Source organism: Pseudomonas sp. 7SR1 (assembly GCF_900156465.1).
GTDB lineage: Bacteria > Pseudomonadota > Gammaproteobacteria > Pseudomonadales > Pseudomonadaceae > Aquipseudomonas.
In genome coordinates, this window is record NZ_LT707064.1 from 893,094 (window position 1) to 950,764 (window position 57,671).

Annotated in this window: 48 protein-coding genes, 2 tRNA genes and 1 pseudogene (2 of these 51 cut by a window edge); 11 read left to right on the forward strand and 40 right to left on the reverse strand. The window is 62.1% G+C overall.

What is annotated here, in order from left to right; translation table 11 throughout:
• Positions 1-926, forward strand: partial view of an AGE family epimerase/isomerase gene (locus BW992_RS04210; RefSeq protein WP_076405660.1) — the 3' portion only. Its footprint begins 208 nt before the window's first position; only the last 926 of its 1,134 coding nucleotides appear in the window; its start codon lies off the left edge, out of view; its stop codon occupies positions 924-926.
• 285 nt (positions 927-1,211) lie between these two features.
• On the opposite strand, the gene BW992_RS04215 is transcribed toward BW992_RS04210, so the two are convergent.
• The 8 genes from BW992_RS04215 to amaB all read right to left on the reverse strand — a co-directional run bounded on the left by BW992_RS04215 (position 1,212) and on the right by amaB (position 11,188).
• Positions 1,212-1,976 (reverse strand): SDR family oxidoreductase, encoded by a 765-nt coding sequence (locus BW992_RS04215; RefSeq protein ID WP_072397881.1) that lies wholly within the window; start codon positions 1,974-1,976, stop codon positions 1,212-1,214.
• Positions 1,977-2,802: 826 nt separating this feature from the next.
• Positions 2,803-3,519, reverse strand: coding sequence for an ABC transporter ATP-binding protein (locus BW992_RS04225; protein WP_072397882.1), 717 nt, complete (start codon positions 3,517-3,519; stop codon positions 2,803-2,805).
• The gene (locus BW992_RS04230; protein WP_072431702.1) at positions 3,516-4,388 is read right to left on the reverse strand and encodes an ATP-binding cassette domain-containing protein; all 873 of its coding nucleotides are present in this window, start codon (positions 4,386-4,388) and stop codon (positions 3,516-3,518) included. Before BW992_RS04230 ends, BW992_RS04225 begins: the two co-directional genes overlap by 4 nt.
• The gene (livM, locus tag BW992_RS04235; RefSeq protein ID WP_072397884.1) at positions 4,385-5,665 is read right to left on the reverse strand and encodes a high-affinity branched-chain amino acid ABC transporter permease LivM; all 1,281 of its coding nucleotides are present in this window, start codon (positions 5,663-5,665) and stop codon (positions 4,385-4,387) included. The genes BW992_RS04230 and livM overlap by 4 nt, the downstream gene beginning before the upstream one ends.
• 2 nt (positions 5,666-5,667) lie before the next feature.
• Positions 5,668-6,582, reverse strand: coding sequence for an ABC transporter permease subunit (locus BW992_RS04240; protein ID WP_072397885.1), 915 nt, complete (start codon positions 6,580-6,582; stop codon positions 5,668-5,670).
• Between the two features lie 161 nt (positions 6,583-6,743).
• Positions 6,744-7,880 (reverse strand): ABC transporter substrate-binding protein, encoded by a 1,137-nt coding sequence (locus tag BW992_RS04245; protein ID WP_072397886.1) that lies wholly within the window; start codon positions 7,878-7,880, stop codon positions 6,744-6,746.
• Positions 7,881-8,244: 364 nt separating this feature from the next.
• Positions 8,245-9,528, reverse strand: coding sequence for an L-pipecolate oxidase (amaA, locus tag BW992_RS04250; RefSeq protein ID WP_076405662.1), 1,284 nt, complete (start codon positions 9,526-9,528; stop codon positions 8,245-8,247).
• Positions 9,529-9,697: 169 nt separating this feature from the next.
• Positions 9,698-11,188, reverse strand: coding sequence for an L-piperidine-6-carboxylate dehydrogenase (amaB, locus tag BW992_RS04255; protein ID WP_076405664.1), 1,491 nt, complete (start codon positions 11,186-11,188; stop codon positions 9,698-9,700).
• 175 nt (positions 11,189-11,363) lie between these two features.
• Here amaB and BW992_RS04260 point away from each other — a divergent pair, with 175 nt between their 5' ends.
• The 3 genes from BW992_RS04260 to nadE all read left to right on the forward strand — a co-directional run bounded on the left by BW992_RS04260 (position 11,364) and on the right by nadE (position 14,567).
• A complete protein-coding gene (locus BW992_RS04260; protein ID WP_072397889.1) occupies positions 11,364-12,272 on the forward strand; it encodes a LysR family transcriptional regulator in 909 nt (302 codons plus the stop codon).
• 236 nt (positions 12,273-12,508) lie between these two features.
• Complete coding sequence (gene pncB, locus BW992_RS04265; protein WP_072431700.1) at positions 12,509-13,735, forward strand: nicotinate phosphoribosyltransferase; 1,227 nt, start codon at positions 12,509-12,511, stop codon at positions 13,733-13,735.
• Positions 13,736-13,739: 4 nt separating this feature from the next.
• Positions 13,740-14,567, forward strand: a complete 828-nt coding sequence (gene nadE / locus BW992_RS04270) for an ammonia-dependent NAD(+) synthetase (RefSeq protein WP_076405666.1) — start codon at positions 13,740-13,742, stop codon at positions 14,565-14,567.
• A gap of 102 nt (positions 14,568-14,669) precedes the next feature.
• On the opposite strand, the gene azu is transcribed toward nadE, so the two are convergent.
• Positions 14,670-15,116 carry an azurin gene (gene azu / locus BW992_RS04275; protein ID WP_072397892.1) on the reverse strand — a complete coding sequence of 149 codons (447 nt, stop codon included), beginning with the start codon at positions 15,114-15,116 and terminating at the stop codon, positions 14,670-14,672.
• A 342-nt stretch (positions 15,117-15,458) separates the two neighbouring features.
• Here azu and BW992_RS04280 point away from each other — a divergent pair, with 342 nt between their 5' ends.
• Both BW992_RS04280 and BW992_RS04285 read left to right on the forward strand, forming a co-directional pair.
• Positions 15,459-16,046 (forward strand): TIGR00730 family Rossman fold protein, encoded by a 588-nt coding sequence (locus BW992_RS04280; protein WP_072397893.1) that lies wholly within the window; start codon positions 15,459-15,461, stop codon positions 16,044-16,046.
• Positions 16,047-16,114: 68 nt separating this feature from the next.
• Positions 16,115-16,300 carry a hypothetical protein gene (locus BW992_RS04285; RefSeq protein ID WP_072397894.1) on the forward strand — a complete coding sequence of 62 codons (186 nt, stop codon included), beginning with the start codon at positions 16,115-16,117 and terminating at the stop codon, positions 16,298-16,300.
• Between the two features lie 73 nt (positions 16,301-16,373).
• On the opposite strand, the gene BW992_RS04290 is transcribed toward BW992_RS04285, so the two are convergent.
• From BW992_RS04290 to rnr, 14 genes are all read right to left on the reverse strand, one after another.
• Positions 16,374-16,751: an NUDIX hydrolase gene (locus BW992_RS04290; protein ID WP_072397895.1), complete on the reverse strand. Its 378-nt coding sequence runs from the start codon at positions 16,749-16,751 to the stop codon at positions 16,374-16,376.
• Between the two features lie 62 nt (positions 16,752-16,813).
• Positions 16,814-17,707 (reverse strand): transglutaminase family protein, encoded by an 894-nt coding sequence (locus BW992_RS04295; protein ID WP_072397896.1) that lies wholly within the window; start codon positions 17,705-17,707, stop codon positions 16,814-16,816.
• The gene (locus tag BW992_RS04300; RefSeq protein ID WP_072458630.1) at positions 17,707-20,193 is read right to left on the reverse strand and encodes a circularly permuted type 2 ATP-grasp protein; all 2,487 of its coding nucleotides are present in this window, start codon (positions 20,191-20,193) and stop codon (positions 17,707-17,709) included. Before BW992_RS04300 ends, BW992_RS04295 begins: the two co-directional genes overlap by 1 nt.
• Before the next feature lie 270 nt (positions 20,194-20,463).
• The gene (locus BW992_RS04305) at positions 20,464-23,757 is read right to left on the reverse strand and encodes a transglutaminase family protein (RefSeq protein WP_076405668.1); all 3,294 of its coding nucleotides are present in this window, start codon (positions 23,755-23,757) and stop codon (positions 20,464-20,466) included.
• A gap of 170 nt (positions 23,758-23,927) precedes the next feature.
• The gene (locus BW992_RS04310; protein WP_072397899.1) at positions 23,928-24,389 is read right to left on the reverse strand and encodes a hypothetical protein; all 462 of its coding nucleotides are present in this window, start codon (positions 24,387-24,389) and stop codon (positions 23,928-23,930) included.
• The gene (locus BW992_RS04315; RefSeq protein ID WP_076405670.1) at positions 24,386-25,312 is read right to left on the reverse strand and encodes an NAD synthetase; all 927 of its coding nucleotides are present in this window, start codon (positions 25,310-25,312) and stop codon (positions 24,386-24,388) included. Before BW992_RS04315 ends, BW992_RS04310 begins: the two co-directional genes overlap by 4 nt.
• Before the next feature lie 169 nt (positions 25,313-25,481).
• Entirely contained in the window at positions 25,482-27,782 is a 2,301-nt protein-coding gene (locus tag BW992_RS04320) for a YgiQ family radical SAM protein (RefSeq protein WP_076405671.1), read from the reverse strand.
• 203 nt (positions 27,783-27,985) lie between these two features.
• Positions 27,986-29,383: a replicative DNA helicase gene (dnaB, locus tag BW992_RS04325; RefSeq protein WP_072397902.1), complete on the reverse strand. Its 1,398-nt coding sequence runs from the start codon at positions 29,381-29,383 to the stop codon at positions 27,986-27,988.
• Between the two features lie 121 nt (positions 29,384-29,504).
• A complete protein-coding gene (gene rplI / locus BW992_RS04330) occupies positions 29,505-29,951 on the reverse strand; it encodes a 50S ribosomal protein L9 (protein WP_072397903.1) in 447 nt (148 codons plus the stop codon).
• A 22-nt stretch (positions 29,952-29,973) separates the two neighbouring features.
• Positions 29,974-30,867: a hypothetical protein gene (locus BW992_RS04335; RefSeq protein ID WP_072397904.1), complete on the reverse strand. Its 894-nt coding sequence runs from the start codon at positions 30,865-30,867 to the stop codon at positions 29,974-29,976.
• Positions 30,868-30,903: 36 nt separating this feature from the next.
• Positions 30,904-31,134: a 30S ribosomal protein S18 gene (gene rpsR, locus BW992_RS04340; RefSeq protein WP_002551829.1), complete on the reverse strand. Its 231-nt coding sequence runs from the start codon at positions 31,132-31,134 to the stop codon at positions 30,904-30,906.
• Between the two features lie 28 nt (positions 31,135-31,162).
• On the reverse strand, positions 31,163-31,591 hold the full coding sequence (gene rpsF, locus BW992_RS04345) for a 30S ribosomal protein S6 (protein WP_053155628.1): 429 nt from the start codon (positions 31,589-31,591) through the stop codon (positions 31,163-31,165).
• 303 nt (positions 31,592-31,894) lie between these two features.
• Positions 31,895-32,656 (reverse strand): 23S rRNA (guanosine(2251)-2'-O)-methyltransferase RlmB, encoded by a 762-nt coding sequence (gene rlmB / locus BW992_RS04350; RefSeq protein ID WP_072431696.1) that lies wholly within the window; start codon positions 32,654-32,656, stop codon positions 31,895-31,897.
• The gene (rnr, locus tag BW992_RS04355; RefSeq protein WP_072397906.1) at positions 32,653-35,253 is read right to left on the reverse strand and encodes a ribonuclease R; all 2,601 of its coding nucleotides are present in this window, start codon (positions 35,251-35,253) and stop codon (positions 32,653-32,655) included. Before rnr ends, rlmB begins: the two co-directional genes overlap by 4 nt.
• 225 nt (positions 35,254-35,478) lie before the next feature.
• Between rnr and BW992_RS04360 the strand changes: the two genes are divergently transcribed.
• Both BW992_RS04360 and BW992_RS04365 read left to right on the forward strand, forming a co-directional pair.
• A tRNA-Leu gene (locus BW992_RS04360) sits at positions 35,479-35,565 on the forward strand.
• Positions 35,566-35,742: 177 nt separating this feature from the next.
• Positions 35,743-35,829, forward strand: a tRNA-Leu gene (locus BW992_RS04365).
• Positions 35,830-36,015: 186 nt separating this feature from the next.
• Here the strand turns inward: BW992_RS04365 and BW992_RS27425 are convergent.
• The 13 genes and pseudogenes from BW992_RS27425 to BW992_RS04425 all read right to left on the reverse strand — a co-directional run bounded on the left by BW992_RS27425 (position 36,016) and on the right by BW992_RS04425 (position 51,001).
• Positions 36,016-36,900, reverse strand: coding sequence for a methyl-accepting chemotaxis protein (locus BW992_RS27425; protein WP_371264407.1), 885 nt, complete (start codon positions 36,898-36,900; stop codon positions 36,016-36,018).
• A 21-nt stretch (positions 36,901-36,921) separates the two neighbouring features.
• Positions 36,922-38,019: pseudogene (locus tag BW992_RS27430) on the reverse strand (methyl-accepting chemotaxis protein); the annotation flags it as partial.
• Between the two features lie 80 nt (positions 38,020-38,099).
• On the reverse strand, positions 38,100-39,392 hold the full coding sequence (locus BW992_RS04375; protein WP_072398497.1) for an adenylosuccinate synthase: 1,293 nt from the start codon (positions 39,390-39,392) through the stop codon (positions 38,100-38,102).
• 54 nt (positions 39,393-39,446) lie between these two features.
• The gene (locus tag BW992_RS04380; RefSeq protein ID WP_072398498.1) at positions 39,447-40,634 is read right to left on the reverse strand and encodes an ATP phosphoribosyltransferase regulatory subunit; all 1,188 of its coding nucleotides are present in this window, start codon (positions 40,632-40,634) and stop codon (positions 39,447-39,449) included.
• Positions 40,635-40,948: 314 nt separating this feature from the next.
• Positions 40,949-41,818, reverse strand: coding sequence for a protease modulator HflC (hflC, locus tag BW992_RS04385; RefSeq protein ID WP_072398499.1), 870 nt, complete (start codon positions 41,816-41,818; stop codon positions 40,949-40,951).
• Positions 41,818-42,984 carry an FtsH protease activity modulator HflK gene (gene hflK / locus BW992_RS04390; protein WP_072398500.1) on the reverse strand — a complete coding sequence of 389 codons (1,167 nt, stop codon included), beginning with the start codon at positions 42,982-42,984 and terminating at the stop codon, positions 41,818-41,820. The genes hflC and hflK overlap by 1 nt, the downstream gene beginning before the upstream one ends.
• Before the next feature lie 85 nt (positions 42,985-43,069).
• A complete protein-coding gene (hflX, locus tag BW992_RS04395) occupies positions 43,070-44,371 on the reverse strand; it encodes a ribosome rescue GTPase HflX (RefSeq protein ID WP_072398501.1) in 1,302 nt (433 codons plus the stop codon).
• Positions 44,372-44,383: 12 nt separating this feature from the next.
• On the reverse strand, positions 44,384-44,644 hold the full coding sequence (hfq, locus tag BW992_RS04400) for an RNA chaperone Hfq (protein WP_072398502.1): 261 nt from the start codon (positions 44,642-44,644) through the stop codon (positions 44,384-44,386).
• 91 nt (positions 44,645-44,735) lie between these two features.
• The gene (gene miaA / locus BW992_RS04405) at positions 44,736-45,707 is read right to left on the reverse strand and encodes a tRNA (adenosine(37)-N6)-dimethylallyltransferase MiaA (protein ID WP_072398503.1); all 972 of its coding nucleotides are present in this window, start codon (positions 45,705-45,707) and stop codon (positions 44,736-44,738) included.
• Positions 45,707-47,617, reverse strand: a complete 1,911-nt coding sequence (mutL, locus tag BW992_RS04410; protein WP_072458633.1) for a DNA mismatch repair endonuclease MutL — start codon at positions 47,615-47,617, stop codon at positions 45,707-45,709. The genes miaA and mutL overlap by 1 nt, the downstream gene beginning before the upstream one ends.
• Positions 47,614-49,044 carry an N-acetylmuramoyl-L-alanine amidase gene (locus BW992_RS04415; protein ID WP_072398505.1) on the reverse strand — a complete coding sequence of 477 codons (1,431 nt, stop codon included), beginning with the start codon at positions 49,042-49,044 and terminating at the stop codon, positions 47,614-47,616. The genes mutL and BW992_RS04415 overlap by 4 nt, the downstream gene beginning before the upstream one ends.
• Positions 49,044-49,514, reverse strand: coding sequence for a tRNA (adenosine(37)-N6)-threonylcarbamoyltransferase complex ATPase subunit type 1 TsaE (tsaE, locus tag BW992_RS04420; RefSeq protein ID WP_072398506.1), 471 nt, complete (start codon positions 49,512-49,514; stop codon positions 49,044-49,046). Before tsaE ends, BW992_RS04415 begins: the two co-directional genes overlap by 1 nt.
• Positions 49,502-51,001: a bifunctional ADP-dependent NAD(P)H-hydrate dehydratase/NAD(P)H-hydrate epimerase gene (locus tag BW992_RS04425; RefSeq protein ID WP_072398507.1), complete on the reverse strand. Its 1,500-nt coding sequence runs from the start codon at positions 50,999-51,001 to the stop codon at positions 49,502-49,504. The genes tsaE and BW992_RS04425 overlap by 13 nt, the downstream gene beginning before the upstream one ends.
• Positions 51,002-51,064: 63 nt before the next feature.
• Between BW992_RS04425 and queG the strand changes: the two genes are divergently transcribed.
• Positions 51,065-52,144, forward strand: coding sequence for a tRNA epoxyqueuosine(34) reductase QueG (gene queG, locus BW992_RS04430; RefSeq protein WP_072398508.1), 1,080 nt, complete (start codon positions 51,065-51,067; stop codon positions 52,142-52,144).
• On the opposite strand, the gene BW992_RS04435 is transcribed toward queG, so the two are convergent.
• Positions 52,126-52,737, reverse strand: coding sequence for a trimeric intracellular cation channel family protein (locus tag BW992_RS04435; RefSeq protein WP_072398509.1), 612 nt, complete (start codon positions 52,735-52,737; stop codon positions 52,126-52,128). The two genes, queG and BW992_RS04435, sit on opposite strands and share 19 nt — an antisense overlap.
• Before the next feature lie 136 nt (positions 52,738-52,873).
• On the reverse strand, positions 52,874-53,416 hold the full coding sequence (gene orn, locus BW992_RS04440) for an oligoribonuclease (protein WP_072398510.1): 543 nt from the start codon (positions 53,414-53,416) through the stop codon (positions 52,874-52,876).
• Positions 53,417-53,522: 106 nt separating this feature from the next.
• On the opposite strand from orn, the gene rsgA reads away from it, so the two are divergent.
• Positions 53,523-54,554, forward strand: coding sequence for a small ribosomal subunit biogenesis GTPase RsgA (gene rsgA / locus BW992_RS04445; protein ID WP_072398511.1), 1,032 nt, complete (start codon positions 53,523-53,525; stop codon positions 54,552-54,554).
• Between the two features lie 170 nt (positions 54,555-54,724).
• Here the strand turns inward: rsgA and motB are convergent, their stop codons facing one another.
• On the reverse strand, positions 54,725-55,765 hold the full coding sequence (gene motB, locus BW992_RS04450; protein ID WP_072398512.1) for a flagellar motor protein MotB: 1,041 nt from the start codon (positions 55,763-55,765) through the stop codon (positions 54,725-54,727).
• Positions 55,766-55,929: 164 nt separating this feature from the next.
• Positions 55,930-56,781, reverse strand: a complete 852-nt coding sequence (motA, locus tag BW992_RS04455) for a flagellar motor stator protein MotA (protein WP_072398513.1) — start codon at positions 56,779-56,781, stop codon at positions 55,930-55,932.
• Positions 56,782-56,935: 154 nt separating this feature from the next.
• Here motA and BW992_RS04460 point away from each other — a divergent pair, with 154 nt between their 5' ends.
• Positions 56,936-57,671, forward strand: partial view of an HDOD domain-containing protein gene (locus BW992_RS04460; RefSeq protein WP_072398514.1) — the start only. Its footprint extends 803 nt past the window's final position; the window shows 736 of its 1,539 coding nt (coding positions 1-736); its start codon is at positions 56,936-56,938; its stop codon lies off the right edge, out of view.

Consider the following 57,671-nt stretch of genomic DNA (forward strand, 5'->3'; position numbering starts at 1 on the left):
ATGTGTTCTCCAGTCTGATGGGCGAGGTGCCAGGCGCCGCAGAACGTGCCTCTGCACTGTTTCGCTCGTTGCAGCGGCACTTCCACGATGCCGAACACGGCGGCTGGTTCTACAGCATCGACCCGCAAGGCGCGCCGCTGGATTCAACCAAGGACCTCTACACCCACGCCTTCATCCTTTTCGCCTGTGCCCATTACTGGGCCAAGGTTCGCGAGCCGCTGGTGGAGTCGGTACTCAACGCCGCCCTGCAAGTCATCGCCCAGCGCTTCGCCAGCCACGACGGGCTCTATGAGGCCAGCCTCGGGCGCGACTGGTCCGAGCTCGGAACAGGCCCCCTGCAGAACCCCCTGATGCATCTGGCCGAAGCGTTCCTCGCCGTGCTTTCTGTGCGTGACGACGCCACTGTCCGACAGGCATTGCTGGCGTTGTGTGATGGGATGTCCGAGCGTTTCATTGACCCGCAGCAGCGCGTCATGATGGAGAAGCCCCTCGGGGCTGTGGATAACTGGTACGAGCCGGGCCACCAGTTCGAATGGTATTACCTGCTGGCCTCGTCGCCCTTGTTGCGTGGCGGCACGTTGCACACGGCCCTGGAGCACAGCTTCGATCAGAGCGAACGACAGGGCGTGGACATGAAATCCGGGGCGGTGTGCGCCATGCTCGACCCGCAACCGCAAGCGACGCCACGGGACGCGACCCAACGCATCTGGGCCCAGGCCGAATACCTGCGGGCACTCACGTTACGCCCGGGGAACCAGGGGGCTTTGCTGCGTCAGTTGCAGGCGTTGCAGCAACATTTCCTGCATAACAGAGGCTGGAACGAATGCCTGGACGCCGACGGCGTCGTCAGCCGTCGGGACATGCCCTCCACCACGCCGTATCACCTGCTGACCTGCTATCGCGGACTTGCCGAGTACCTGGCATAGCGCCTCTGTGGCGAGGGATCTAGCGAAACGTCGCACCGCTCGCAGGGCTGCGCAGCAGCCCTGAAAAAGATAGATCGCAGGCTCAGGTCTTAGGCTCTGCACGAAATTGCTTTAAACGCAGGTTGGGCAAGGCAAAAACCGGCGAGGAAGCGGAGTTGACTGGCTGTCAATGAGCATTCCGAGCCGGTTTTTAACGCCGCATAACCAAGTTCCAAACAATTTCGTACATAGCCTAGGGGAACTACGCTCAGCTACGGGGATACCCCCTCGCCACAGAATCTCCCGCTACGCCTTGTTTCGCTCGATGGCGAATCCGGCCCAGGTCTGGCTCACCGGCATCAGCTCCAGGCTGTTGATGTTGATGTGCGCCGGGACATTGAGCACCCAGAAGATGGTTTGCGCGATGTCCTGTGGCTGGATCGGCTCGGCGCCGGCGTAAGTCGCGTTGTAACGCTCCTGATCGCCACCGAAGCGCACCAGGGAAAACTCGCTTTCACACAGGCCTGGCTCGATATTACTCACTCGCACACCGGTGCCTTGCAGATCGCAGCGCAGGTTCAGCGAGAACTGTTTGACGAACGCCTTGCTCGCGCCATACACGTGACTGCCCGGGTATGGATAGTTACCGGCGATGGAGCCCAGGTTGATGATCCCCGCGCCACGACCGTGGGCGATCAGGCGCGGCAACAGCAGGCGAGTGCTGTAGATCAGGCCCTTCACATTGGTATCGACCATCGTGTCCCAATCATCGAGGTCGCACTTGGGCGCCGGGTCGACGCCCAGGGCCAGGCCGGCGTTGTTGATCAGCCCTCGCAGGGTGGCGAAGGACGGGGGAAGATTGGCGATGGCTTCCTCCATGGCCTTGCGGTCACGCACATCCAGCACCAGGCCATGCACTTCGGTCTGCTTCGACAATTCGGCACACAGGGCATTGAGGCGCTCTTCACGACGACCGGTCAGCACCAGTTTCCAGCCGGCCTCGGCGAAACGACGGGCACAGGCTTCACCAAAACCGGACGTGGCGCCGGTGATAAACAGGGTGTTGGACATCGTGTTCTCCTTGCTAAGGCCAATGGATGAAATGGGTCCATAGGATGCCCGGCCTGATGAGGAGCGGCAACTGAACGCCGCTCATGTTCTTCCTCGGCGCACTGCTCAAAAAACAACCAACCGGCTACAAGCCTTGCAGGACAAGCGATGCAGCAGATTGCCCGCACCTTATCCACAGGCACGTCCACAGTAATCGGGGGCAAGTACAAACGCTGCAGGCCGCTGTGCATAAGGCTTTGCGGGACATCTGGAAAATTTTTTCCCTTGACCCTGCGACGCAGGTTGTGCACATCAGGTTATCTGCTATAAGCAGGCACAAGGATAGGCGATGGCTCGAAGCCAGTAACGACGGCCCTCAGCGCAGTCTTTCCAGTGTTTAATCACAGAGTTATCCACAGGCTTGCCCACCGATTTTCCGAACGCTTTGCGAGGCTACAAAAGTGTTGACAATAGCCAATGACTCTAAGCAAAAAATCCCTGATCAAAAAACAATCACACGTCTGCAAGCCACGTAAACAAAGGCTTTCAGACAGCTACTCCCACGTTACCCACAGCCAGTTCCACAGCAAACGGGGACAAGTCAAAACCGTGACAAAACAACTGTTTGCGGCGACTTTATGTCGCGGTTTGGCAAGCCTTCAGGATTGTTGTCCACAATTCCCGCCATGGCCCAAAACCCCGTGGGAGCGAGCTTGCTCGCGATAGCGGTCTACCTGTCATTTCTGTATTGAATGTGCCGCCGTCATCGCGAGCAAGGATGGGTGCATTGTGAAGGGATAAAAAAACCGGCGATCACTCGCCGGTTCCTGTTACAGCAACAGCAGCCTCAATGCCCGCCCAGGTAGGCGTTGCGCACTTCCTCGTTGGCGAGCAATTCCTTGCCGGTGCCGGTCATGCGGATTTCGCCGTTGACCATGACATAGGCCCGATCCGACAGCCTCAGCGCGTGGTTGGCGTTCTGCTCCACCAGGAATATGGTCATGCCGGTGGACGCCAGTTCACGCAGGGTGGCGAAGATCTGCTTCACCACGATCGGCGCCAACCCCAGGCTCGGCTCATCGAGCAGCAGCAACTTCGGCCGGCTCATCAACGCCCGGGCAATGGCGAGCATTTGCTGCTCGCCACCGGACATGGTCATGGCCCGCTGGTTGCGCCGCTCCTTGAGCCGGGGAAACAGCTCGAACATGCGCTGCATGTCTTCGCTGGCGAACTTGTCACCGATGGGAATGGTGCCCATCAGCAGGTTTTCCTCGACGGTCATGTCGGGGAATACCCGCCGCCCTTCCGGCGACTGGGCGATGCCGTTGGAGGCGATGTAGTGGGACGACTTGTGCGTGATGTCCACGCCCCGGTAAACGATCTGCCCACTCGCCGCCCGCGGCTGGCCGAAGATCGACATCAGCAGTGTGGACTTGCCGGCGCCGTTGGAGCCGATCAGGCTCACGGTCTCGCCTTCGCCAATGTGCAGCGAGACTTTCTTCAGGGCCTGGATCGGTCCGTAGAAAACGTCCAGCTCCTTGAGCTCGAGGATAGGTCCACTCATACCAGCTCCTCTTCATCGGCACCCAGGTAGGCCGCGATCACTTTCGGATCGTTGCGGATCGCCTCGGGGCCGCCCTCGGCGATGACGTTGCCGTGGTCCAGCACCACGATGTGGTCGGAAATGCTCATTACCATGCCCATGTCGTGTTCGATCAGCACCACGGTCAGATCGTGCTCGTCGCGCAGCAGCCGGATCATCGCGCTCAGCGCTTCGGTTTCCTGAGGGTTGAGGCCGGCGGCCGGTTCGTCCAGGCAGATGATCTTCGGACGGGTACACATGGCCCGGGCGATTTCCAGACGCCGTTGCTGGCCGTAGGAAAGCTCGCCGGCCAGGCGGTTGGCGCAATCCACCAGGTCCACCACTTCCAGCCAGTAGAACGCGTGATCCAGGGCATCGCTTTCCGCCTTGCGGTAGCCCTTGGTATTGAGAACACCAGCCACCAGGCTGCGGTTGACCCACATGTGCTGGGCCACCAACAGGTTTTCCAGCACCGACATTTCCTTGAACAGGCGAATGTTCTGGAAAGTACGGGCCAGGCCGGCACGGTTCACCAGGTGGGTGCCGCCGAACATCTTGTAATACAGCCGGCTGGCGAAGGCTTTCGGCGACACGAAATCGGTAGGACGGAACGGTTCGCCCAGCAGCTTGATGACGTTGGTATGTTCGCCGCGCACATTGAGTTCGATCTTGCCGCCAGAAGCCTTGTAGAAACCGGTCAGGCAGTTGAACACCGTGGTCTTGCCCGCACCGTTGGGGCCGATCAGGGCGAAGATCGAGTTACGCTTGACTTGCAGGCTGACGTCGCTGAGGGCCTTGATCCCACCGAACTGCATCATCAGGTTTTCAACCTGGAGTACGACTTCACTCATGGCGCTACTCCTTTACGCGGCGTCACACCGGTACGACTGATGCGAATCAGGCCACGAGGCCGCCAGATCATCATCAACACCATCAGCACTCCGAACAGCAGCACGCGGTATTCGGAGAAGCTGCGCAGCAGCTCCGGTGCCACAGTGAGCACGAACGCGGCGATCACCACGCCGACGGTCGAGCCCATGCCCCCCAGGACCACGATCGCCAGGATCAGCGCCGACTCGAAGAAGGTGAACGAAGATGGGTTGACGAAGCCCTGGTAGCTGGCGAAGAACACCCCGGCCAGGCCGGCCGTGGAAGCGCCAATGGTGAACGCCGAGAGCTTGACCAGCACGTGGTTCAACCCCATGGAACGACAGGCGATCTCGTCCTCGCGCAGCGCTTCCCAGGCCCGGCCGACCGGCATGCGGGTCAGGCGATGCTTGATGTAGAGCACCAGCAGCACGGTGATGAACAGCACGATGTAGATGAACAGGAATTTCAGGTTGGGGTTGTAGTCGATGCCGAAGAACTCATGGAAGGGCACCCCTCCCTCCTTCGCCCTGCGGCCGAACTCCAGGCCGAGGAAGGTCGGCGACGGGACCGGCATGCCGTTCGGGCCGCCGGTGAAGGACAGCCAGTTGTTCAGCACCAGACGGATGATCTCGCCGAAGCCCAGGGTCACGATGGCCAGGTAGTCACCGTGCATTCGCAACACCGGGAACCCCAATATGCATCCGGCCAACGCCGCCGCGATGGCCGCCAGCGGCAGCACCGTCCAGAAACCCAGCCCCAGGTACTGATAGCCCAGCGCCAGGCCATAGGCGCCGATGGCGTAGAACGCCACGTAGCCCAGGTCGAGCAAGCCGGCCAGGCCGACCACGATGTTCAGTCCCAGTCCCAGCAAGACGTAGATCAACCCGAGGATGACCACGGTAAGCACGTATTTGTTGGCGAAGAACGGGAACACGATGGCGATCACGATCAGCGCGGGGATGATCCAGCGCAGGCGTGACTTGTAGTCCGGCGGCAGCACATGCACGCCGGAACCCGTGGTCTCGAAACCCTGGAGGATCTTCAGCCCCCGGGGGGTCTGCAGGAAAAGGCTCAGGGCGAAACGCCCGGCCATCACCACGGCCACCAGCCAGCCGACGCGGGCCGGCTGCAAGTTGAAGCTGTAGCCATCGAGCACCACGCCGACAATCGGCCCGAACACGATCAGCGAGATCAGGCCGGCCAGGATCGCGTCGATGACGCTCTGTTTGATATCAAGCGGTTTATTGGCAGCAGACATACTTATACCTTCGCCACGAGTGGGCGACCCAACAGGCCTTGGGGACGGAAAATCAGAATCAGCACCAGCAGCGAGAAACTGAACACGTCTTTGTAGTCGGAGTTGATCAGACCGGAGAACAGCGACTCGGAGATCCCGAGGATGATGCCGCCGAGCATGGCCCCAGGCAGGGAGCCGATGCCGCCGAGTACCGCCGCAGTGAACGCCTTGATGCCGATGATGAAGCCGGCATAGAAGTCGAACGTGCCGTAGTTCATGGTGATCAGCACGCCGGCCAGGGCCGCCATGGCTGCACCGATGATGAACACGTAGGAAATCACCCGGTCGGTATTGATCCCCAGGATGGAGGCCATCTTGCGGTCTTGCTGGGTGGCGCGGCACATGCGGCCGAGCTTGGTGTACTTGATGATGTAGGTCAGCAAGGCCATCCCGGCGAAAGCCGCCACCAGGATGAAGATCTTGGTGTAGGTGAGCTGGACGAAGCCGGTGCCGATATCCACGCGCATGGCGCCTTCGAGCAGTGTTGGCACGCCCTGTTGGCGGGCGCCCTGGCTGATCTGTGCATAGTTCTGCAGGATCAGCGAAATACCGATGGCACTGATCAACGGTGCCAGCCGGGTGGAGTTGCGCAGGGGTTTGTAGGCGACGCGTTCGATGACCCAGCCGTATACCCCGGTGACCACGATCGTGAACACGAGAGTGCCAAGGATCATTAGCGGGAAGGATTCGATACCGAAGTAAGCCAGCAGAGCCAGACTGATTGCCGCGAGGTAAGCGGAAATCATGTAAACCTCGCCGTGGGCGAAGTTGATCATGCCGATGATGCCATAGACCATTGTGTAGCCGATGGCGATCAGACCATAGACCGACCCGAGGGTCAGGCCGTTGATCAGTTGCTGCAGGAAAATACCATCCATAACGCAATCTCACGCAGTGAGAACCTGCACACCCTTGGGGCGTGCGGTTCTTCTAAGGAAAATACAGATTTACGTCGGAGCGATGTCAGGCGCGACCGGCGAGCGCCTTGGGAACCGGGACGAACCCGTGCCCAAGGAAGCCTGGACGGCCGCTTGAGTCCTTACTTCTGTTTTTCCAACTGGTGATACTTGCCGTTCTTGTCCCACTGGTAGACCACGTAGTCGGAGACTTTCAGGTCGCCCTTGCTGTCCCACTCCTTCTTGCCCATCACGGTCTGGACCGGATTGGCCTTGAGCCACTTGGACGCATCTTCGCCCTTGTTGGACTTGGCACCGTTGAAGCCGGCAGCCAGGGTCTGGACCGAAGCATAGGCGTACAGGGTGTAGCCCTCAGGTTCCGTGCCCTTGGCACGGAACGCATCCACCACGGCCTTGCTGTCCGGCAGCAGGCGCGGGTCGGCACCGAAGGTCATGTAGACGCCGTCGACGTATTGCGCGCCGCCAGCGGTGGTGACCAGTTCGTCGGTCACGATGCCGTCGTCGGACATGAATTTCACGTCCTTGAGGCCTTGTTCGCGCAGTTGGCGAACCAGTGGACCGGCTTCCGGGTGCAGGCCGCCGAAGTAGACCACGTCGGCACCGGCCGAGCGGATCTTGGTAACCACGGCGCTGAAGTCTTTTTCGCCGCGGGTCAGGCCTTCGTACAGCACCGGGGTCACGCCACGCTTGGCCAGCTGGGCCTTGGTGGCATCCGCCAGGCCTTGGCCATAGGTGTCCTTGTCGTGCAGGACAACGACTTTCTTGCCCTTGAGCACGTCGACGATGTAGTCACCGGCCACGATACCCTGCTGGTCGTCACGACCGCACATGCGGAACATCGCGCTCAGGCCCCGCTCGGTGACCTGTGGGTTGGTGGAACCCGGGGTAATGGCGATGACGCCGGCTTCATCGTAGACCTCGGAGGCCGGGATGGTGGACGAAGAGCAGAAGTGACCGACCACGCCGGCGACTTTCTCCTGGTCTACCAGGCGGTTGGCCACGGCCACGGCCTGCTTCGGTTCGCACGCATCGTCACCGGCCACCAGCACGATCTTCTCGCCGTTCACGCCGCCCTTGGCGTTGATCTCGTCCGCCGCTGCCTGAGCCCCTTTCATGTATTGCTCGCCAAATGCGGCGTTGGCGCCAGTCATGGGACCCGCTACGCCGATCTTGATGTCGGCCTGAGCAAACGCAGAAACACCCATCGCAGTAGCGACTGCGAGGGCCAGAAAGCCTTTCTTGTAAAACGTCTGGGACATGAGGTGGTGCTCCAAGGTTTTTTTAGTTGGCACTGCGACTTCACATAGAAGCTCTGAGCAAGGGCCGTGCCATCGGTTTTTTATTCTTCAAAAAGTCGCTGCTTTATTGTTATTTCGACTGTTTCGGGCCCTTTTTCACAGGGCGTGCAACCGTCTAAACCGCACAAGGTGCAACCTTCGATTCAAATGAGTACAACCCTCCCTGAGCCATCATTGCAACCAGTGCGCGAAACGACGTGCAACCTGCCTGTAACAACCTGCGTCACCGAACTGCACACTACCGGTGCGCGTTTGCTACAACCCGCACCATAACAGGCTAGACCCTGCGCCGGAAAACGCCGGGCTGTGCAACACTTTTCAACACTCAAATGACGATCCGCAGGCACTGGCCCGCGTGATACAGGGAGAATCCCGCCTCGTACAGGCAACTGCGCAAGCCTGCGCCAGTCACCGGCTGCATGGGTGCGAACGGAATCGGCAGTGCCTTCGCATCGCCGTGGCACAGGTAGTCGGCGAAGGCTTTGCCCACCACCGTACCGGTGGTCACGCCCCGACCGTTGTAACCGGTGACAGCCACGAGGCCGGGAGCCGGCTCGAACAGACGCATCAGGTGGTCAGGCGTGAAGGCTATGCAGCCGGTCCAGGTGCACTCCCACTCCACCGACTTGAGGTAAGGGAAATAATATTGCTGGACCCGGTCGGCCCAGGCCTTGAGAAACCAGGCAGGCTTGCGATTGCCATTACCCAGGCTGCCCAGCAGCAGGCGACCGTCCTTGTCCCGGCGAATACTGCTCAACACCTGGCGGGTATCCCAAGACCCCTGGCCGCCCGGCAATATGCGAGCAGCCGCCTCGTCAGCCAGTGGAACAGAAGCGACCTGGTAGTAATAACCGGGGAAGAAATTGCGCCGCAGCGCAGTCCAGTCGCCCTCGGTGTAGGCGTTGGAGGCGATCACCACCTGCTCGGCCAGGACGCAGCCCTTGGCGGTCTGCACCGACCAGCGCTGGCCCTGGCGTTCCAGGCGTGTCACCGGCGAATGGTCGAACAGCCGGCCGCCCAGGTCCGTGGCGGCCTTGGCCAATCCGCTGGTGTAGGCCATCGGATTGAGTGTGCCGGCGCGGCGGTCGAGCAGTGCCGCGGCGATCCTGGAAGTACCGGTGGCTTGCACACAGGCCTCGCCGGTAAGCAATTGCACCGGGGCGCCACGACGCTTCCATTGCGCCTCGCGACTACGCAGGTCAGCCTCGCCCCGGGCGTTATGGGCCATGTGCAAGGTGCCTTCACGGCGCAATTGGCAATCGATGCCATATTTGTCGACAAGACTGAACACCAGGGCCGGCGCCGCCCCCAGCATGCGGTTGAGCTGGCTGCCCACCGCTTCGCCGAACCCGGCTTCGATATCGTCCGGCGGGATCCACAGGCCGGCATTCACCAGCCCGACGTTGCGCCCCGAACCGCCCTGCCCGGCCCGGTGGGCTTCCAGCACCGCGACGCGCTTGCCCTGCTCCAGCAAATGCACCGCCGCCGACAACCCCGTGAAACCTGCACCGATGACACAGACGTCGGCGCTGATTTCGCCAGTGAGCGAGGGGTGCTCAGGTCTTTGCGGCGTCAGTTTTTCCCATAGACATTCTTCGCGTAACGGCATTGCCAGACTCCGGAAATGAAACCCAACCATCACACTATTCAGTGTGGGAGCGAGCTTGCTCGCGATAGCGATTCCCCAGTCATTCCCCTGTTGAATGTGCCGCCGTCATCGCCAGCAAGCTCGCTCCCACGAGGGACCTTCACGAATCGAAGATCCGGCCCAGGCGACCTCAGTCGAAAGTGATCCCCTGCGCCAGGGGCAACTCCAGCGAGTAGTTCACCGTATTGGTCTGGCGGCGCATATAGGCACGCCAGGCGTCGGAACCGGATTCGCGGCCACCGCCGGTTTCTTTCTCGCCGCCGAAGGCCCCGCCGATTTCCGCACCGCTCGGGCCGATGTTGACGTTGGCGATGCCGCAGTCGCTGCCCACGGCCGACATGAACTGCTCGGCTTCACGCACATCGGTGGTGAAAATGCAGGACGACAGGCCCTGGGGCACGGCATTGTTCAGGTGCAGCGCCTCGGCGAAGTCCTTGTAGCCGACCACGTACAGGATCGGCGCGAAGGTCTCGTGGCGAACCACATCGCTCTGTTCCGGCATCTCGACGATGGCCGGGGACACGTAGTAGGCATCCGGGAACTGGTCTTCGAGCTGGCGCTCGCCGCCAAACACCCGGCCTCCCTCGCTCAACGCCTGTTCCAGTGCATCCTGCATGTTGTCGAAGCTTTGCTTGTCGATCAGCGGCCCCACGAGGTTGCCTTCCAGCGGATGGCCGATGCGGACCTTCGAATAGGCGGCCTTGAGGCGGGTGACGATTTCCTCTTTCACCGATTCGTGGGCGATCAGCCGGCGCAGAGTCGTGCACCGCTGGCCGGCGGTGCCGACAGCGCTGAACAGGATCGCACGTACCGCCATGTCCAGGTCGGCGCTCGGGGCGAGGATCATGGCGTTGTTACCGCCCAGTTCCAGGATGCTGCGGGCGAAACGCGCCGCGACTTTTGGCGCCACTTCCCGGCCCATGCGAGTGCTGCCGGTGGCGCTGATCAGCGCCACGCGAGGATCGTCCACCAGTGCTTCACCGGCATCGCGGCCGCCGATGATCACCTGGCTCAGGTAGGGTGGCGCATCGCTGAAGTTCTTCAGCACGCGCTCGAACAGCGCCTGGCAAGCCAGGGCGGTGAGCGGGGTCTTTTCCGAAGGCTTCCAGATCACCGGGTTGCCGCAGACCAGCGCCAGCGTGGTGTTCCAGGCCCAGACGGCCACAGGAAAGTTGAAGGCGCTGATGACGCCGACCACGCCCAGTGGATGCCAGGTCTCGCGCATGTGGTGGCCCGGACGCTCGGAAGCGATGGTCAGGCCATACAACTGCCGGGACAGGCCGACGGCGAAGTCGCAGATGTCGATCATCTCCTGCACTTCGCCCAGGCCTTCCTGGGTGATCTTGCCGGCTTCCCAGGACACCAGTTCGCCGAGATCGGCCTTGTACTCACGCAACAGGTCGCCGAACTGACGCACCAGTTCGCCGCGACGCGGGGCGGGCACCTGGCGCCACAGGTCGAAGGCATGCTGGGCGCGGCTGACCTGCTGCTCGACTTCGGCGGCGCCTTCCCAATTCACGGCGCCGATGCGACTGCCGTCGATGGGCGAACGCACCGCCTGCGTGCCGTTCTGGTACAGGGCCGGGGCGACGCCCAGGCGATCGAGCAATGCAGCAACCATGATTAATTCCTCAAGCGAAAGACAAAGGATTGGCAGCCGGATTTCCGACTGAACAGACCTGTAGTTGTAGCTGGCCCGAGACTTGCCAACAAACGACCTTTAAGCGAGATATCATTCCGTTTATTCATGCTGCCCGTCACGGGACATACCGAGCGACAGGAAACAAGGCCTCATCATGCTCAACAAACGCTATTTGCCGTCGATCACGGCGCTGCAGTGCTTCGAAGCAGTGACTCGCCACCTGAGTTTCACCCGGGCCGCCGAAGAACTCCACCTGACCCAGAGCGCCGTCAGCAAACAGGTCGCGCAACTCGAGGAGTTGCTGCAGCACCTGCTGTTTCGCCGCGTGCGCCGCCGCCTGCAACTGACGCCGGCGGGCGACCTGTACCTGGGGGAGGTACGCAAGATCCTTTCCCAGGTGGAGATGTCCACCCATTACCTGCGCTCCTATGGCGGCGATACCGAGGTGCTCAGGGTCTCGGCCCCTCCGACCTTCGGCGCCCGCTGGCTGGTCCCACGGCTCAAGGGCTGGCGCCTGCGGCATCCGAAGATTCATCTGGACGTCTGCAGCGAACAGGAGGCCGATGACCTGCTGCAGGGACGCAGCGACCTGGCATTCTATTTCGGCCAGGGCTCGCGGCCCGGTACCGAATCCCTGCGGCTGTTCGACGAGGAGCTGGTGCCGGTCTGCGCACCGTCCAGCCTTCCGGAGAAACCCTTCACCGACCCGACACAACTGGCGGACCTGGTCTTGCTGCAGAATGCCTCGCGACCCCAGGCCTGGCATGACTGGTTCGACAGCCAGGGCTACCACACCGAACACAGCTACCACGGCCCGCGCTTCGAAACCTTCTATATGTGCATCCGCGCGGCCCAGGTTGGTTGCGGCGTAGCCCTGCTGCCACGTTTCCTGGTGGAAGAAGAACTGGCCGACGGCAAGCTGGTCATCCCCTGGGAACATGCCATGCCCAGCACCAGCGCCTACTACCTGGCCTACCCCGAACACTCGGCGGAAGTGCCCAAGGTGAAGTATTTCGTGGAATGGATGCTGGAGCAGCTCGGCAATCCGGGTACGCCGCAATAGCCATTGGCTTGCCCCCGTGGCAAGGGGACTTATTCCCGCCGGACTGCGCAGCAGGCCCAATAATTGATGGGGCGCCAGGCGCCCAGCGGGGATAAATTCCCCCGCCACAGTAGAGAGGCCTTTGCCACAGAAAAATCGGTGACCAAAAATCTCTGGCAATACCCACCCAGGTTATGCGCCACTAACCCACTCATCCCAAACCGCTGCCCGCCGCAGTGACCTGTCTGGAGAACCCTATGAGCGAGAGCGTATTTGCCGATCGCATCGTGCAGAACCTGCTCGACACCGACTTCTACAAACTGACGATGATGCAGGCGGTACTGCACAACTACCCCAACGTTGAAGTCGAATGGGAGTTCCGTTGCCGCAACAGTGAAGACCTGCGCCCGTATCTGGCGGAGATCCGCTTCCAGATCGAACGGCTGGCCGAGTTGAGCCTGAGCGCCGACCAGTTGAGTTTCCTGGAGCGCATCAGCTTCCTCAAGCCGGACTTCCTGCGTTTCCTCGGGCTGTTCCGCTTCAATCTGCGCTACGTGCACACCGGCATCGAAAATGGCGAGCTGTTCATCCGCCTGCGTGGGCCGTGGCTGCACGTGATCCTGTTCGAAGTACCGCTGCTGGCCATCGTCAGCGAAGTGCGCAACCGCTATCGCTACCGCGAAATCATCCTGGAACAGGCCCGGGAGCAGTTGTATCGCAAGTTCGACTGGCTGGCCGCCAACGCCAGCGCGGACGAACTGTGCGAACTGCAAGTGGCCGACTTCGGCACCCGTCGACGGTTTTCCTACCGCACCCAGGAAGAAGTGGTGAACGTGCTCAAGCATGATTTCCCCGGGCGCTTCGTCGGCACCAGCAACGTGCACCTGTCCCGGGAGCTGGACATGAAACCCCTGGGCACCATGGCCCACGAGTGGATCATGGCCCACCAGCAACTCGGCCCGCGACTGATCGACAGCCAGATCGCCGCCCTCGATTGCTGGGTCCGCGAATACCGGGGCCTGCTGGGAATCGCGCTGACGGACTGCATCACCATGGACGCGTTCCTGAACGACTTCGATCTGTTCTTCGCCAAGCTGTTCGATGGCCTGCGCCATGACTCGGGCGACCCGGTACTGTGGGCCGAGAAAGCCATCGCCCATTACCACAAGCTCGGTATCGACCCCATGAGCAAGACGCTGGTGTTCTCCGATAGCCTGACATTGCCCAAGTGCCTGGAGATTTTTCGCGCATTGCGTGGTCGCATCAATGTGAGCTTCGGAATTGGCACCAACCTGACCTGTGACATTCCAGGCGTGGAGCCCATGAGCATCGTGCTTAAAATGATCAGCTGTGACGGGCAACCCGTGGCCAAGATTTCAGACGAGCCCGGCAAGACCCACTGCAAGGATCCGAATTTCGTCGCCTACATGCGACACGTTTTCCAAGTACCTGCCGCCCTTTCTGACACATCAAGCAAGGAGTGAATTCATGCAAGCCGTACAGCGTGAGATTGCTGAACAGCTCAAGGTCCAGCCACCGTTCGCCGATGACGCCGCCCTCAAGGCAGAGATCGCCCGGAGAGTGAGCTTCATCCAGGACTGCCTGGTCAATTCCGGGCTCAAGAGCCTCGTACTGGGCATCAGCGGCGGGGTCGACTCGTTGACCGCCGGCTTGCTGGCCCAGCGTGCCGTGCGCGAACTGCGGGAAAAAACCGGTAACGCGGCCTACAAGTTCATTGCCGTGCGCCTGCCGTACGAAATCCAGTTCGATGAGCATGAAGCGCAGGCCTGCGTCGACTTCATCGAGCCTGACGAGCGCCACACCGTCAACATCGGCCCGGCGGTCAAGGCCCTGGCCAAGGAAATCCTGGCGTTCGAAGGCAAGGGGCCCGGCTCGCGGGACTTCGTGCTGGGCAATACCAAGGCGCGGATGCGCATGGTGGCGCAATACACCATCGCCGGCGCCGAGCAAGGCCTGGTGATCGGTACCGACCATGCGGCCGAAGCGGTCATGGGGTTCTTTACCAAGTTCGGTGACGGTGCCTGCGACCTGGCGCCGCTGAGCGGCCTGGTGAAGAATCAGGTCCGGGCGATTGCCCGTGACTTCGGCGCGCCGGAATCGCTGGTGGAAAAGGTCCCCACGGCCGACCTGGAAGACCTCTCCCCGGGCAAGCCCGACGAAGCGGCCCATGGCGTGACCTATGGCGAGATCGACGACTTCCTGCATGGCAAGACGATACGGGAAGAAGCGGCCAGGATCATCTGCGAGACCTATCGCAAGACCGAGCACAAGCGGGTATTGCCCTACGCCCCGTGACAGCCGGGAGCCTGATCTGGCGTCATCGCGAGCAGGCTCGCTCCCCGATTGCCAGGCATAAAAAAAGCGCCCTGCATGGGCGCTTTTTTGTGCCTGAAGGTATTACTTCAGGGTAACGGTGCCTTTCATCATCGAGATGTGGCCCGGGAACGAGCAGAAGAAGCCGTATTTTTCGTCCGCCTTGAGTTTCGAGACATCGAAGGTGACCGAATCGGTCTCGCCACCGCCAATGAGCTTGGTGTGGGCGATGATGCGAGCGTCGCCATCCTTGAGGTAGTTCTTGTCGACACCCGCGCTCAGGCCGTCAGTGGCAATCGGCTGCATGTCGGTATCTTTGCTCAGCACCCAGTTATGGCCCATGACGTTTTTCGGCAATTTACCGGTGTGCTTCAATTCGACGGTGAACGTCTTGCAGCTCTTGTCGATCTCGATGGCCTTGGTGCTGAAGGACATCTGGTCGGTCGAGTCGACGGTGGTCTTGCACTCCGCTGCCATCAGTTGGCTGCTAGCCAGTGTCAACAGGGATACTGCTACAAGTTTGGCAAACATCGTGAATCTCCAAGGCATGGTTAAGAAAAATTCCCTCGTCGGGGAAGACTGCCTGAATTTCAGACAAGTTCCTATGACCTGAGTCAAAAATTGTATACAACTTAAGGCTATCAGCCTGATGGATACAATCAACCGGCCATACGTACTGCACCGCTCTATGATCGGCCTCATCACCTTCGAGGAGCGACCACCATGAATTTCAACAGCCTGATATGCAGCCTGCTCGCCGCGTACGCCTGTGGCGCCAGTGGTACCTACGAAAAACCCCGGCGCGAGATCTAAGCCTTCGCAATCTTAAGCCCAGGCTTTACTCTGGAGCGGTTATCGATTCTGGAGTAAAGCATGTCCTTAGCTTCTGTTTGTATTTTCTGCGGTGCCAGCACCGGTGCCAACCCGGCCTATCGCGAAGCGGCACAGGCCCTGGGCCGAGCCTTGGCGGAACGAAAGCTGACGCTGGTCTATGGTGGCGGCGCCGTCGGCCTGATGGGCATCGTCGCCGATGCGGCCCTGGCGGCGGGTGGTGAAGTCATCGGGATCATCCCGCAAAGCCTCAAGGACAAGGAAATCGGCCACAGTGGCCTGACCCGCCTGGAAGTGGTCGATGGCATGCATGCGCGCAAGGCCCGCATGGCCGAACTCAGCGATGCCTTCATCGCGCTGCCCGGTGGCCTGGGCACGCTGGAAGAACTGTTCGAAGTGTGGACCTGGGGCCAACTCGGCTACCACGGCAAACCGCTGGGGCTGCTGGAAGTGAATGGTTTCTACAGCAAGCTCACCGGCTTTCTCGATCATATCGTCGAGGAAGGCTTCGTCCGCCCCCCTCATCGCGACATGCTGCAAGTCAGCGAGTCGCCACACAACCTGCTCGATGCACTGGCGCAATGGCGGCCCTCGGTGCAGCCAAAATGGGAACAGCAAAAAGCCAGCTAACGGCTCGGTCCCGATACAGGGCAGAATATGTGCCGCTCAACCTCACCTTCGACCCCAGAGGATTGCCCATGGCCAAACCCAATTATTCCTTCGCCAAACGTCAGAGAGACCTGGCCAAGGAGCAGAAGAAAGAGGAAAAGCTCCAGCGCAAGAAAGCTACAGCCGAAGAAGCGGCACTGACCCCGGATACCGAAGGCGACGTGACGGCACAACAGGATGCCGATACACCGAAAGATCAGGTGCCCGACGCCTGATACCCCCCGGGCCCGATGATCCGATCCGGCCCCTCGATTCCGTGTCCCGGGCTGGCAGCCCCACTGCCGGCCCTCACGACGCCAGGGCCTTGATGATCGACTGGCGATAACCCGTCGGCAGATTCGCTGGCAACCGTTGCGGCTCGAACAGGCCGATTTCCTTGTGCTCATGACTGATCGCCGGCACGAAGCCCCCCTGCAACTGGCAGCGGTAAGTGGCGATGAAGACGTGCTTGCCGGGGATGACCTCGAACAGATACGAATCCAGCGGTTCTCCCACGCTCACCTCGACGGCCAGCTCCTCGGCAATCTCCCGCGCCAGGCATTGAGGCGCCGTCTCACCCAGCTCGATGCGTCCACCCGGCAGCTCCCACTCGTCCCGTTCGTTGAGCATCAGCACGACCAGGCCTTCGGGGGATTGCAGTACGCCTTTGATGGATACCGGGAACATGGGTAAACCTCGTCATCCGATTGAACACAACCTGTGGGAGCAAGCTCGCTCCCACAAGGATTTCATGACTCCAGCGGCATCACTGTCACCCGCACCTCGGGATCATGATTGCCACCTCCCAGGATCACCCCGCGCAGCGGTGACACGTCGGAGAAATCCCGGCCCCAGGCCAGGGTGATGTGCTCCAGGGCAGGCAACACGTTGTTGGTCGGGTCGAAATCCACCCAGCCCAGTACCGGGCAGAACACCGAGACCCAGGCATGGGATGCATCGGCACCGATCAGCCGGGGCTGGCCAGGGGGTGGCTGGGTCAGCAGGTAGCCGCTGACGTACCGTGCCGCCAGTCCACGGGAGCGTACGCAGGCCAGCATCAGGTGGGCGAAGTCCTGGCAAACGCCCCGTCGTCGCTCCAGCACCTCCACCAATGGCGTGGCGACCTGGGTGGCCTCGGCATCGAAGGTGAACTCCTGGAAAATCTTTTCCATCAGCGCCCGGATACAGAGCATCAACGGGCGTCCCGGCGGGAAGCAGCTTTCGGAAAACGCCACGAAGCTGCGCTTGAGATGCACATAGGGCGACTCGAAACGATAGCGGCAGGCATCCAGCAACGGCGAAGCCAGCGGCCGACTGCTGTAGGTCAAGGCGCTACAGGTCGATTCCCAGGCAGGAGACCGCTGGAAGTCCGGCTCGGGGCGGGCCAGCACCTCGACGCTCAGCCGGGCGTTGACCAACAGTTCGTCGTGGGGCCGTTCGAACGCCAGGCGGGTCAGCGGGTTGCCGAAGACATCCTGCTCGTCACGCCGGGTCGTCGGCTCCGGGCTGATGGACAGCTGCCGCTCGGTACACACCTGCCAGTCACAGGAACGCGGCCACAGATGGGCCAGTTGCTGGGCCAGGGATACCGGGCTGTCGTAGTGGTAATGGGTGTCATGGAGAATCTGGTAACGAGCGTTCATCAGACGGACACCGTGCGCTGGCTGATATCATCGACGTGGGCGAAATGACGCAAGGCCAGGCGGTCCGAAACCTGGCCACTGGCGTCCGCCACCTCCTGCAACAGATCGGCCAGCCCATCCAGTGCCGCACGCAGGCTGGCCTCGCCGAACAACGGATCTTCGAGACAGCGCAGGTCAAAACGTGACAGGCGCATCACCAGCCCCGGCAACGCGGTGTCCCTGGGAGCGCCGAAGTCATCGTTAAGGCGCTTGAGGGTGCGGGCCACCAGTTTCAGCTGGAAGAGCACCGCGTGGGGGTTCTGTTCATCCAGCAGCAACAGGTCGAGCACCGGAATCAACTGGGCCACCGCCAGATAACGCGAGCGATATGTGATGCTGCTGTTGCCCAGCTCCAGTAGCCACTCCAGCCCGGCCTGGTCGAATACCGCTTCGCCACGCAGGAACGCAGCCAGGCTGCTGCTGAGGAATTGCAGGCGCTCCAGGCGCCGGCCGATCATCAGGAAGCGCCAGCCCTCGTCGCGGGTCATGTCGTCCAGGGCGAAACCGGACAATGCCGCCAGGGACATCACCAGGCGGTTGAGAAAATCCATCAGCTCACCGAAATCCGGCTCCCCGGTCTCCAGCTCCATGGCTTCTCGCTGCAGTTCCACCAAGGCTTGCCAGTTCTCCCGGGACAGCTTGCCGCGCACCTGCGAGGCGGCCCACTGCAGGCGTTGCAGGTTGGAACGCAGGCTGAACGACCAGTCGTCCCCCAGCAGCGCCGTCAGCAGACGCTCGGGCAACTCGCCCTCCTCGGGCAGCAGCATGAGGCTTTCCCCCAGGGCCACGGCCGATTGCAGCGCCTGTGGATCATCGCCGTCGACATAACGTGCCAGCATGATCCGCAGCAGTCGCGCGCTGTCATCGCAGCGCTCGCAATAGCGACCGAACCAGAACAGGTTTTCCACGACCCGGGACGGCAGGTAGGGATCGCGCCGGACCAGATCGTGTACGCCCACGGTTCGCTGGGCCTTCCACTGCTCGCTACCCGGGGCCTGTTCTCCCAGCACCCAGGTGTCCTTGCTGGCGCCGCCCCGCTGCATCGACACCACTTCGGCGTGGGCATCGGCCGCCACGCGTGTCAGGCCGCCCGGCAACACCCGATAACCGTCTGCGCCGGATACCGCGTACACCCGCATGCCGATGGCCCGCGGCTGCAGTTGACCGTCCTCGGCCTGCCATACCGGCGCCTGGGACAGGTGCGCCAGCTCCTGGGCGACATACGCATAGGGTCGCGCCCGGATACGCGCCGCCAACAGGTCGCGCTGCTCGTCGTCCAGGTCGCGGCCGAACACCGGGCTGAAACTCTGGGAAGGAAAGGCCGGCCTGATCAGCAACTGAGGCAGTTTCTCCAGGGCCTGGGCCAGCACTGGCGGCTCGCCGCACCACCAGGTGGCGATGGACGGCAATATGAGCGTCTCGCCGAACAGGAACTCGCAGATCCTCGGCAGGAATCCCAGCAGCCCCGGAGACTCCAGTACGCCGCTGCCCAGGGCATTGGCCACCAGCACCCGGCCCTGGCGCACCGCCTCCAGCAAGCCCGGCACGCCCAGGGCCGAGTCGGTGCGCAGCTCCAGGGGGTCGCAGAAGTCGTCGTCGAGCCGGCGCATGATGGCGTGGACCCGGCGCAACCCGCTGAGCGTCTTGAGGAAGACCGTGGCGTCCCGCACGGTCAGGTCGCCGCCTTCCACCAGCGGATAGCCCAACTGGCGTGCCAGGTAAAGATGTTCGAAGTAGCTCTCATTGAACCGCCCCGGCGTCAACAGCACCACCAGGGGCGGCTCGCCATCGCTGGGGGCCTGGCGCGCGAGGGTTTCCTGCAAGGTGCGGAAGAAGCCGGACAGATGCTGGACCTTGAGGTCGCGATACAGGTCGGGAAAGGCGCGGGACACAATCATGCGGTTTTCCAACGCATAACCGGCCCCGGAGGGCGCCTGTGTCCGATCCGCCGTGACCCACCAGCGACCGTCGGGCGCGCGGGCCAGGTCCACGGCATACAGATGCAGGAAGTTGCCATCCGGCGGCGTGATGCCCTGGCAGGGCCAGAGAAAGTTGTTGTGTCCGAATACCAGCTCCGCCGGCAACAGCCCTTCACTGATCAGCCGCTGCGGCCCGTACAGGTCGGCCAGCACCGCATTGAGCAATCGCGCACGCTGGGCGATACCCGCCGACAGCTGCTTCCATTCCCCGGCGTCGAGCACGTGGGGCAGCAGGTCCAGCTCCCACGGCCGGTCGGCCCCCTTCGGATCCGCATAGACGTTATAGGTGACGCCGTTCTCCTGGATCTGTCGCGCCAGCAAGGCCTGACGCTGGACCAACTGGGCCGGCGTGCTGCGCTGCAACTGATCGAACAGACGCCGCCAATGCGGGCGTACCGCGCCACTATCGTCCAGCAATTCATGATAGGTGCCCGGCGTCAGCGGGTAACGGTCAAGCAGGTCAGGCATGGAAAGCTCGGCAGGACGGCAATGAAAGGTGAGACCAGGCTCTGTTTGAAAAGCCTCGAGACGAAGGTCAGGCAAGGCGAAAACCGGCGAGGAAGCGGAGTTTACTGGAGTAAATGAGCATTCCGAGCAGGTTTTCAACGCAGCATGAACGAGTCTCAAGGCTTCTCAGACAGAGCCTAGCGCAAGCGCATGATGCCCGGATAGAGACAATCTGTCCGGACTGAAACCAGATATGGCGAGCAAGGCTCCTCCCCTCGCCACAGGTCCAGATTACAGGCTTGTCGCCCCCTGGACACGTCGCAGATCGAGGGTGAAAGGAAACTCGTCATCCACGGTCAGGCTGGGTGTCGCAAGTTTCCCCGGTGTGTGTCCGAGACGGAAGAAACGCGCCATTCGCCGACTCTCGGCCTCGTTGGCGTTCACCGGCAGGCTGTCGTAGTTGCGTCCGCCCGGATGAGCCACATGGTACTGGCAACCGCCCACGGAGCGCTGGCCCCAGGTGTCGAGCAAGTCGAAGACCAGTGGCGCATGGACCGGGATGGTGGGTTGCAGGCAACTGGCCGGCTGCCAGGCCCGGAAACGCACCCCGGCGACGAACTCTCCGACCCGGCCGGTGGGTTGCAGCGGTACCGGTACGCCATTGCAGGTCAACACATAACGTTGCGGCGCCATGCCAGTGAGCTTGACCTGCAGGCGCTCCAGGGACGAATCCACGTAGCGTACGGTCCCACCCGCCGAACCTTCTTCCCCCAGCACATGCCAGGGCTCCAGGGCCTGGCGCAGTTGCAACTCGATGCCACCCACCGCATAGTCGCCCACCTTGGGAAAACGGAACTCCAGATGGGCGGCGAACCACTCGGCCCGCAACGGATAACCGGCGGCGTTCAGCTCGACAATCACGTCGGCGAAATCCTGTTCGATAAAGTGCGGCAGCAGGAAGCGATCGTGCAGCTCGGTGCCCCAGCGCGCCAGTTTCGCCGGCGCATAGGGCTCGCGCCAGAACCGCGCCACCAGCGCCCGCAACAGCAGTTGCTGGGCCAGGCTCATGCGGGCATGAGGCGGCATTTCGAACGCACGCAACTCCAATAGACCGAGCCGGCCGGTGGCACCGTCCGGCGAATAAAGCTTGTCGATGCAGAATTCGGCGCGGTGGGTGTTGCCGGTCACGTCGATCAACAGGTTGCGCAACAGCCGGTCGACCAACCATGGCGGGCACTCCTCGCCAGGCGCGGGCATCTGGGCAAACGCGATTTCCAGTTCATACAATGCGTCGTTACGCGCTTCGTCCACCCGCGGCGCCTGGGACGTCGGACCGATGAACAATCCGGAAAACAGGTAGGACAACGATGGGTGGTTATGCCAGTAACTGATCAGACTGCGCAGCAGGTCAGGACGCCGCAGAAAAGGTGAGTCAGCCGGAGTCGCGCCGCCCAGGACGAAATGATTACCGCCGCCCGTGCCGGTGTGGCGGCCATCGATCATGAATTTTTCGGTCGTCAGCCGCGTCAGCCGTGCCTGCTCGTAGAGAAACTCGGTGCGCTCCACCAACTCATCCCAGCTCGCCGAAGGCTGTACGTTCACCTCGATCACACCTGGGTCGGGCGTGATGCGCAAATGGCTCAGGCGCGGATCACTCGGCGGTTCGTAACCCTCCAACAGCAGCGGGCAATGCAGCTCCTGCGCCGTGGCCTCGATGGCGGCCACCAGTTCCAGGTAATCCTCGACCCGCTCCAATGGCGGCATGAACACATACAACCGCCCTTCCCGCGCCTCGGCACACAACGCCGTGCGGGTCAGCCAGTCGGCAGACTCGTCGATGGCTGGCGCACGGTCCTGGTCGATGGCCGGCTCGCCATGCTGGGCCAATCGCTCGGCATCCGGCAGCCCGGGCAGGTCCTGGTTCGGGTCGGTGGGATGGATGAACGGATACTCCGCCGCCGTGACCCACGGCTGGGACGCCAGCGGCAGGCGATAGCCCAAGGGCGAGTCCCCCGGCACCAGTCGACAATGTTCGTCGCGCAGGTACCACCGGCCGCTTTGCCATTGATCGCCCTTGGCGGTACGCGCCAAGGGCAGGACCTGGCCGATCACCTTGTCCAGGCCCTGGTCGAAGACCTTGCGCAGCCTGGCCCGCTCCAGGGCATCTTCCAGCCGCGCATCCTGGGCCGTGACGTTCGAGGGCAGCGCGCCCTCGCGCCAGAGGTAGTAGAAATTGTCTTCGTAGGCTGGGAACACGAAGCGCGCAGGAATCTTCAGACGTTCGGCAACGCTCTTCAGGAAGCGCCCGGCCAGCTCGCCATCGGCGCCGTAGTCCTGTTGCTCATCCGCGAACAGGGCGGCGTTGCGCCAGATCGGCACCCCGTCACGCCGCCAATAGCAATTGAGCGACCAGCGCGGCAGCGGTTCACCGGGGTACCACTTGCCCTGGCCGAAGTGCACCAGCCCCTGGGGCGCGTAGTGCTTGCGCATGCGCTCGAACAGCTCGGCCGAGAGCCGACGCTTGTCCGGACCGAGCGCTGCGGTATTCCATTCGGCGCCATCCGGATCATCGATGGACACGAATGTCGGCTCACCGCCCATGGTCAGCCGTACATCGCCCTCCAGCAGGTCGGTATCGATCTGTCGCCCCAGCGCCTGGATCGCCAACCATTGCTCGTCGGTGTAAGGCTTGGTCACCCGCGGTGCTTCCCAGATCCGTTCCACGACCATTTCGTGGCTGAATTCGCACTCACAAGGCTCCACCAGCCCGGTGATGGGCGCCGCCGAGGACGGATCGGGACTGCAAGCCAAGGGGATATGGCCTTCCCCAGCGAACAAACCTGAAGTGGCATCCAGGCCGATCCAGCCGGCGCCGGGCAGGTAAACCTCGCACCAGGCATGCAAATCGGTGAAATCCACCTCCGTGCCGGAGGGTCCGTCGAGGCTTTTCACATCGGCGGTCAACTGGATCAGATAGCCCGAGACGAAACGCGCGGCCAGGCCCAGGTGACGCAACAGCTGCACCAGCAGCCAGGCGGAATCGCGACAGGAACCGGATGCCTGCTCCAGAGTGTGCTCCGGCGTCTGGACACCCGGCTCCATGCGGATCAGGTAATTGATGTCTTCGCTCAGGCGCTGGTTGAGCGCCACCAGGAAATCCACCGTGGGCAACGGCGTGCGTTCGATACTGTCCAGGTAGGCCTGGAACCTGGGGGTCAGCGGCAGCTTTTCCAGGTAAGGCATCAACTCGTGTTTTTCATCGGGCGCGTAGGCAAAAGGAATCTGCTCGGCATAAGGCTCGAGAAAGAAGTCGAACGGATTGAACACCGCCATTTCCGCCAACAGATCGACTTCGATCCGCAGCTCTTGGGTTTTCTGCGCAAACACCAGCCGCGCCAGGTAATTGCCCTGGGGGTCCTGCTGCCAGTTGATGAAGTGCTGGTCGGGCGAGACTTTCAAGGCATACGACAGGATGCGCGTACGGCTATGGGGCGCCGGACGCAGGCGGACAATCTGCGGACCGAGCTCCACGGCGCGGTCGTAGCGGTAGTGCGTGACGTGATGCAAAGCAACATGGATCGACACGGCGGTCTCCTGCGGGCCTGGGCATTATCGAAAGCGGCGCAAGACTTATGCCATGCAGGCAAGCCGGGCACTTCCTTCGTCCACACAGGGCAGTAGAGCACTAAAACCGCGCGGTGCCCGCATTTGTGTGCAAAGGCACGCACATAAACAAGGCGAACAGGCCGCTCGCCTCAGCGTCGCTTGTGAGAAGCCCTGGCTGCCTGGACGATCAGTTCGCGCTGCCGACGGATGTCCACCAGCTTGCCGCGCATCTCACGATGGCGCTTGCTGTTGAGCAGCAACAGTCCCAGCAACGGGAACAGAACGGCGAACAGATAGACTCCCTGATGGGGCCGATAGGCGATCATCGGCAAGACGACGGCCAGACACGCCAGGAAATAACCCGCCACGCCCCAGACGGCCCAGGCCCGCCCGCGCGCGATCATGAGATTGGCCAGCACCAGCACGACCACCAGCGCCAATGCCCCGAGCCCCACATAGTCGCTCCTGACCGAAGGCTCCAAGGCACGCCAGTAAGTGGCTCCGGCCAAGGCAAGCAGGCTGGATCCGGAAAAGCAGCCCAGCAGGATGGTACCCATGAACACCGGGAAATACCGGGCCAGAAAGTCCTTCAGCGAGCCGCCCCCGATCATTCGGTGAACTCCTCGTACAGGCCGACGGCGACGGTTTTCACATGACCGCCGCCGGTGTAACTGCCGATCACGCCCAGGGCGCCACCCAGGGAGTCCTGGATCTGGGTCAGGGTAGCGTGCCGGATTTGGGCCGAAGAATAACGCTTGGGCAAGGCCCCGGCGCGCTGCTGCAACTTGAGCAGCTTGGCGGTCAGGCTCGGGTCCTTGAGCGTCAACAGCTCCCGCGTCAACTTGGACCGCTCCTGGCGGCTCAGCCCCTTGAGCAGCTGGTACCAGCTTTTTCCGGTGTTGGCCGCCTTGTTGGCCTTGAGCAGGCGAACCGTCGTGAGAGCCGACCCGCCGACGCCCACCAGGGAAACCGCATCCAGGATCGGGGATACGATGTTGTACCAATCGGCGTCGTTCATCTCATCGTTGCCAGTAGGATTGGTCAGTTCGTTGGCCACCCGCGCGCCCCCGATGACACACTGGGCAGTACTCGCCGTCGCGGCAGCGGCGCCCAGGGCCACCAGCCAGACACTGGCGCCAGCGGTGAAAGGCACGGCAACGCTGCCACTGAACACCACCACCCAACCGATCACGGCGGCGACGCAAGACAAGCCGGCATTGGTCGCTTCAAGGCCAAGCTTCGACTCCCGCGGGCTGCTTTTCACCTGGTCGACGAACTGCTGTGGCGCGATGTATCGCTTTGCCTCACGCAGGATCACGCGCTTGGGTGCGATACTGCAGATCGGCTTGAATTCCCGCAGGGTCACCACGTTGTAGTCGGCATCGACATACACCACCCCCGCCCCGGCAATATTCGGATCGGCATCGATGGCAGCGAACAGGCGCGGCAGGTTGATCTGGCTTTCGATGCGTTGGCGGGCCATGTACTGGGAGAACGTGAAGTCCATGCCGATGGCCGTTGTAGCGCTGCTCATATGAATCGTCCTTGAGAATCGGAGATGAATCTTTTATCCACACGCAACCCTGTGGCGAGGGATGCCTGCTGGCTGGCATTGGCGGCCGCCACGATAACAAACGGCCACCACCCCCGCTAGAAAGCAAAACGCCAGCACTCAGGCTGGCGTTTGCGATACGACTCCAGGGTCAGCGCGGTACCACGGGCTTGCGGGCCGGTTTCGGTCCCTTGCCCTTGGCGGCGTCCTTGCGCTCCTTGGCGGCCTCCTGGTTGCGGGCGAATGCCTCGGCCTTGGCCTTCTCACGCTTGTCCCACGGATTGCCGCCGTCGCTGGCACGCGGCGGCAGGCCCGTGTGCTGGGTCAGGATCCGGGTGGTTTCCTTGCCCACCTTGTGGCTGCCGGCCGGTGTCGAGTTCTTGCGACGGGCGCTCTGGTAGCTGTCGGTGGCCGGCTGGTGCAACGGGATCAACTGATGCTTGCCCGGCCCGATCAGGTCGGCGCGGCCCATGCGGGTCAACGCCTCGCGCAGCATCGGCCAGCCCTTGGGATCGTGATAACGCAGGAAGGCCTTGTGCAGGCGGCGCTGCTCCTCGCTCTTGACGATGGTCACCGCATCGCTCTTGTAGGTGACCTTGCGCAGCGGGTTCTTGCCCGAGTGGTACATGGCGGTGGCCGTGGCCATCGGCGACGGATAGAAGGCCTGGACCTGGTCGGCGCGGAAGCCGTTGCTCTTGAGCCACAGCGCCAGGTTCATCATGTCTTCGTCGGTGGTGCCCGGATGCGCAGCGATGAAGTACGGGATCAGGTACTGCTCCTTGCCCGCCTCCCGGGTGTATTTCTCGAACATCCGCTTGAATCGGTCATAGGTGCCGATGCCCGGCTTCATCATCTGGTTGAGCGGACCTTCCTCGGTGTGCTCCGGCGCGATCTTCAGGTAACCGCCGACGTGGTGGGTCACCAGCTCCTTGACGTATTCCGGGGATTCGACCGCCAGGTCGTAGCGCAGGCCGGACGCGATCAGGATCTTCTTCACCCCTGGCAATGCCCGGGCGCTGCGATACAGCTGGATCAGCGAAGAATGGTCGGTGTTCAGGTTCGGGCAGATGCCCGGGAACACGCAGGACGGCTTGCGGCACGCGGACTCGATTTCCGGGCTCTTGCAGGCGATGCGATACATGTTCGCGGTGGGTCCGCCGAGGTCGGAAATGACCCCGGTGAAGCCTGGGACCTTGTCGCGGATCTCTTCGATCTCGCGAATGATCGACTCTTCGGAACGGTTCTGGATGATCCGGCCTTCGTGCTCGGTGATCGAGCAGAAGGTGCAGCCGCCGAAGCAGCCACGCATGATGTTCACCGAGAAGCGGATCATTTCGTAGGCAGGGATCTTTTCCTTGCCGTACGCCGGGTGTGGGACACGTGCGTAAGGCATACCGAACACGTAGTCCATTTCCTCGGTGGTCATCGGAATGGGTGGCGGGTTGAACCAGACATCCACATCGCCATGCTTCTGCACCAGCGCGCGGGCGTTGCCCGGGTTGGTTTCCAGGTGCAGCACGCGGTTGGCGTGGGCATAGAGCACCGGGTCGTTGCGGACCTTTTCCACCGACGGCAGGCGGATCACGGTTTTGTCGCGGGTCATTTTCGGGCTCGCCAGGATCTGCACGACCTTGGCTTCGCTCGGGTCCTCCACCGGCCCTTTCTCCTGCTCGATGGCGCAGGCGGCGGTGTCCTGGGTGTTCACGTACGGATTGATGATCTTGTCGATCTTGCCCGGACGGTCGATACGCGTGGAATCGACTTCGTACCAGCCTTCGGGTGTGTCGCGGCGAATGAACGCGGTGCCGCGCACATCGGTGATGTCCTCGATCCTGTGGCCATAGGACAGACGCTGGGCGACTTCGACAATGGCTCGCTCTGCGTTGCCGTAGAGCAGGATATCGGCACTGGCGTCGATCAGGATCGAGTTGCGCACCCGGTCCTGCCAGTAATCGTAATGGGCGATGCGGCGCAGGGAGGCCTCGATGCCACCGAGCACGATCGGCACATGCTTGTAGGCTTCCTTGCAGCGCTGGCTGTAGACCAGGCTCGCACGGTCCGGCCGCTTGCCCGCCAGGCCACCGGGGGTATAGGCGTCATCGGAACGGATTTTCTTGTCAGCGGTGTAGCGGTTGATCATCGAGTCCATGTTGCCGGCCGCGACACCGAAAAACAGGTTGGGCTCGCCAAGCTTCATGAAGTCGTCCTTGGACTGCCAGTTCGGCTGGGCAATGATCCCCACGCGAAAGCCTTGGGCTTCCAGCAAACGGCCAATGATCGCCATGCCGAACGAAGGATGGTCGACGTAGGCATCACCGGTCACGATGATAATGTCGCACGAATCCCAGCCGAGCTGATCCATCTCCTCCCTGCTCATGGGCAGGAACGGCGCGGGGCCGAAACATTCGGCCCAGTACTTGGGATAGTCAAATAACGGCTTGGCTGCTTGCATGTCGATGACCGGTATAGAAGATGAAAAATCGCGGGCGCGGAATATAGCACAAAAAATAACCAATTCCGACGGCTATGGTCGGAAATCGGCGGCGCACCTATCGCGAGCAAACTCGCTCCCACAGAGAGGATGCATTCCAGGGTGGGAGCGAGCTTGCTGCGGGCAGCGATCCGACGATGAGGCCGGATCAGACGACGAAGAACTTACTCGTCGTCATCGAAATTGTAGCTGCCCGGTGCGAGGTTCTCGAAACGCGTGTACTTGCCGATGAATGCCAGGCGGACAAAACCGATCGGACCGTTCCGCTGCTTGCCGATGATGATTTCCGCGATGCCCTTGTGTTCCGTCTCGGGGTGATAGACCTCGTCGCGGTATACGAACATGATCACGTCGGCGTCCTGCTCGATCGCTCCGGATTCCCGCAGGTCGGAGTTCACCGGGCGCTTGTTCGGACGCTGTTCCAGGGAGCGGTTCAACTGGGAAAGCGCCACCACCGGACAGTTGAATTCCTTGGCCAGGGCCTTGAGGGAACGGGAGATCTCGGAAATCTCGTTGGTCCGGTTATCGCCACTGGAGCCCGGAATCTGCATCAGCTGCAGGTAGTCGATCATGATCAGGCCGATATCGCCATGCTCGCGCACCAGGCGGCGGGTTCGGGCGCGCATTTCCGAAGGGCTGATACCGGCGGTGTCGTCGATGAACAGCTTGCGGTCGTTGAGCAGGTTGACCGCCGAGGTCAGGCGAGGCCAGTCGTCGTCTTCCAGTTGGCCGGAACGGACCTTGGTCTGGTCGATCCGCCCCAGGGAAGAAAGCATACGCATGATCAGCGACTCACCTGGCATCTCCAGGGAGTAGACCAGGACGACCTTGTCGCTGCGCAGCACGGCGTTTTCCACCAGGTTCATCGCAAAGGTGGTCTTGCCCATGGAAGGACGGCCGGCAACGATGATCAGGTCGGCCGGTTGCAGTCCACTGGTCTTCTCGTCGAGATCGGTATAGCCGGTGGACAGGCCGGTGATCGCGTCGGATGTATTGAACAGGGTATCGATACGATCGATGGCCTTGGTCAGCAGGTCGTTGACACTGACCGGCCCGCCGGTCTTCGGCCGGGCCTCGGCGATCTGGAAGATCTGCCGCTCGGCCTCATCGAGGATTTCCTCAGCCGTACGGCCTTCAGGGTTGAAGGCGCTGTCGGCAATTTCGTTACTGATGCCGATCAACTGGCGCAAGGTCGCCCGCTGGCGGACGATCTGCGCATAAGCCTTGATGTTGGCGACGGACGGCGTGTTTTTCGCCAGCTCGCCCAGGTAACCGAGGCCACCGACCTGGGACGTCTGGCCTTCCTTGTCCAGTTGCTCGGCCAGGGTCACGACGTCGATCGGCATGTTCTGGTCGGCCAGCCTGGCGATCGCGCGGAAAATCAAGCGGTGGTCATGCCGGTAGAAATCGCCATCGGAGACTTGATCGAGCACACGCTCCCAGGCGTTGTTGTCCAGCATCAGGCCACCGAGTACAGCCTGTTCGGCCTCGATGGAATGCGGCGGCACCTTCAGGGCAGCGGTTTGCAGATCATATTGCTCTGGAGCGGTAATTTCGTTCATGGCCACAAGGATTCTGGTGATAGAAGCAGGAGTTGCAGAAAGACAAAGGGCACGACCTGTAAACAGGATCGTGCCCGATGTTACCGGCTCGCACCCGAGGGTGCCAGCCGACAGGTGCTGCTTAGGCTGCTACCACGACAACGCGTACGGTGGCTTCGACTTCGGCGTGCAGGTGCACGGCTACGTCGAATTCGCCTACGTTGCGGATGGTGCCGTTCGGCAGACGAACTTCGCTCTTGGCCACTTCAACGCCGGAGGCGGTCAGTGCGTCAGCGATGTCGTGAGTACCGATCGAACCGAACAGCTTGCCTTCGTCGCCAGCGGTGGCAGTGATGGTCACTTCCAGCTCGGCCAGTTGGGCAGCGCGGCTTTCGGCCGAGGCCTTGCGGTCTGCGGCGGCTTTTTCCAGCTCAGCGCGACGCTCTTCGAACGCGGCCAGGTTGGCAGCGGTCGCAGCGGTGGCTTTGCCAAAAGGCAGCAGGTAGTTACGACCGTAACCGGACTTAACTTTTACTTTGTCGCCCAGGTTGCCCAGGTTGGCGATTTTTTCCAGCAGGATCAGTTCCATTTGGGTATTAACCTCTTAACTTTTAACCTTCACCGTTCGCGTTGTCGGCGTCTTTCGGCGCCATACGACCGCGAAAATCAATCAGGCTGTCGACAATGGCCAGGACCACCAGCAACGGATAGATCAGCTGCATGAACAGCAACAACGTGACGTACAGCCCCACCAGCCAGAACCTGGCCAGTCGCTTCTGCGCCACCAGCCCGTGAATCAGGGCCAGGGCCGCGAACACCAGCGGTACGCTGCACAACGGCGTGAGCATGGCCATCTGCGGACCGAAGTTCGGTCCCAGAAGCATGCCCGCCAGCAGCAACATCGCCAGTCCAAGCGGGAAACGGATGGCGCGAAATTCGCGACCAAAACCACCCGGGTTGTACAACAACGCCTGCCAGTAGCGCCCGATAATCAGGCTCAGCACACTGACGATCTGCAACAAGGCCGCAATCAGGCCGGTCAGGACCGGTGCGATCAGTGACGCGAAACGCGCTTGCTCCTCAGCCGACATCTGCCGGTAGAGATCACCGAGGGCTTCGGGCAGGATTTTTATCAAAGCCTGCGACAGCATCTCGATCTGGGGCGCGAAAGCCACCCCGAGCACCACTGAAAACACCACGCCCAGCGCTATGCTGACCAGCAGCACGCGGTTCCAGGATTCGCTTGCGCGCAACACCAACGCCAGCGCCGAAGACCCCAGCAGCACCATCAGTGCCCGCGGGTCAGCGGTACTCAACCACCAGAGCAAGGCCGGCAGCAGTCCCAGAGCAAGAACGCCAACGGCGTCCCTCAATCCGCGCCGCAGGAGTACGAGACTTCCCGCGGCAGCGCCCAACCAATACAACAACGGCAATGCCGCACATCCAGCCACTACCAGAGTGGCCTGCATACGACCTCGCATGATGAACTCAGCTATGGCGCGCATGCATTCAATCCTTTGCTACGTGTCGACTGCCCGGTCTCAGCGGCCGTGGCTGTCGGTGTAGGCCAGCAGGGCCAGGAAGCGGGCGCGCTTGATAGCGGTGGCCAGCTGACGCTGATAACGAGCTTTGGTACCGGTGATACGGCTTGGAACGATTTTGCCGGTCTCGGATACGTAGGCTTTCAGAGTGTTGAGATCTTTGTAATCGATCTCTTTCACGTCTTCAGCGGTGAAGCGGCAGAATTTACGACGACGGAAGAAACGTGCCATGTGATTGGCTCCTTAGGAAGTCCGTGGATTACTCGTCAGCGTTGTCGCTGTTGTCGCTGTCGCTATCGCTGTCATCGCCTTCGGCGCTGTCAGCATGCTCAGGACGGTCGCGACGCTCACGGCGCTCACTGCGGTTTTCTTCAGCCTTGAGCATCTCGGATTGGCCAGTGATGGCTTCTTCGCGACGGATGACCAGGTTACGGATCACTGCATCGTTGTAGCGGAAGTTGTCTTCCAGCTCGGCCAGGGCCTTGCCGGTGCACTCAACGTTCAGCATCACGTAGTGAGCCTTGTGAACATTGTTGATTGCGTAGGCCAGTTGACGACGGCCCCAGTCTTCCAGACGGTGGATCTTGCCGCCGTCTTCTTCGATCAGCTTGGTGTAACGCTCAACCATGCCGCCGACTTGCTCGCTTTGATCCGGGTGGACCAAAAAGATGATTTCGTAATGACGCATGAATGCTCCTTACGGGTTGTAGCCTGCCGCTTAAAAACGGTCAGACAAGGAGTGAATGACACTTATGGACTTGTGGACGCTAGACACATAAGTGCCTGCCATCACAGCAAGGGGCGCAATTGTAGAGAAGGGTCGAGGGAGGCGCAAGGTAATTGGTGATTATTTGAACAACCGCCAGATTTGCCCAAATACAAAACGCTGTGGGAGCGAGCCTGCTCGATAGCGGCGTGCCCGTCGACTTTTGCGTCCCTGCGACACCGTCATCGCGAGCAAGCTCGCTCCCACATTTGATACGCGTCTGGATCAGGGCTTTTTGGCGACAGCCTTGACGCTCCGCTGGCGCTGGGCCTCGAACAGGCAGACACCGGTGGCGACCGAGACATTGAGGCTGCTGACGCTACCGGCCATCGGCAGCTTGACCAGGTAATCGCAATGCTCGCGTGTCAAGCGGCGCATGCCCTTGCCCTCGGCGCCCATGATCAGGATCGTCGGACCGGTGAGGTCCTGGTCATAGAGGCTGACCTCGGCCTCGCCCGCCGTGCCCACCACCCACAAGCCACGCTGCTGGAGTTTCTCCAGGGTGCGCGCCAGGTTGGTCACGGCCACCAGGGGCATGACCTCCGCCGCACCGCAAGCGACCTTGCGCACCACAGGCGTCAGGGTCGCCGACTTGTCCTTGGGAACAATCACCGCCAGCGCGCCGGCTGCATCCGCCGAGCGCAGGCAGGCGCCGAGGTTGTGAGGGTCGGTCACGCCGTCCAGGACCAGCAGCAGGGGCGAGCCCTCGGTGCGATCGAGCAACTCGTCGAGCATCGCCTCGCCCCAGACCTGGCTCGGGCTCACCTCGGCCACCACGCCCTGGTGCACACCCTCGACCCAGGCATCCATCTCACGACGTTCGGCCTGGCCCACCGCCACACGGTTTTCGCTGGCCAGTTCGATCAAGGTCTGGACCCGCGGGTCGCTACGCCCCTCGGCCAGCCAGATCTGCTTGACCCGCTTGGGATGATGGCGCAGCAGCGCCTCCACGGCATGCAGGCCGTAGATTTTTTCCAACTGACTCATGACTTGGCCTTGGGTTTACGCGCCCCGCCACTCTTGGCCGGGGCCGAGCCCGCTTTTGGCGGACCCTTGCGATGTTTGCTCGGTTTGCTGGCAGCCTTCTCCGGAGCCGACCGTCCAGCCTTGCCGCCTGCCTTGGCCTCTGCCAGCAACGCTTTTTTCATCTCACGGCTTTTGCGCACTTCAGCGTTCTTCGCCGCCGCATCGCTCGGACGATAGGCCTCGACGGCTTTTTCCTTGGCCGCACCGCGCCGACCGGACTTGCTCGGCGCCGGCTCGGCTGGGGCCTTGGTCACAGGCGCAGCGGTTTCGGCACCGCGTTTCTTGCGACCGATCGGCGCGCTGATGGTTTTTTCCGCCATCTCGAAATCGATCTTGCGCTCGTCCAGGTCGACACGCATCACCCGTACTTCAACGGTATCGCCCAGGCGGAAGCTACGACCGGTGCGCTCACCCGCCAGGCGGTGGTGGACAGGGTCGAAGTGGTAGTAATCCCCCGGCAGCGCGGTGACATGCACCAGGCCTTCGACGTAGATGTCGGTCAGCTCGACGAACAGGCCGAAACCGGTCACGGCGGTGATCACACCCGGGAACGATTCGCCCACGCGGTCTTTCATGTACTCGCACTTGAGCCAGTTCACCACGTCGCGGGTGGCTTCGTCGGCGCGTCGCTCGCTCATCGAACATTGTTCGCCGAGCTGCTCCAGGGCCGCCTCGTCGTACGGATAAATGCGCGCCTTGGGAATGGTCATCGCGCCGGCCCGCTTGACGTGCGGGGTGTTCATCTTGGAGTGGATCACGCTGCGGATCGCCCGGTGCGTGAGCAGGTCGGGATAACGGCGGATCGGCGAAGTGAAGTGGGTATAGGCTTCGTAATTGAGGCCAAAGTGCCCCTGGTTGTCGGCGCTGTACACCGCCTGGCTCAGCGAGCGCAGCATGACGGTCTGGATGAGATGGAAATCCGGACGATCCTTGATACTGGCCAGCAATGCCTGGTAGTCCTTGGGCGTAGGACCTTCCTTGCCCTTGTGCAGGGACAGGCCCAGCTCGCCGAGGAAGGCGCGCAGTTTTTCCAGGCGCTCCGGCGGAGGACCGTCATGGACCCGATACAGTGCAGGGATTTCGTGCTTCTTCAGGAACTCGGCGGTGGCCACGTTGGCCGCCAGCATGCATTCCTCGATCAGCTTGTGCGCGTCGTTGCGCACGGTCGGACGGATTTCGGCGATCTTGCGCTCGGAGCCGAAGATGATCCGGGTTTCCTGGGTTTCGAAATCAATGGCGCCGCGCACGTGACGGGCCGCCAGCAGCACTTTGTACAATGCATAGAGCTGCTTGAGGTGCGGCAGTACGTCGTTATATTCACCCCGCAGCTTGCGCGCCTCGGCCAGCTTCGGCGTCTCCAGCATCGCGCTGACCTTGTTGTAGGTCAGGCGGGCGTGGGAATGGATCACCGCTTCGTAGAAGCAGTAGTCGGTCATTTCGCCGGTCTTGGAGATGGTCATCTCGCAGACCATGGCCAGGCGATCGACATGAGGGTTGAGCGAGCACAGCCCGTTGGACAACTGCTCGGGCAGCATCGGCACGACACGCTCGGGGAAGTAAACCGAGTTGCCACGCACCTGGGCTTCGGCATCCAGCGCCGAACCGAGCTTCACATAGCTGGAAACGTCGGCGATGGCGACGTAAAGCTTCCAGCCACCGGAGAACAGCCGCAGCTTGCCCGGCCGGGCTTCGCAGTAGACCGCATCGTCGAAGTCCCGTGCGTCCTCGCCATCGATGGTCACGAACGGCAGGTGGCGCAGGTCGATGCGTTTCTCTTTGTCCTTTTCTTCGACTTCCGGCTTGAGCTTGGCCGCTTCCTTCAGCACAGCCTCAGGCCAGACATGAGGAATGTCATAGGTGCGCAGGGCGACATCGATTTCCATGCCCGGCGCCATGTAGTTGCCGACCACTTCCACCACATCCCCCTGCGGCTGGAAGCGAGGGGTTGGCCAGTGGGTGATCTTCACCTCGACGAACTGGCCGATCTTGGCATTGGCGTTGCGGCCCGGGGTGACCAGCACTTCCTGCTGGATCTTGGGATTGTCCGCGACGACGAAGCCGATGCCGCCTTCCTCGAAATAACGGCCGACGATGCTTTCGTGGGCGCGCGATACCACCTCCACAATCACACCCTCACGGCGACCGCGACGGTCCAGGCCGGACACCCGAGCCAGGGCCCGGTCGCCGTCGAACACCAGGCGCATCTGGGCCGGGCTCATGAACAGGTCGTCGCTGCCGTCATCGGGAATCAGGAAACCGAAGCCATCGCGATGGCCGGCGATACGTCCCAGGATGAGGTCGAGCTTGTCCACCGGCGCATAGGTGCCACGGCGGGTATAGATCAGTTGGGCGTCGCGCTCCATGGCACGCAGACGGCGGCGCAGGGCTTCGAGCTGGTCTTCGGTAGTCAGACCGAACTCTTCGACCAACTGTTCACGGCTGGCGGGCGAGCCCCTGTCGGCGAGATGCGCCAGGATCAGTTCGCGGCTGGGAATAGGGTTTTCGTATTTTTCCGCTTCACGAGCGGCCTCGGGATCGAGGGATTGCCAATCGGCCATTAGAGAGTTTTCACCTTGTCTATATGCGGTTAGTTTGGCATAGGCGTAATGAAACGGGAAATTTCAAGCATAAGGAGCCCTTTCTGGAATCTTTTGACCCGCCTTTGAAGCCTCGGATCGCACCACTCGTGAAAATTACCGGTTTTTTTCTCGCAGGGGGTTTACAGTTAAAAACACGCTCCGTATAGTGCGCGCCATCGACGACGCACACACGTTGCCGAGACTGCCCAGATGGTGAAATTGGTAGACACGCCAGCTTCAGGTGCTGGTGACCGCAAGGTCGTGGAAGTTCGAGTCTTCTTCTGGGCACCAATTTCAAGCGACAGATCAATGATCTGCCAGCTTCACAAGAACCCGCGAAAGCGGGTTTTTGCATTTCTCCTCCCCTGAAAAGCCAGTCAGCAATTACTAAAACAAAAACAGGGGTTTACAGATCAAAACGCGCTCCGTATAGTGCGCCACATCAACAGCGGCAACGCTGAAGATGCTGCCCAGATGGTGAAATTGGTAGACACGCCAGCTTCAGGTGCTGGTGACCGCAAGGTCGTGGAAGTTCGAGTCTTCTTCTGGGCACCAATTCAAGCTTCAAGGTTTTGCCTTGAACCTCACAGAAACCCGCGAAAGCGGGTTTTTGCGTTTCTGCCTCCTTTACTTTCCCGACCACAGCAATCGCAGGCTCGCCCTCATCCGGACAAAGCCGGAAGATCCCCGGACGCAACCCAAGCTCGTGGTCGCGTCCGGACGAATGCCCGGTCAGCCGGATCAGGCCCGGAACTGTCCCAGGCTCGCCTTCAATTGCGCCGCCAGGCTGTCCAGCACCTTACCGCTGGCGGTGGTCTCGACCACAGCCTGGGCCGCCTTCTCGGCCTGGGCATGAATGGTTTCTACCCGCCCGCGAACCGCCTGGGCACCCTGGGCCTGATGAGCTGCCGCCTGGGTCGCCAGGCCGATGGCCGCGTGCACCTGCTCCACAGAGGCCTGCACCGACTGCTGCAAACGAGCACTGTCACGCAATACCAGCAATCCTTCGCTGGCCTGGCGCCCAGCCTGGCCGATCGCAGCCACCGCCTCCCGGGCCCCTTGCTGCAACGCCACGATATGGGCCTGGATATCGCCCGTGGAACTCTGGGTCTTGCTTGCCAGGGCCCGTACCTCATCCGCCACCACCGCAAAGCCGCGCCCGGTCTCCCCGGCCCGCGCAGCCTCGATAGCCGCGTTCAAGGCCAACAGGTTGGTCTGCTCGGCAATACCGTGGATCACCGTCAGCACCACTTCGATCTGCTCGCTCTGCTGGGCCAACCGCTCGATGACTTTCGCCCCGGTATCCACCTGCCCGGCCAACGCCTCGATCAGGCTGCCTACCTTGGCCGATGTGCGAGTGTTCTCATCGGTGGCCTGGCGAATCTCCACCACCTGCTGCAAGGCCGCCTGCATTGCCTGGCTTTCCGATTGCGCCTCATCAGCCATCTGCGACAAGGCCCGCAGGCTCTCGGCCACTTCATCGCGCTGCATCCCGGCTGCCGCATCGGCACCGGAATTTCGCAAGGTCATCGCACCGATCTCCAGGCCCGTACGCTGGGCCACGTCACCCGCTTCCCGCACGATGGGCTGCAACTTATCCACAAAGCGATTGACAGCCGATGCCATGTCGCCAATTTCATCCTTGCTGTTGATTTGCACGCGCTTGGTCAGGTCCCCCTCACCCGCCGCCAGATCATTCATCGCCGCGATCAGCAGCCTCAGGCGATTGACGACCCGGCGCCCCAGCACCACCGCCAACAACACCAGCACGCCGAGGCCCACCAGCGCCAGGCCCAGGCCAATGCGCCAGCGCAAGGTACTCGCGGCCTCTTGCACGGTGCTGGCAGTATTGGTCTGCATTTGGGTAGCAGTGGTCTGGGCCGACTGCAGCCGGCCACGCATGGCAGTGGCACTGTCAGCCGCAGCCCCCTTGAGACTGTCCCCCACCAGCTGGTCGCTGCTGGCGATCAACGCCGAGAATCTCTGGTCCAGCGCCTTCAGGTCGCTTTCCACGGATGCGGTGGAGACCCCCATGAGCACTTTGCCGATTTCCACCCCGTTGGGGCTGATGGAAGCCTCGAGGTAATAGACGGAAGGATCGTTTTTCGCCGCATCCAGGACCTTGTCCAGCGCCCGCTCACCCTTGCCCTTCTCCAGCAGCGCTTTGTTGACCGGATTTTCCCGGTTCAAATAACGGGTCAGGTGTTCGCCATTGGCATCGTCATAAATGACGAAGAGCACATTGGGATTGCGCTGGGCCCGGCGAGCGAATTCGGAAAGTGTCGGAATGTCGCTGTCCCACATGGCACGAGGGGCAACGGAGGCCAGGAGTTGCGCCATATCATTGGCCGACTCCCTCAAGTCTTTTTCCAGAGCGCCCCGCAGCTGTGCCTGCTCTTCCTTCAGGCGCGCGGACAAGCCGGCATTCAGGCGCTGGCGCGTACTGGCAGACAGGCTATCCAGGCTGGAGGTCACCTCGCGCCCGGCCTGCTCCAACTCACCGGAAAGTTTCTGGCTATCAGCCCCCAGGCCCGCACTCAGGTCGGCCTCCAGCGCCGTGACTGTGCTCCGGGTCAGCGCCACAGCCACCAGCACCTGCACCAAAAGGGCGATACCAAGCGTAACGAACACAGGCCGCAGCAAACGGCTTTGTAACAGTGAGAGAACGGCCGACACGTGAAATCCCTCTACCAACGCCATTAATTTGATGGCACCGCTGAACGGGCGCCGATAATGGAGATTCATAGCAAGTGTCGTGCCGCACGGCGACCAGGAACGACAAAGGACCCTAATGAGGGTCCTTTGTTTTGTGCATCAATGACTTATCAGCCAAACGGATGACGCAGAACGATGGTTTCGTTGCGGTCCGGCCCCGTCGAAATAATGTCGATCGGCGCGCCGACCAGCTCTTCGAGACGCTTGATGTAGTTGCGGGCCGCCACAGGCAGCTCTTCCAGGGTCTTGGCACCCACGGTGGACTCGGTCCAGCCCGGCATCTGCTCGTACACCGGCTCCAGGCCGATGTAGCTGTCGGCGTCGGTCGGAGCGTCGATGACAGCGCCGTTCTGGTTCTTGTAGCCCACGCAGATGTTGATGGTCTCCAGACCATCCAGCACGTCCAGCTTGGTCAGGCACAAGCCAGAAATGCTGTTGACGTCGATGGCGCGACGCAGGATCACCGCATCGAACCAGCCGCAACGACGGGCACGCCCGGTAGTGGCACCGAACTCATGGCCGCGCTTGGCCAGGAACGCACCGACGTCATCGAACAGTTCGGTCGGGAACGGACCCGAGCCCACGCGCGTGGTGTAGGCCTTGGTGATGCCCAGGATGTAGTCCACGTACATCGGACCGAAACCCGACCCGGTGGCGATGCCGCCGGCGGTGGTGTTGGAGCTGGTCACGTACGGGTAGGTGCCATGGTCGATGTCCAGCAACGAACCCTGGGCGCCTTCGAACATGATGTCCTTGCCGGCACGACGCAACTCATGCAGCTCAGCGGTGACATCGAGCATCATCGGCTTGAGCAGCTCGGCGTATTCCATGCACTCGTCCAGCGTCTTCTGGAAATCGATGGCAGGTTCTTTGTAGTAGTTGACCAGGACAAAGTTGTGGTAGTCCAGCAACTCACCCAGTTTGGCGGCGAAACGCTCGCGGTGGAACAGATCGCCGATGCGCAGGCCGCGGCGCGCCACCTTGTCTTCGTAGGCAGGGCCGATACCACGACCGGTGGTACCGATCTTCATCTCGCCACGAGCCTTTTCACGGGCCTGGTCCAGCGCAACGTGATAGGACAGGATCAACGGGCAGGACGGGCTGATACGCAGGCGCTCGCGCACCGGTACGCCTTTCTCTTCCAGCTTGACGATTTCCCGCAGCAACGCGTCGGGAGCCACCACGACACCGTTGCCGATCAGGCACTGCACGCCTTCACGCAGCACGCCCGACGGAATCAGGTGCAGGACGGTCTTCTCACCGTCGATCACCAGGGTGTGACCTGCGTTGTGGCCACCCTGATAGCGCACTACGGCGGCAGCATGTTCGGTCAGCAGATCGACGATCTTGCCTTTGCCCTCATCACCCCACTGGGTGCCCAGGACTACGACATTCTTACCCATAACACTTGTCCTCATTCGCGCAAACTTGGTGCCGGCCGCAGCCGGCAGGAAAACTCAAGAAGCCAGCGGCAATACCTGCCAAAGCCCGTTGTGCTGAATCAATTGCCGGTCGCAGTCCGCTTCGCGGGCGGCGGCCAAAGGCTGCCCGGGCAATGCCTGGACGACTCGCTGACCCTCACTGCGCAACTGGCAGACTGCTTGCCAGAGTGCCGCATCCGTACTGTCAGGCATCCAGATACCGCCAGACGGTAACTCGACCTCAGCACGCCCCAGGGTCACCAGGGTTTTCAAATCGGTAGAAAAGCCGGTCGCCGGACGAGCACGACCGAAATCGGCGCCGATGTCATCGTAACGACCGCCCTGGGCGATGGACTGGCCCACGCCCGGTACGAACACCGCGAACACCACGCCGGTGTGGTAGTGATAACCGCGCAACTCACCCAGGTCGAAATACAACGGCAGCTCCGGGAAACGCACCGACAACCGCTCGGCTATTGCCAGCAGGTCGTCCAGGGCCGCCAGCACGGGGGCCGGCGCATTCGCCAGGCGATCCCGGGCCGCAACCAGCACCTCACGACCGCCACACAGGCCCACCAGCGCCCGCAGCATGTCGGACAGATCGCTCGGCAAGCCTTCGGTCAGGCTGACGACCTCGTCGATGGCCTTGCGCTGCAAGGCATCGAACAACTGCTGCTCCACTTCGCCGGACAGGCCGGCGGCGCGGGCCAGGCCGCGATAGATGCCGACATGACCCAGGTCCATGTGGACATCCGGTACGTCAGCCAGTTGCAGCATCGCCAACATCAAGCTGATGACTTCCACGTCGCTGCTGGGGCTGGCGTCGCCATACAACTCGGCACCCAGCTGGATGGGGCTGCGAGAAGAAGACAAGGCACGAGGCTGGGCGTGCAGCACGCTGCCGGCATAGCACAGGCGATTGGGGCCTTCCCGGCGCAACGTGTGGGCGTCGATTCGCGCCACTTGCGGCGTGATGTCGGCGCGGAAGCCCATCTGCCGGCCCGACTGCGGGTCGACGACCTTGAAAGTACGCAGGTCCAGGTCCTGGCCCGCGCCGGTCAGCAGGGATTCCAGGTACTCGATATGAGGGGTGACGACAAATTCGTAACCCCAGCTCTGGAACAGATCCAACACCTGCCGACGCGCCACTTCGATACGCGCAGCTTCCGGTGGCAGTACTTCTTCGATGCCATCTGGCAGCAGCCAGCGGTCTACCGTTGCCATTACGCCATTCCCCTATGGTCCGGGCGGCCAGCCTTCGGGCAAGCCTTGAGTGAAGCAGAAAACACCTGTGCCTTTGCACAAACAACGCGCAAGGGCGACGTGACGAAGGGCCAGGAATCGGCCTCGTCCAGCGCTTTCCTCGAAAAACCTGTCGAGTCGTTCAACCCGACGTCTGCAAGCAAAACCACAATCGAACGTGCAGACGCAAAAAAGCCGGGAATTTCCCGGCTGCCGCATCATACACTCGTTTTCCCAAAGGATCACCCCGCCCGACGCTTTAGCCGCCAGGCGGAGTGTTTCAGGTCAACGCTGCATCAAGGCTTGGCCTGTTCCAGGTAGCGGAAAAAGTCGCTGCTCGGATCCAGCACCAGCACATCGGATTTACGCCCGAAGCTTTCACGGTAGGCATGCAGGCTGCGGTAGAACGCGTAGAACTCCTGGTCCTGGCCGTAGGCCTTGGCGTAGATCGCAGCGGCCTGGGCATCGCCATCACCGCGAACCTCTTCCGATTCACGATAAGCCTCGGCCAGCAACACGCGGCGCTGACGATCGGCATCGGCACGGATACCTTCCGCCAGCTCGTTACCCTTGGCGCGATGCTCCCGGGCTTCACGCTCACGCTCGGTGCTCATCCGCTCGAAGACGCTGCGATTGACTTCCTTGGGCAGGTCGATGGCCTTGACCCGGACATCGACCACTTCGATACCCAGCTCTTTTTCCGCCATCGTGTTCAAGGAGCGGGTGATATCGGCCATGAGCGCGTCACGCTCACCGGACACCACCTCATGCAGGGTACGCTTACCGAACTGGTCACGCAGGCCTGACTCCAGGCGGCGGGACAGACGTTCGTCGGCGATCTGCTTGAGACCCGAGGTCGCGGTATAGAAACGCTCGGCGTCCTTCACACGCCACTTGGCATAGGCATCCACCATCACGGCTTTCTTTTCCAGCGTCAGGAAGCGTTGCGTCGGCGCATCGAGCGTCATCAGGCGAGCGTCGAACTTGCGCACCTTGTTGACGTACGGCACCTTCACATGCAGCCCTGGCTGGACATCCGCCTCGACCACGCGACCGAATTGCAGCAATACCGCACGTTCGGTCTGGGACACGATGTAGAAGCAGTTCCAGGCAGCGATCGCCACGACGACGCCGACAATAAGGGCGATCAGCGATTTATTGCTCATCAGCGACTCTCCCTGGTACGTGCTTGCTGTTGCTGCTCCACCGCCGCGCGAGTATTCGCTTCAGTGCTGGCGGGTGCCATGCTGGTCGGCGGCGCACTGGTGGCACGACCGCTCTCGATCATCTTGTCCAGCGGCAGGTACAGCAGATTGCTCTGGCCGTTCTTGTTACCGGTCACGAGGACCTTGCTGGTATTGCTGAAGACTTCCTGCATGGTGTCCAGGTAAAGACGCTGACGGGTCACTTCGGGCGCCTTGCGATACTCGGCCACCAGCTTGGTGAAGCGGTCGGCCTCACCCTTGGCGCGGGAGACCACTTCGTCGCGATAACCGTTGGCGTCCTCGATGATGCGCTGGGCCTGGCCACGGGCTTCCGGCACGACGCCGTTGGCGTAGGTTTCGGCCTGGTTTCGCGAGCGCTGCTCGTCTTCACGGGCACGGATCACATCGTCGAAGGCTTCCTGGACTTCACGCGGCGCCGCGGCGCTCTGGACGTTGACCTGAGTGACGGTGATGCCGGTGCGATAGGTATCGAGGAACCGCTGCAGGCGCTCCTTGATCTCGCTGGCCATCAGCTCACGCCCTTCGGTCAGCACCTGATCCATGGCGGTGGAACCCACCACGTGACGCAGGGCACTTTCGGTCGCGTGCTGCAGGCTCACTTCCGGCTGGTCGACGTTCAGCACGAAGTCCTGCAGGTTGGTGATCTTGTACTGCACGGTCAGCGGCACTTCGACGATGTTCTCGTCTTCCGTGAGCATCTGCCCCTGCTTGGTGTAGGCACGCTCACGCGTGACGTTTTCCATGTATTTCTGATCGATCGGCGGGAAATAGATGTTCAGGCCCGGGCCGACAGTCTCGTAGTACTTGCCGAAGCGCAGCACCACGGCCTGCTCCTGCTCGTCCACGACATAGACCGCGCTGTACAGCCAGACGGCGGCGAGCACGACCAGACCGATGCCGAGCAGGCCGAAACCACCGCCCTTGCCCGGACGACCGCCGTCGTCACCGCGTTTCTTACCACCACCGAACAAACCGTTCAGGCTTTCCTGCAGCTTGCGGAAGGCCTCGTCGAGATCCGGCGGTCCCTTGCGGTCGCCGTTGTTACGACGCTTGCCACCCCAGGGATCCTGATTATTCGAGTTGCCACCCGGCTCATTCCAAGCCATAGCGCTCTCCATCTGATAAAGCAAAGACGCACCCACGGCGCGCCGACCAATGCTACAGAATGCCTGACACAGCGTTCTCAGGCTTTTATTGCAAAGTGTGTTGCTCGATGAACTCCATCGGTCGCAGCCCTTCGCGACTGACCAATCGATTCAACTCAGCACGAGGCAGACGCACCGCCAGCAGGCAGGTACCTTCTTCGTCGTGTTCTTCTTTCTGCACCGCCCCCAGCTCAAAGAACTGGGCACGGAGCCGGGCGAACCGTTGCGGCAGCTTCAGGGTGCCGACAAACAGATCGTTGCCCAGCAACTCCGCCACGGCCTGCTTGAGCAGGTCGAGGCCGGTACCGTCCTGGGCCGACAACCAGACCCGCTGCGGCTTGCCGTCGGCATCGCGCTGGATCTGCGGCTCCACCCCTTCGAGCAAATCGAGTTTGTTGTATACCTCGAGGATCGGCAAGTCCTGGGCCCCGATCTCGCCCAGCACCACCATGACCTGCTCGATCTGCAGCATCCGGTCGGGCTCGGCGGCATCGATCACATGCAGCAGCAGGTCGGAGTTGCTCGACTCTTCGAGCGTAGCCCGGAAAGCCTCGACCAGCTTATGCGGCAAGTGTCGAATGAAACCCACGGTATCGGCCAGCACGATCGGCCCCAGGTCGTCCAGGTCGAGTCGGCGCAGGGTCGGGTCGAGGGTGGCGAACAGCTGGTCGGCGGCGTAGACGTCCGATTGGGTCACGTTATTGAACAGTGTCGACTTGCCGGCGTTGGTATAGCCCACCAGCGAAACCGTCGGGATATCCGCGCGCTTGCGTCCGCGGCGCGACTGCTCGCGCTGGCTGCGGACCTTCTCCAGGCGCCCCTTGATCTGGCGCAGGCGGACCCGCAACAGGCGCCGGTCGGTTTCCAGCTGGGTTTCACCCGGGCCGCGCAGGCCGATACCCCCCTTCTGCCGCTCAAGGTGAGTCCAGCCACGAACCAGACGCGTACTCATGTGCTCGAGCTGGGCCAGTTCGACCTGGAGCTTGCCTTCATGGGTGCGGGCGCGTTGGGCGAAGATATCGAGAATCAGCCCGGTACGGTCGATCACGCGACACTCGAAGACACGTTCGAGGTTACGTTCCTGACTGGGCGTGAGGATGTGATTGAAAATCACCAGATCGACCTGCTCGGCCTTGACCAGGTCACGCAACTCCTCGACCTTGCCACTGCCGATCAGGAACTTGGCGGTTGGCCGATGACGCGGCACGTTGAAGAACGCGACGGTCTCGGCGCCGGCCGAAAGAGCCAATTCCTGAAACTCCTGCGGATCTTCGCGCGCCTCAGGGTCCTGTCCATCCAAGTGAACGAGAATAGTCCGCTCACCACCACCGTGGCGCTCAAAGAACAAAGGAGACTCCTATCAGGCGTTACCCGGCTCAGCGTCACCGCCATCGGATTCGGTTGCGCTTGGCAGACGAATTGGACGGACCGGCACGACTGTAGAGATAGCGTGTTTGTAGACCATCTGGCTGACGGTGTTTTTCAGAAGGATGACGAACTGGTCGAAAGACTCGATCGTGCCTTGCAGTTTGATCCCGTTGACCAAATAGATGGACACCCCAACTTTCTCTTTACGTAAAGTGTTCAAGTAAGGGTCTTGTAGCGAATGCCCTTTTGACATGTGCCGCACTCCTTTAAGGATCAATAATAAAAATCGGAATCAGATGGCTTGGGCCGTCACACCCCCAAGGATAGACGGCAATTGCAAGGACTCAGCTCAATATGGAGACGGTCCCAAGGTATTTCAAGGCGCGTGGCAGATTGTCGCAATCGAGGCTGTCAAGCCAATGCAGGTCAGTCCAGCTGCGCAACCAGGTGAACTGGCGTTTCGCCAGTTGGCGCGTGGCAATAATCCCACGCTCGCGCATCTCGGCTGACGTCAGCTTGCCGTCCAGGTAGTCCCAGACCTGTCGATAACCCACCGCACGTATAGACGGCAACCCGGCATGCAGGTCACTTCGCTCACGCAGGGCTACGACCTCGTCTATGAATCCCTGTTCCAACATCAATGTGAATCTTTGTTCAATTCGCCGATGCAGCACTTGCCGGTTCGCCGGAGCGATGGCCAGATTCGCGACAGTATAGGGCAATTGTTGCAGTCCCGAAGCGGCTGCTTCAGTACTTTGCGCAGATTGTTGTCGGCGCAGGGCCGTCATGCTCTGGCCACTGACCCGATAAACCTCCAGCGCCCGGCTGAGCCGCTGCGGGTCATTGGGATGGATGCGCGCCGCCGACTCAGGGTCAATGACCGCCAATTGCTCGTGCAGGGCATGCCAGCCAAGGCGCGCGGCTTCTTCTTCGATCTGCGCGCGCACCTCGGGATCGGCCGCCGGCATGTCCGCCAACCCATCGACCAGGGCCTTGTAATACAGCATCGTGCCGCCCACCAGCAGCGGGATGTTGCCCCGCGCAGTGATTTCGGCCATGGCCTGGAGCGCATCACGCCGGAAATCGGCCGCCGAATAAGCCTCGACCGGGTCCAGGATGTCGATCAGGCGGTGGGGAAATTCGGCCAGCAGTTCTTTTGACGGCTTGGCGGTGCCGATGTCCATGCCCCGATAGACCAGGGCCGAATCGACACTGATCAACTCGCAGGGCAGGACCTTGGTCAATTCGATGGCCAGGTCGGTCTTGCCAGCGGCAGTCGGCCCCATCAGGAAAATCGCAGGTGGCAACTGGCTCATCAACGACCGCGCAAAAACAGTTTGTCCAGGTCGTCCAGGCCCAGTTGGGTCCAGGTCGGCCGGCCATGGTTGCATTGGCCGCTGCGCTCGGTGTTCTCCATGTCCCGCAGCAAGCCGTTCATTTCCGGCAAGGCCAGGCGCCGGTTGGCGCGGACCGCGCCATGGCAGGCCATGGTGCCCAGCAGCTCGTTCAGATGCGCCTGGATCCGGTCGCTGGTGCCGTACTCCATCAGATCCGCCAGCACGTCGCTGACCAACCGATTGGCCTCGGCCTGCTTCAGCAGCGCCGGGATCTGCCGGATCGCCAGGGTTTCCGGGCCCAGTCGCTGCAGCTCGAAGCCCAGGCGCTGGAACCAGCCCACATGTTCTTCTGCGCAATCGGCTTCGCGCTGGCTGACAGCCAGTGACTCAGGCACCAGCAGCGGCTGGCCGCTGAGCCCTTCGCTGGCCATGGCGATTTTCAGCCGCTCGTACATGATTCGCTCATGAGCGGCATGCATATCCACCAGGACCAGGCCCTGGGCATTTTCCGCCAGGATATAGATGCCCTTGAGCTGCGCCAGGGCGTAGCCCAGCGGCGGGATATCGCCCTGGCCGTCGGGCAACGCCACTGCGCCGGTTTCAGGCAACGGCTTGAAGAATTCCCGATAGGCCGCCTGGGCCTCGGCCGCCGGCACGCTCGATTGCGGGCGCGGGGTGTATTGATACTGATAGCCACCTGCGCCGGAACTCGCCGAGGTGTAGCTCGGTTGCGCCTGGGGCTGCTCCAGCAGGGTATTGGCCGCCAGGCGCATTTCGCCCTGGGGTCCGAATTCGCCGGCTTCCAGTCCGGTTGGACGAACCATCCCGGCCACGGTGGCCGGTGCTGCCAACTGGTCTTCCGGACGCACGTCGCCCAAGGCGCGGTGCAAGGTGCCATAGAGGAAATCGTGCACCATGCGCCCGTCGCGGAAGCGCACCTCATGCTTGGTGGGGTGCACGTTGACGTCCACCACTGAAGGGTCGACCTCGAAAAACAGCACGAAGGTCGGATGCCGACCGTTGAACAACACATCGCGATAGGCCTGGCGCACCGCGTGGGCGACCAGCTTGTCCCGTACCGCCCGGCCGTTCACATAGAAATATTGCAGATCCGCCTGGCTGCGGGAGAAGGTTGGCAACCCGACCCAGCCCCACAGGTGCAGGCCATTGCGCTCGACCTCGATGGGCAAGGCCTGTTCCAGGAAACCCGAGCCGCACACCGCCGCCACGCGCCGGGCACGGGCCGCGTCGTCACGGGCCTCGTGCAGACTGAGAATGGTCTTGCCGTTATGGCGCAAGTGGAACGCCACGTCGAACCGCGCCAGGGCCAGGCGCTTGATGACTTCCTGCAGATGATCGAACTCGGTCTTCTCGGCCTTGAGAAACTTGCGCCGTGCCGGCGTATTGAAAAACAGGTCACGCACTTCCACCGACGTGCCCACCGGATGGGCCGCAGGCTGCACACGGGAGGCCATGTCCCGCCCCTCGGTCTCGACCTGCCAGGCCTGTTCGGCGTCGCGGGTGCGGGAGGTCAGCGTCAGGCGCGACACCGAGCTGATGGAGGCCAGCGCTTCGCCACGAAACCCCAGGCTCATGACCCGTTCGAGATCTTCCAGATCGCGGATCTTGCTGGTGGCATGGCGCGCCAGTGCCAGCGGCAGGTCGTCGGCGGGAATACCACCACCGTCGTCACGCACCCGCAGCAGCTTGACGCCACCCTGCTCGACGTCCACATCGATGCGCCGGGCACCGGAGTCCAGGCTGTTCTCCAGCAGTTCCTTGATGACCGACGCCGGGCGCTCGACCACCTCGCCGGCGGCGATCTGGTTCGCCAGCCGAGGACTGAGCAGCTCGATACGGGCGTTGCTGCCGATCACTTCATCGCTCATTGCTTGGACGCCACTTCATTGCCCGGAATGGTCAGGGTCTGGCCGATCTTGAGCTCGTCGCTCTTGAGATTGTTGGCGCTGCGCAAGGTGGCGGGCGACACCTGGTAGCGCACGGCAATCATTGCCAGGGTTTCACCGGGACTGACCCTATGGTCCCGCGGGCCTTGGGCGATCTTGCCGGAGTCACGCAGCCAGGCGATGTAGGTGCCCGGCGGCGGGTTCTGCTGGAAGAACTGGCGTACACCGCTGCTGATGGACCGGGCCAGGGCCTGCTGGTGGCTGGAAGACGTCAGCTTGGAGGCTTCGTTGGCGTTGGAGATGAATCCGGTTTCCACCAGGATCGACGGGATGTCCGGCGACTTGAGCACCATGAAGCCGGCCTGTTCGACACGCTGCTTGTGCAGGGGCGTGACGCGGCCGATATTGCTCAGGACCTTCTGGCCGACATTCAGGCTGGAGGTCAGCGAGGCGGTCATCGACAAATCGAGCAACACACCGGCCAGCATGCGGTCCTTGTCGTCAAGGCTGACGTTGCCGGCACCGCCGATCAGGTCGGAACGGTTTTCGCTGTCGGCCAGCCAGCGAGCAGTCTCGGAGGTGGCGCCCCGGTCGGACAGGGCGAACACCGAGGCCCCGAAGGCCGCGGTCGAAGGTGCCGCGTCGGCATGGATCGAGACGAACAGGTCGGCGCCTTTCTTGCGGGCGATTTCGGTACGACCGCGCAACGGGATGAAATAGTCGCCGGTACGGGTCAGTTCGGCGCGGAAGCCCTTCATGCCGTTGACCTGGCGCTGCAGCTCCCGGGCGATGGACAACACCACGTCTTTTTCGCGCTGCCCACGCGAGCCCGAGGCCCCTGGGTCTTCCCCGCCATGACCGGCATCGATGACCACAATGATATCGCGCTTGCCGGCCGGGGCCGGTGGCAGCTTGATCGCCGGCTCGGTCGGCGTGACCGGCACCGCCGGCACCGTGGCGACATTGGCAGGAGGCGGCGGCGGTGGCGCGGCGTCGGCCGGGTTGTCGAACAGGTCCACCACCAGGCGGTTGCCGTACTGGGCATTGGGCGCCAGGGTGAAGCTTTTCGGGGTGACGGTTTTTTTCAGGTCGATGACCACCCGCAGGTCGGTCGGCGTACGCTGGGCCGAACGCATGGCGGTAATCGGCGTATTGGCGGTGGGCACGTTCAGCGGCGCGCCCAGGGAGGCGCCGTTGATGTCGATCACCAGGCGGTCCGGGGCCGTGAGGGTGAACACGCTGTGCTGCACCGGCCCCGTCAGGTCGAACACCAGTCGCGTGTTGTCCGGCGCCCGCCACAGGCGAACGCTGTTGACCTTTGTCTCAGCCACAGCATCGACGGCCAGTGCCGTAAGCAACAGTCCTACGACAGCAGCCACCGCGCGAAAGCGCATACCAAACCCCATCATCAAATAGTTTCCAGTGCCAATGCGGCACACCACGACTCGCCGCGCGAGCCTTGCGGCGTCAGTTTCAGCGAACGCCCGCCATTCTGCGCGCCAATGGTAATGGTCAGGTCAGGCTTTGGCAAAAAGCCTGCACCCTTGCAGGGCCATTCGATCAGGCACAAGGCATCGTCTTCGAAATAATCACGGATACCGAGAAACTCCAGCTCTTCCGGATCCACCAGTCGATACAAATCGAAATGAAACGCTCGGATATCACCGATCTCGTAGGGCTCCACCAAGGTGAACGTAGGGCTTTTCACCGCGCCGACATGCCCCAGGCCGCGAATGATGCCGCGGGACAAGGTGGTCTTGCCCGCGCCGAGATCGCCTTCCAGGAAGATCAGGCCGTGGCCTGCGGTGACCTGCGCAATGCGAGCACCGAATTGCGTCATGGCCTGCTCGTCGGCCACGTACAGGGTTACTTCAGACAAGGTGACTGCTCCTCCAGCAACTGACGAATGGCCGGAATCAGGTCGGTCGCCGCCAGCCCCCGGCCCGAGCGCCCGACCTGTGCGCCGGCATTGGCGTGCAACCAGACAGCCAGGCAGGCGGCCTCGAAGCCATCCATGCCCTGGGCGAGCAAGGCGCCGATCACCCCGGCCAATACATCTCCGAGGCCGGCCGTGGCCATGGCCGGATGGCCCTGGCCGCAAACCGCCAGGCGACCGTCCGGGCCGGCAACCAGGCTGCCAGCGCCCTTGAGGATTACCGTGGCGGCGTATTTCCTGCTCAGTGCCCGGGCCGCCGCCGGACGATCGGCCTGCACCTGTGCCGTGGAAATATCCAGGAGCCGGGCCGCTTCACCCGGATGCGGAGTGATCACACAGCCCTCGGGCAAACCGACCGCGCCCGCGCTCAGCAGGTTCAGGGCGTCGGCGTCCCATACCTGCGGCACGGAAACGTTGGCCGCCGCCGACAGCAAACTGCGCCCCCAGGCGGCCTGGCCCAACCCGGGGCCCACCACCAGCACGTCCGCCCGCTCCAGCAGGCCCATCAGCTGGTTCGCCGAATGAGTGCCTTGCACCATGACCTCAGGTAAACGCGTCAGCGCAGCCGATACGTGTTCGCTGCGGGTCGCCATGGAAACCATTCCGGCACCGCAACGCAGGGCGCTTTCGGCACTCATCTGGATCGCACCGCCAAATCCCCGGTCGCCGCCGATCAACAGGACGTGCCCGAACGAGCCTTTGTGGGAAGTGGGCGCGCGAGGCGTCAGACGCGGCAGATTTTTTGGTAAGAGCAATCGTGCAGTGGACGGCGCCGATTCAACGATATCCGCATCGGCGTGCAGGTCATCGAAGACCAGCTCACCGACGCGGTCCGCCGCGTCGCCCGTGAACAGGCCCAGTTTCAGACCAATGAAGGTCACCGTCAGGTCGGCCGCGACCGCCGTGCCCAGGACCCGTCCGGTGTCGCTGCACAGGCCGGAAGGAATATCCACCGCGGCGACCGGCAGCCCGCTGACATTGATCGTGTCGATCGCCCGGATATAGGGTTCGCGCACATCACCGCTCAAGCCCGTGCCAAGCAAGGCATCCAGCAGCACCCCTCGCAATTCGGATTCGTCGTTCCACGTCTCCAGCGGCACCCCCACTGCCACGGCCTCGGCATGGGCAATGGCGGCGTCCCCCTGCAGGCGACGAGGCTCACCCACGGTCAGTACCCGCACCGACCAGCCGGCACGGCGGGCCAGGGTCGCCACCAGGAAACCGTCGCCGGCATTATTGCCATGACCGGTCATCACGGTCAGCTCGCCGGCCTGTGGCCAGCGCCGGACGATCGCCCGCCAGGTGGCACGGGCTGCGCGCTGCATCAATTCGAAGCCGGTGGTCCCCGCCGCGATCAGTTGTGCGTCGAGGGCCCGGACCTGCGCGGCACTGTACAGCGCGTCGGGAAAATCATCTTTAGTGTGCGGCATGCGTCTTCAGGCTCCGATGTCTGGCAGAATTATACGCATCTCAGCTCCGGTTTCTCTTGCCACATGCCTGTCATTCCCACCGACCTCCCCGCCCTCGCCCAATCCATCAAGGACTGGGGCCGCGAGCTGGGCTTCCAGCAAGTCGGCATCAGCGGCCTGGACCTCGCCGAACATGAGCAGCATTTGCAACGCTGGCTCGACGCCGGCTACCACGGCGAAATGGACTATATGGGCGCCCATGGCAGCAAACGTTCCCACCCCGAGGAGCTGGTGCCGGGAACATTGCGCGTGGTGTCCCTGCGCATGGATTACCTGCCGGGCGACACCGAGATGGCCCACAGGCTCGCCCAACCGGAAAAAGCCTACGTCTCGCGCTATGCGTTGGGCCGCGATTACCACAAATTGATCCGTAAACGCGTGCAACAATTAGCCGAAAAAATCCAGGCGGTCATCGGCCCCTTCGGTTATCGCGCTTTTGTCGACAGCGCCCCGGTACTGGAAAAAGCCATTGCCGAACAGGCCGGGCTCGGCTGGATCGGCAAGAACACCCTGGTACTGAACCGCAAGGCCGGCAGTTATTTCTTCCTGAGCGAGCTGTTTGTCGACCTGCCGCTGCCCGTGGACCCGCCCCACGCCACGGAGCACTGCGGCAAATGCACGGCCTGCCTGGATATCTGTCCTACGAAGGCATTCGCAGGGCCCTACCTGCTGGACGCCCGCCGTTGCATTTCCTACCTCACCATTGAACTGAAGAACGCCATCCCCGAAGAACTGCGTCCCTTGATCGGCAATCGAGTGTTCGGCTGCGACGATTGCCAGATCGTCTGCCCTTGGAACCGCTTCGCCCGGCCTACCGGGGAAAGCGATTTCAAACCCCGGCATAACCTGGACAACGCCGGCCTGGCCGAATTGTTCCTGTGGGACGAGGACACCTTCCTCAGGAGCACCGAAGGCTCGCCACTGCGCCGAGCCGGCTACGAACGCTGGCTGCGCAACCTGGCGGTGGGCCTTGGCAATGCCCCTTCGACCATTCCCGTACTGCAGGCCTTGCACGCGCGACGCGACTATCCGTCGGAACTGGTGCGCGAGCATGTGGAATGGGCGCTGCGCCAGCACGCCGAGCGTCAAACCTCGTCGTTATAGACGAACTTGGGCATTTCCCAGTGAAAGCGGATCGCCAGGAGGCGTAGCAGGAAACCACCGAACAACGTGATGAGGATTGCCTGTTCGCTTGGCAGCTGCAGATAGACACAGAGCAGATAACACCACGCCGCGGCAAACGACACGCTGGCATAGAGCTCACGGCGGAAGATCAGGGGAATATCGTTGCAGAATATATCCCGCAGGATGCCGCCGAACACCCCGGTGATCACGCCACTGACCGACGCCACCAGCATGCCATGGCCCATCTCAAGGGCGGTCATGCAACCGATCAGGGTAAACGCCACCAGGCCCACGGCGTCGAGTACCAGGAACATCGAACGCAGGTGACGCATCCAGCGCGCCAGGAACACCGTCAGCATCGCCGCCGCAGTGGTCAGCACCAGGTATTCCGGATGCTTGACCCAGGTGAGGGGATAATGACCGAGCAGCACATCGCGCACCGAGCCGCCCCCCAGCGCGGTGACACAGGCGATCAGCACCACGCCGAACCAGTCCATGCCACGCCGTCCGGCGGACAAGGCGCCGGTCATCGCTTCGGCGGTGATGGCGATCAGATAAAGCATCAGCAACATGTTGGCGGTCCTTGCGGGAAGGCGCGCAGTCTAGCCATTTCAGGCAAGCACCAAAAGAGGGCGGTTGCGCATGTCCAGCGCAGAACCCGTGGCGAGGGGATTTATCCCCTCGTCACAAGAGCGCCGCGCGCTTCAATCAGAACTTGATGAAATGCTTGCGGTAGTGCTGCAGCTCGGCGATGGATTCGCGGATATCGTCCAGCGCCAGGTGGCTGCCGCCCTTCTGGAAGCTGTCGCGAACCTGCGGCGCCCAGCGGGCGGCCAGTTCCTTGAGGGTGGAGACATCCAGGTTGCGGTAATGGAAATAGCTTTCCAGGGATTTCATGTGGGTATAGAGAAAGCGTCGATCCTGGCAAATGCTGTTGCCGCAGATGGGCGACTTGCCCCGGGGCACCCATTGCTCCAGGAAGGCGATGGTCTGGGCTTCGGCCTCGGCCATGCTGATCTTGCTGTCGCGTACCCGTTGAGTCAGGCCCGAGCCACCATGCTGGCGAGTGTTCCACTCGTCCATGCCGGCGAGGACTTCATCGCTGTGGTGGATCGCGATCACCGGGCCTTCGGCCAGGGTGTTGAGGTCACTGTCGGTGACAATGGTGGCCATTTCGATAATGACGTCGGTGTCGGGGTTCAGACCGGTCATTTCCAGGTCGATCCAGATCAGGTTCTGCGGATTTTGCATGGGGGGCTCCTCGGCGTAGCTGCGCAGTTTAGCCTAGGCCGGCTCCTGGGCGTGCTAAACTCGCCGCCGTTTTATCTAATCGCTGCATTCTTCATACGGAACACCCATGGCCAAACGCCAACTCAATCGCCGCCAGAACTGGCGTATCGAAAAGATCCAGGGCGAGCGCGCCGCCCGCGCCGCCAAACGCGAATCCAGTGCGGTGCAAGCCCTGGAGGGTGGTGACCTGGGTCCCGAACAGACCGGCCTGGTGATCGCCCACTTCGGCGTGCAGGTCGAGGTCGAAGCCTGTGAAGGCGAGCTGGCTGGCCAGGTCTTCCGCTGCCATCTGCGGGCCAACCTGCCGGCGCTGGTCACTGGCGACCGAGTGGTGTGGCGCGCCGGCAACCAGGGTATCGGCGTGATTGTCGCGCAATTGCCACGTCACACCGAGCTGTGCCGTCCGGACAGCCGGGGCCAGCTCAAGCCGGTGGCGGCGAACGTCGACATGATCGTCATTGTGTTCGCCCCGCTGCCAGAACCTCACGCCAACCTCATCGACCGTTACCTGGTCGCGGCCGAACATGCGGGTATCCGCCCGCTGTTGCTGCTCAACAAATTCGACCTGATCGACGAGCATAACGCCCCGGCGCTGAACGCCTTGCTGTCGGTCTATCGGCAATTGGGTTATCCGGTACTGGAAGTCTCCGCCCATCACGGCAACGGCATGGAGCAATTGCAACAGCAACTGGACGGGCGCATCAGCGTGTTCGTCGGACAGTCGGGTGTCGGCAAGTCGTCATTGGTCAACAGCCTGCTGCCGGAGGTCGACACCCGTGTCGGGCCTTTGTCCGAGCTGTCCGGCCAGGGCACCCACACCACCACCACCGCCCGGCTGTTCCATTTCCCTGGCGGCGGTGAGCTGATCGACTCCCCGGGCATTCGCGAGTTCGGCCTGGGTCATGTCAGCCGGGCCGATGTGGAAGCCGGGTTCATCGAGTTCAACGACCTGATCGGCACGTGCCGCTTCCGCGACTGCAAGCATGACCGCGAACCCGGTTGCGCCCTGCTCAAGGCACTGGAAGAAGGCCGTGTGCACCAGCAACGGATGAACAGCTACCGCTCGATCATCGCCAGCCTGCCGGAAAACAGCTACTGACTCGAAAGGAAGGGAAGCCGCACGCAGTTGTGGCGAGGGGTTTGATCCACGCCGGGGCACGAAACGCCCCCTCCCCTTCGTACTTTTGGATAAAAGCCAGGTACAGGGGCGGCTGCGCAGCCCGGCGGGGATAAATCCCCTCGCCACGGGTCCATCGACAAATCTTCAGGTCACTGCCCAGGCGTTTCGGCAGGCTTGGGCGCGACCTCGTCGAACAGGTTCAAGCGCTCGCGCAACTCATGGGCGGGCACCGGCTGCTGATCCGGTGGCAAGGCATTCGGGTCAGCCGCGGCGCCCGACGGCGTCGCCGGTGTCTCTGCGGGCGTGCCCTGATCCTGAGCTGGATCTGGCGCAGGGTCATCGGTCTGCGAACCCTCGATGGCTTTCTGCGCCTTCTTGGTCAACACGACGATGTCGATGCGTCGGTTGACCGGGTTGAACGGGTCCTTGCGGTCGAACAGCGCCGACGAGGCGTAACCGACCACCCGCGCCACCTGCTCGTCCGGGTAGCTGCCGGCCACCAGGGCACGCCGTGCCGCGTTGGCGCGGTTGGCGGAGAGCTCCCAGTTACCGAAGTCACCCTTGCCGATGTAGGGCTTGGCATCGGTATGACCGCTGATGCTGATCTTGTTCGGCACCGCCTTGATGGTGTCGGCCATGGCCAGCAGGATGTCTTCGAAATAGGGCTTGAGCCGCGCGCTGCCGGAGTCGAACATCGGCCGGTTCTCGGCATCCATGATCTGGATGCGCAAGCCGTTCGGGGTGATTTCGAACAGGATCTGGTCCTTGAACTTCTGCAGCTCCGGGTTCTCTTCGACCTTGTTCTGCAATTCCTGCAGGAGCAACTCCAGGCGTTCGCGCTCGACCTGCTCGGCCATGCCTTCGGCCTCATTGGCATCGACCGTTGCCTTGTCGGGCTGAGGCTGGGATTTGACCTCGGGGTTGAGGGTATTTTCCGGCGCAAGGACCGGAGAACCGCCCAGGTCGATGATGTAGGGCGTGCCGCTTTCGGAAAAACCGACCGGATCCTTGAAGTAACCGGCGATGGCGATCTTCTGCTCCGGGGTCGCGGTGGACAGCAGCCACAGCACCAGGAAGAACGCCATCATCGCCGTCGCGAAGTCGGCAAAGGCGATTTTCCAAGCACCGCCATGGTGCCCGCCGGCAATGCGCTTGACGCGCTTTACGATAATCGGCTGATTATTTTCCATGACCTAAGTGCTCTGCTTCACAAATACTGTTCCGTTCTGACGGTGCCTGTTGCTGCCATACTGCGTTGCCGCTCCTCGCCATAGCGGGCTATGACTCGTCGCGGCGCCTTGTCTGGCAGCAACAGTCACTGGCCAAAAAAGGAACGTATTTGCAAAGCAAAGCACTAGCGACCGCGAACCGCTTGTTCCAGCTCGGCGAAGCTTGGACGGTGCGCCGGGTAGAGAACCTTGCGACCGAACTCGACCGCCAGCGATGGCGGCATACCCGAGGCCGAGGCCACCAGGGACGCCTTGATGGCTTCATAGACGTTGAGCTCTTCCTTGGCATCATGGGCCAGGGAATGGGCCAGCGGGCCGAAGAAACCGTACGCGGCCAAAATACCGAAGAAGGTACCCACCAGGGCCGCCCCCACGTGCAGGCCGATGGACTTCTGGTCGCCATCGCCCAGGGAAGCCATGGTCACCACGATACCCAACACCGCGGCGACGATACCGAAGCCGGGCATACCGTCGGCGATACCGTTGACGGCGTGGGACGGGTGCTCCAGGTCTTCCTTGAGGCTGTACAGTTCCATGTCGAACAAGCCTTCCAGCTCATGGGGAGCCATGTTGCCGGACGACATGATGCGCAGGTAGTCACAGATGAACGCCGTCATCCGGGCGTCCTTGAGCACGGCGGGATACTTGGCGAAGATCGGGCTGGCGGCGGCGTCTTCGATGTCGCCTTCGATCGCCATCATGCCTTCACGCCGGCTCTTGTTGAGGATCTCGTAGATCAGCCCCAGCACTTCCAGGTAGAACGTGTGGCTGAAGCGCGAACCGAACATGCTCAGGGATTTCTTGAGCACGTGCATGGTCATGTAGCCAGGGTTGGCCTGCAGGAAAGCGCCAAGGGCCGCACCACCGATGATCAGCACCTCGAAGGGCTGGACCAGGGCGGCGATCTTGCCATGGGAGAGCACGTATCCGCCGAGCACGCTCGCGAACACGACTATGATGCCGATAATTTTAGCCATAGATAGAAAGTACTTATTTAAGTCGGGTTCAAGGTCATATTCGGAAGCTGGAAAATCTCTTCTTCTCCTTATCGGCAAAACTGCGCCAGACTATAGCCAGTTCTGGCGAAAAGCCAATTTGCCACGTTGCAGCATGCGATGATCACCCCCAGCCATGGCTAACGAAACGAAGGTTCCAACTCCACGACCGACCACCCTCGAAGGCTGGGTAAAGCTGCTCGAGGGCGTCCATCTGCCGGTGCCGCAGGCCAGTCACGACCTGGTCTGCAAGGCCATCGCCGACAGCAATCGCTCGTTGCGCGATATCGCCGAGCTGATGCAGGACAGCCCCGCCCTGGCCCTGAGCGTCATCCGGGAAGCCAATCATCACACCCGGGGCAACCTCGCCGAGCCCGCGGAAAATCTCGAAGTGGCCATCAACCGTCTCGGCCTCAAGCGCACCGAGGAACTGCTGGCACGCCTGCCCTCGCTGCCGGAGCAACAGATACCCGTTGCCCTGCGCCAGCTGCAATTGATCAGCCAGCATGCCACGCAACAGGCCAATGGTTTTTTCGCCAGCCGCCTGGCGCGGCTGTGGCAGGACATTCACTGGGGCAGCCTGCTGTTTCTCTCGCCGCTCTGGCCCATGGCGCTGACGCATCCGCGCCTGCTGGGGGAATGGGAGCTGCGGGTCCTCCATCAAGGCCAGCAGGCCAGCAAGGTGGAGCACGAATTGTTCGGCGTCGGCCTGCTGAGCATCTGCCTGGCCCTGGTGGAGACCTGGCGCCTGCCGGTCTGGGTGGCGCAGGGTTACCGACTGTTGCTCAATGAACGTCGCGAACTGGCGAAAGTCCTGCGCATCGCCCGAGACAGCGAACATCCGCTGCGCCAACAGAACCGCCTGGACGATG

Excerpts from the sequence above, each read along its gene's own strand:
- BW992_RS04215 (WP_072397881.1), bottom strand. The coding sequence starts at position 1,976 with ATGTCCAACACCCTGTTTATCACCGGCGCCACGTCCGGTTTTGGTGAA.
- BW992_RS04225 (WP_072397882.1), bottom strand. The coding sequence starts at position 3,519 with ATGAGTGGACCTATCCTCGAGCTCAAGGAGCTGGACGTTTTCTACGGA.
- BW992_RS04230 (WP_072431702.1), bottom strand. The coding sequence starts at position 4,388 with ATGAGTGAAGTCGTACTCCAGGTTGAAAACCTGATGATGCAGTTCGGT.
- livM (WP_072397884.1), bottom strand. The coding sequence starts at position 5,665 with ATGTCTGCTGCCAATAAACCGCTTGATATCAAACAGAGCGTCATCGAC.
- BW992_RS04240 (WP_072397885.1), bottom strand. The coding sequence starts at position 6,582 with ATGGATGGTATTTTCCTGCAGCAACTGATCAACGGCCTGACCCTCGGG.
- BW992_RS04245 (WP_072397886.1), bottom strand. The coding sequence starts at position 7,880 with ATGTCCCAGACGTTTTACAAGAAAGGCTTTCTGGCCCTCGCAGTCGCT.
- amaA (WP_076405662.1), bottom strand. The coding sequence starts at position 9,528 with ATGCCGTTACGCGAAGAATGTCTATGGGAAAAACTGACGCCGCAAAGA.
- amaB (WP_076405664.1), bottom strand. The coding sequence starts at position 11,188 with ATGGTTGCTGCATTGCTCGATCGCCTGGGCGTCGCCCCGGCCCTGTAC.
- BW992_RS04260 (WP_072397889.1), top strand. The coding sequence starts at position 11,364 with ATGCTCAACAAACGCTATTTGCCGTCGATCACGGCGCTGCAGTGCTTC.
- pncB (WP_072431700.1), top strand. The coding sequence starts at position 12,509 with ATGAGCGAGAGCGTATTTGCCGATCGCATCGTGCAGAACCTGCTCGAC.
- nadE (WP_076405666.1), top strand. The coding sequence starts at position 13,740 with ATGCAAGCCGTACAGCGTGAGATTGCTGAACAGCTCAAGGTCCAGCCA.
- azu (WP_072397892.1), bottom strand. The coding sequence starts at position 15,116 with ATGTTTGCCAAACTTGTAGCAGTATCCCTGTTGACACTGGCTAGCAGC.
- BW992_RS04280 (WP_072397893.1), top strand. The coding sequence starts at position 15,459 with ATGTCCTTAGCTTCTGTTTGTATTTTCTGCGGTGCCAGCACCGGTGCC.
- BW992_RS04285 (WP_072397894.1), top strand. The coding sequence starts at position 16,115 with ATGGCCAAACCCAATTATTCCTTCGCCAAACGTCAGAGAGACCTGGCC.
- BW992_RS04290 (WP_072397895.1), bottom strand. The coding sequence starts at position 16,751 with ATGTTCCCGGTATCCATCAAAGGCGTACTGCAATCCCCCGAAGGCCTG.
- BW992_RS04295 (WP_072397896.1), bottom strand. The coding sequence starts at position 17,707 with ATGAACGCTCGTTACCAGATTCTCCATGACACCCATTACCACTACGAC.
- BW992_RS04300 (WP_072458630.1), bottom strand. The coding sequence starts at position 20,193 with ATGCCTGACCTGCTTGACCGTTACCCGCTGACGCCGGGCACCTATCAT.
- BW992_RS04310 (WP_072397899.1), bottom strand. The coding sequence starts at position 24,389 with ATGATCGGGGGCGGCTCGCTGAAGGACTTTCTGGCCCGGTATTTCCCG.
- BW992_RS04315 (WP_076405670.1), bottom strand. The coding sequence starts at position 25,312 with ATGAGCAGCGCTACAACGGCCATCGGCATGGACTTCACGTTCTCCCAG.
- BW992_RS04320 (WP_076405671.1), bottom strand. The coding sequence starts at position 27,782 with ATGCAAGCAGCCAAGCCGTTATTTGACTATCCCAAGTACTGGGCCGAA.
- dnaB (WP_072397902.1), bottom strand. The coding sequence starts at position 29,383 with ATGAACGAAATTACCGCTCCAGAGCAATATGATCTGCAAACCGCTGCC.
- rplI (WP_072397903.1), bottom strand. The coding sequence starts at position 29,951 with ATGGAACTGATCCTGCTGGAAAAAATCGCCAACCTGGGCAACCTGGGC.
- BW992_RS04335 (WP_072397904.1), bottom strand. The coding sequence starts at position 30,867 with ATGCGCGCCATAGCTGAGTTCATCATGCGAGGTCGTATGCAGGCCACT.
- rpsR (WP_002551829.1), bottom strand. The coding sequence starts at position 31,134 with ATGGCACGTTTCTTCCGTCGTCGTAAATTCTGCCGCTTCACCGCTGAA.
- rpsF (WP_053155628.1), bottom strand. The coding sequence starts at position 31,591 with ATGCGTCATTACGAAATCATCTTTTTGGTCCACCCGGATCAAAGCGAG.
- rlmB (WP_072431696.1), bottom strand. The coding sequence starts at position 32,656 with ATGAGTCAGTTGGAAAAAATCTACGGCCTGCATGCCGTGGAGGCGCTG.
- rnr (WP_072397906.1), bottom strand. The coding sequence starts at position 35,253 with ATGGCCGATTGGCAATCCCTCGATCCCGAGGCCGCTCGTGAAGCGGAA.
- BW992_RS27425 (WP_371264407.1), bottom strand. The coding sequence starts at position 36,900 with ATGGCATCGGCTGTCAATCGCTTTGTGGATAAGTTGCAGCCCATCGTG.
- BW992_RS04375 (WP_072398497.1), bottom strand. The coding sequence starts at position 39,392 with ATGGGTAAGAATGTCGTAGTCCTGGGCACCCAGTGGGGTGATGAGGGC.
- BW992_RS04380 (WP_072398498.1), bottom strand. The coding sequence starts at position 40,634 with ATGGCAACGGTAGACCGCTGGCTGCTGCCAGATGGCATCGAAGAAGTA.
- hflC (WP_072398499.1), bottom strand. The coding sequence starts at position 41,818 with ATGAGCAATAAATCGCTGATCGCCCTTATTGTCGGCGTCGTCGTGGCG.
- hflK (WP_072398500.1), bottom strand. The coding sequence starts at position 42,984 with ATGGCTTGGAATGAGCCGGGTGGCAACTCGAATAATCAGGATCCCTGG.
- hfq (WP_072398502.1), bottom strand. The coding sequence starts at position 44,644 with ATGTCAAAAGGGCATTCGCTACAAGACCCTTACTTGAACACTTTACGT.
- miaA (WP_072398503.1), bottom strand. The coding sequence starts at position 45,707 with ATGAGCCAGTTGCCACCTGCGATTTTCCTGATGGGGCCGACTGCCGCT.
- mutL (WP_072458633.1), bottom strand. The coding sequence starts at position 47,617 with ATGAGCGATGAAGTGATCGGCAGCAACGCCCGTATCGAGCTGCTCAGT.
- BW992_RS04415 (WP_072398505.1), bottom strand. The coding sequence starts at position 49,044 with ATGATGGGGTTTGGTATGCGCTTTCGCGCGGTGGCTGCTGTCGTAGGA.
- BW992_RS04425 (WP_072398507.1), bottom strand. The coding sequence starts at position 51,001 with ATGCCGCACACTAAAGATGATTTTCCCGACGCGCTGTACAGTGCCGCG.
- queG (WP_072398508.1), top strand. The coding sequence starts at position 51,065 with ATGCCTGTCATTCCCACCGACCTCCCCGCCCTCGCCCAATCCATCAAG.
- BW992_RS04435 (WP_072398509.1), bottom strand. The coding sequence starts at position 52,737 with ATGTTGCTGATGCTTTATCTGATCGCCATCACCGCCGAAGCGATGACC.
- orn (WP_072398510.1), bottom strand. The coding sequence starts at position 53,416 with ATGCAAAATCCGCAGAACCTGATCTGGATCGACCTGGAAATGACCGGT.
- rsgA (WP_072398511.1), top strand. The coding sequence starts at position 53,523 with ATGGCCAAACGCCAACTCAATCGCCGCCAGAACTGGCGTATCGAAAAG.
- motB (WP_072398512.1), bottom strand. The coding sequence starts at position 55,765 with ATGGAAAATAATCAGCCGATTATCGTAAAGCGCGTCAAGCGCATTGCC.
- motA (WP_072398513.1), bottom strand. The coding sequence starts at position 56,781 with ATGGCTAAAATTATCGGCATCATAGTCGTGTTCGCGAGCGTGCTCGGC.